The organism is Lysobacter sp. A378, from assembly GCF_054052125.1.
The window spans coordinates 167,916-224,604 of the sequence record NZ_JBSVRK010000004.1 but is presented as its reverse complement, the minus strand read 5'-3'; the positions used below and the strand labels follow the sequence as shown (position 1 = coordinate 224,604).

The following is a 56,689-nucleotide window of genomic DNA, read 5'->3' as shown; positions in this document are numbered from 1 at the left end:
CCGTAGTAGCCGGTGTTGCGGCAGCGGTCGCAACCCATGCCGCGTCGCCCGCAGGCGTCGGTCTGGTCGTCGTCGATACCGAGCCAGCGTCGCTCGGCCGCGTCGAATTCCACCGGCTCACTGCAGAACGGGCAGTTCTGCCGCACCAGTCGCTGGTTGACCACCGCCAGCAGGTTGTCGGCGATGACCTGCGCTTCCAGGCCGAGCGGGCGCAGGCGCGGGACCACGCCGAACACGCCGGAAACGTGCAAGGTGGACAGCACCAGATGGCCGGTTGCCGCGGCCTCGATCGCTGCCTGGGCGGTTTCGCCATCGCGCATCTCGCCCAGCAGAATGACGTCGGGATCGTGACGCAGGAAGTGACGCAGCGCCGAGCTGAATTCGTAACCGGCACGCCGGTTGACCTCGGTCTGGCAGGCGCCGGGTACGCGATACTCGATCGGGTCCTCCACCGTCAATACGTTGCGCTCGATCAGCGACTGCATCCGCAGCGCGGCGTGCAACGAGCTGCTTTTGCCGGAGCCGGTCGGGCCGGTGATCAGCAGCAGGCCGGCCGGCTTGGCGAACATCCGCTCCAGTGCCGCCACATCTTCGGGGAAAAATCCAAGCTCGGTCAGCCCTGACAGGTCGCTGTTTTCCGGCAACAACCGCATCACCATGCGCTCGCCCATCTCGCTGATCAGGGTCGACACGCGCACCGTCACGGGGGAATCAAGCACGTTGGCACGGAAGCTGCCGTCCTGGGGTCGACGTTGCTCGGAGATGTCCATCTCGGCGGCAAGCTTGATGAAGCCCAGCAGCCGGTGCAGCGACGATTGCATCGCCAGCATCGGCCTCAACACGCCGTCCACGCGAAACAGCACGTGGATGCTGCCCTCGGCCGGGGCGATGTGGATGTCGGTAGTGCGCTCGCGAATAGCCAAATGCAAGAGGTAATCGAGCAGTTTATCCGGGCTGTAGGCGTGATCGGCATCGGCGGTGATGCGCTTGATCTCGCGGTCCAGCAGGGATTCGATGGGGTTCTGGGCGAAGTAGTAGGTGTGCCGGATCAGCTGGCTGACCTTGGTGAACTCGCCTTGCATGAAGCGGCAGCGCAGGCCGCAACGCTGCAGCACCAGTTGTGCAACCGCATCGCTGTCGGCGTCGCCCAGAAGCACTTCCAGCGTGTTGTCGACCCGGCGCAGCGGCAGGAACGCACGCAGCAGGCACAGCTCGCGGTTGAACAGCGCCAGCACCTGGGGATCGGGCTCGGGCAGGGTCTCGACCTGGGCGAAGGTGATGCCCTGCAGCTCGGCCATCACGCGCACGATATCGCTCTCGTTGGCGAGGCCGTGCTTGATCAGAAGGCGCCCGAAGCGCTGTTGCTCGACTGCATGTTTCTGCAAGGCGTACTGCAGTTGCGCGGCGTTGAGCATGCCCCGCTCGAGCAGGATGGCACCGAGTCGGCTGACTTCGTCGGTCTTGGGCGCGCCGTTGGCAGCGGTTCGCGCAGGTAGTTCAACCGTTGCCATGCAGGCTCTCCGGGGATTCAACCGACAGCGTCGGCGGGGTGGGATTGGTGGTTGCCAGCTGCGGCAAGGCGGCCGCTGCTGGCGCGCCCTTGAGCAGCAGCAGGGTCAGTGGGTCGGGGCGGCCGGTCGCGACAAGACCATGGCGATGCTGGAAGCGGGCCAGGGCGTCGCGGGTGTGGGGGCCGAACAGTCCGTCGGCAAGCACGTCGTCTACCGGTGCGCCGTCGGCGGGCGCGCCATTGCCGCCGTCAGGCCTGGCTTCGTCGGCAAGCAAGGCGGCCTGCAACTTGCGCACGGACGGGCTGCGCTGGCCGGGCAGCAGTTCCTCGGCCGCCAGCCAGGGTTGCCAGGCCGCGACCCAGTGCCGCCCGCGTCGTTGCACGCAGACGTCATCGCGTGATTGCAATGCACCCAGATGGGTGTCCGGCACGGGTATCAGTTGCATCAGCGCGCCGTCCCCGGTGGTCGTCACTGACAAGCGGGCCATGCAGGCGGACAGGGTCTGCCCGGAAGACACGTACTCCGCGTCGGCGATGACAGCGGTCGCTGCTGTCGTGTTTTCGGCGTTGGTCGTGGTGCTGGCGACCGCCGGCGCCGTATCGCGGTGATAGACGAAGCCGGCCGCGGTGGCCAGTCCCGTCGCCGCCACCAGTGCGGCGGCGACGATCGGCCCGCGCAGGTGGCGACGCCGAACCGGCACGAAGCCGGCCTCGGCGCTGGCCAGGCGAATCAGGTCGGCATCAATCACCGGATTGCCGGTGGCGACAATGCCGTACAGGCAGCGGTCCATGATCAGGTGGATCCGGCGCGGGTTGCCGGCGCTGCTGCGATACAGCGCGGCGTGGGCGGCGGCCGTCACGCGGATGCGGCCGGCCGCACCGGCCAGTGACAGGCGGAACTCGACGTAGCGCGCGGTCTCGGTGACGTCGAGCGCGCTCATGCGGATGTGCTTGACGATGCGGCTGGTCAGCTGGCGGATCTCGTGGCGGCCGAGATGCTCGTCCAGCTCCGGTTGACCCGCCAGCACGATCTGCAGCAACTTCTCCTGCCCGCTTTCGAGATTGCTCAGCAGCCGCAGCAGTTCGAGGCTTTCGAGACTGAGGTTCTGGGCATCGTCGATGACCAGCACGCAGGTGGTGTCGGCCTGCCAGCGGCGCACCAGGAAGCTGTTGACCCGGTTGATATTGTCGGCAGCGTCACTGCCAGGTTCGATGCCGAAGTCGCGCAGGATCGCGGCCAGCAGGTCCGGCCCCTGCAGGAAGGTATTGAACACCAGCGAAGCCAGTGCCCCCTCGCGCACGACGGCATCCAGCAGGCGGCGCACGAAGGTGCTCTTGCCCATGCCGACTTCACCGGTCATCAACACGAAGCCCTTGCGCGCGAGCAGGCAGTGGGTTGCCTCGGCCAGCTCGCGCTCCAGTGCGACGGTGTGGAAGTAGCCGTCCGCGTCCGGCGTCGGTGGGAACGGTGAACGCGTCAGCCCGAGCTCGGACAGATACGTGATCTTGGAGGTGGCGATGGCCGCGTTCACCGCAACTGCGCCTCCACCAGGCCGATGGCTTGGTCGATCTCGCGCGAGTCGGTGCTGTTCGACCGTAGCCGTTGCAGGCGCTGGCGTGCACTGGCGGGCTCGCCCGTGCGCGCCTCCAGAATCGCCAAGTTGATGACCGCGGTCTGGTCGCCGGGCATGCGCGCCACGATACGGCGATACAGCGCCAAGGCGCCTGCAGTATCGCCGCTCTCATGCGCCAGCCACGCCTGCATGCGCAACAAGGTGAGGCTTTGCGGTGGCAACAGTCGGCTCAGCAAGGCGAGTTGCTCGGCACCGGCGACGAAGTCCTCGCTTTTGATTGAAGTGCCGAGCGCGGCAACTGCGCGCGCGACGGACTGTCCGTCCTCGGGCACCGTCGCCTCCGACGCATCGCGGATGCTGATGGCATCGACCAGCGGTCGCGGTTGTGGCTGTTTTTGTGGCGCAACCTGGTCCGCTGGTTGCGGTGTGAGTGTGGGTGCGGGTGCGGGTGTGGCCTGGGCGATGGGTGCTGCTGCGGGCGGCTGTGAATTCGCAGTGGTCCGGATGTCCGGGGCTGTGGCAGCGACGGGACTGACAACGGCCGGCTTGGCAACGACAGGAACAAGTGCTGTTTCGTTGGCTGCGACCGGTGTCAACGCAAAGGTGGTTGCGCGCGAATCATCCGCGTCGTTGGTGGGCGGTGGGACCGTCGGGATCGGGACCGTCGCCGTGGCCATTGCAGCGCCGGAATCGGCGGGCTGCGTCACTGCCGGGGGAAACCACCACCAGCCGCCCAACAGCACCATCACGGCGACCAGTGGCGGCGACCAGCGTTGGAGCAGGCGCCAGTTGTGACGTGGCGTTCCGTCGCGCACCGCCGTCCCGGCCGGGCTCGCGCCCGGGGTTTCCAACCGCTTCAGGGCGGCAAACATCAAACTCATATCACCGTGACCCGCAATACCATCACCAGTTCGCGGCTGTCGTGCGAGCGAGACTGGGCACCAAACAGGTTGCCCAGGCCAGGCACGTCGGACAGGCCCGGCACACCGTTATCGGTGTTCTGCGATTGCTGGTCGATCAGGCCGCCAAGCAACACGGTGTCGCCGTCGCTCAGACTCAAGGTGGTGGTCATGCCCTTGAAACTGATCACCGGCAATGTCACCGAGTTGCCGTTGCCGACATCGATCAGGTCCAGGCTGCCGGGCGCGACGTCGGTCTGCATCGGGTGAACCAGCAGCTCGACCGTGCCGTCTTTGTGGATCAGCGGCGCGACGCCAATCACCACGCCGGCGAACAAGGATTCGGTCTGGATGTCGGACGAGGTGTTGGTCGCACCGCCACCGGGGTTGCTGAAGCTGGTGGTCGACTTGCTGACGTAGCGGATGTTGCGGCCGACGCTGAGGTAGGCCGGCGTTCCGTTGCGCACGCGCACGCTTGGGTTGGACAACACCTTGACGTTGCCGAACTCGCGAAGCACGTTGACCGAAGCCGAGAATGTATCGCCGAGATAGCCGATCCCGGTGCCACGACCCAGGGCCGATCCGATGACCTGACGTGGGATGGTCAGGATCTTGTCGAGGGTGTTGTGCTTGCCGGCGGGGAAGTTCGGGTTGGTGATCGGGTCGCCATCCGCGTTCAACCCGTAGAACGGATCGGCCTGCAACGGCGAGTCGCCGTAGACACCGGCCACTCGGCCGCGCAGTTTGGTCCAGTCGACACCAAAGCGGAACTGGTCGTTGAGCTGCACGTCGATCAGCTGCGCCTCGATCAGCACCTGGCGGCCGAGCATGGCCTGGTTGCGCTCGATCAGCTCGGCCACTGCGCGCAGCTGCGAAGGCCGCGCGCGCACGAACAGCGAGCCGGTCAGCGGGTCCAGACTGTAGCGTGAGACCTCGCGCGGAGGCGCATCACCGGTGGTCTTGGCCGCAGTGTCTTCCTTGATGATCGCCTCGACCGACGCGGCGAGTTGCGTGTACGGGTCGTTCTGTTTGCCGACGGTGCCGTCCAGGATGAGCTTGCCGCGCAATGAGTTGCCACCGCCGGCGCCGCTGCTGCCGGCGCCGAACACGTCGCCGCCGGTGCTCATGTCCAGCGAGGTGGTGCTGTTGAGCATCTCTACGCTGAAGATCCGCTCGGCCATCGCACTGACCACCAGCGCGCCGCCGCGGGTCTCGCCGTGCAGGTCGAACGCGGTGAGAATGTGGTTGTAGACCTCGCGCGCGGTGACGTTCTTCAGGTACAGGCTGGCGCGCTGGTCACGTGCCAGCACGTCCGGATCGACGATCAGGTTCATGCCCAGCTGCTCGGCCAGTGCCCACAGCAGGCCGCCGACATTGGCCTCGCTCATGTTGATGGTGACGATGCGGTTCTCGAGCGGGTCGTAGTGCGGTGCCACCGGCGCCACGACGGGCGCCGGTTCACGCACGCGCTCGATATGGCGGCGCAGGCGGTCGTGTTCCGCCGACAGCTTGTGCGATTCCTCGCCAACTTTCGTACCCAGTTGTTCCAGGGCGACGTACTCGGTCGCCGGCAGGTCCTTGACGCTGCGTGGAACGGTGCTGCAGCCAACCAGCAGGGTGAATGCCAGTACCGTCGCCGGCGCCGCGAGGACGCGCAGGGCAGGACGTTTCGGCTGAAGCTTGAATGTGCGGTTCATGGAGTCGATTGCCTGTGGTCATCTAGCGGGTGTGGGTGGCCAGCCAGCCGAGCAGCGTGCTGGCGCTCTCGGCGACTACCACGTCGTCGTAGGTCGCATCCATCGCCCGGCCCGGGGCGGCGATGCAGGTGGCGTTGGCGGTGGCCATTGCGTGGTTGATGCCATCGAAGCCGGCGTCGGCACCGCCGCTGGCGTCGCGGTCGCTGACCGGTGCGATCAGGACAAACGCGGGGTTGGCGGCGATGTCGGTGCAGTTCTCCGGATCGCCGGGCGTGCCGGTCCCGGTCAGAAACGGGCGGGCAGTGGATGGCGCGAGCCGCGCGGTCGCGGCAAGCGTGTTGCGCAGGCGGCCGTTACCGTCCAGGTCGAGGCCGTCGCTGGCGCCGCCGACGGGTGCCACCAGATCCACTGCGGTTGTGCGGCTGACGGCATAGCGCATGCGTTCGGACGGGGCAGGCCGGGTAAGTCCAACGCTTTCATACGGCAGCCAGCCAACCTGGGCGCCCGGTGGACAGGTGCCGGCAAACCCTTCACGGCCGCCGTTGCCCGCGGCACTGAGATCGGGGCACGGCAGGCGCTTGTTCTTCAGCATGAACACGCGCACCGCCTGGCGGGCGACCTCGGCCTGGCCTTGGGCGAGTGCGCGGGCGCGGACCTCGGCGATGCTGAAGTAGGCCGTCGAGACCACCAGGCTGAGCGCACCGATGACGCTCACGGTGATGGCCAGCTCGACCAGGGTGAAGCCGCCCACGCGGTGTTCGCCGCTGCGACGGATGACTCGGCGATGGTGGTCACGGCGTGGCATTTCACGGCGTACTGGCAGGCTTGGCGGCGGGCGCGAGGGTGGGGAATGCGGGAATCACCTCGGTCGCACCGGGCGCACTCACGTCCTGACGCAACTGCGACTGCAGTTGACGAAACTGCGTCAACGTCGCCTCCAGCCGCTGCTGGCGCGCGGGGCCGCCCGGTTCGGCCATCACCTGTTGCAGCTCCTGCGCCAGCGCCTGCATCTTGATGCTGATCTCGAGGTTCTGGCGCACCGCGTCCAGGTTGATCTGCGAAGTGACCGCCGGGTCGTTCATTTTCTGCAGCGTGTCGAGCGCGTTGCGCAGGTGATCATTGGTCGCCTGCGAGCGCCGGCTGGTCTCGGTCATGATGCCGCGCATCGATTGTTGCAACTGGCGCATCTGCTCGGCGCGCTCCGGATCTTCCGCGGAGCGGGTGTCGGCCGGAGCACCGGTATCGCTGTCGGTGGACTGCGTCCGGGCCCAGGGCGGCGGCGCCTCGGCAGTGGTTGGCGTATCCACAGTCACAGCTGCGGCGGTGGTCGGGGTGGCCACCGGCATCACTGCGGCATCAGCGGGGGTGCGTGCCGCAAAGCCGCGCAAGGTCATCACCACGATCAAGCCGGCGACGATCACCACTACGGCGGTCAACGCAATGGCGCGTCGGTTGTTCATGGTTGTACCTGCGAGGATGCGGCGGCGAAGGGCCGGGGAAGCTGCAGCGTCTCGATGTCTCCGGCGGCGTTCTCGATACGCAACCAGTCAGCTCCGATGCTGCGCACGTGAGAGCCGTCATCGAGCTTCGTGCCGTCCCGCACCACGCGACCGTCGAGGATGGCGCGGCGCGAGCGCTCGGTGGAGATGATCAGCGATAGCCGGTTGCCGATCGGCACGGCCGTGCCGGCAGCGATCTCGCCATTGCTTCCCGCCACCGGCTCGGGGTCCGGGGCGACCAGTGGCCCCGCGACCGCGTGATCGGGCGCACTGTCCAGCAAGTCCAGGGCGGTCAGCATTGCGGTGTTGTGGTTGATGCTGCGCTGCAGTTGGACGATCTCGCCTGATTCGTTCCCGTCAGCAAAGTTGTTGGCGACGCTGGGCTTGGCGACGATCATCGCGCTGACCCAGGCCACCACGCACAGCCACAACGCCAGCGCCAGGCTCGCCGAGTATTTGAGCTTCACGATGGATCGCCTGCGGTTGCGCCGGTGGCGGACGCTTGTGGGTACTGGAGCTGATATGAAAACGAGCCGCCCGGTGATTGCGCGCGTCCACCGCTGACCTGCGGGTCTACCGCAGTCGCGGCGAATCCGGCGGCACGCAGCCGCTCGACGAAGCGCGCGACCTGCATGCCCTGCGGGTCGCTGTCGTGTTGCTTGACCATGCCGTCCACGCGCAGGCTGTCACTGCCGTCGGCCATGGTCGCCTTGTCCAGGCGCAACCGCAGGATACGCACGTCGTCGCCGGCCGCTTCGCGCACCGTCGCCAGACTGGCGTGGGGGTCCAGGGCTTGTTGCAACGCATCCGCACGTTCGAGAAACCTGAGCATCTGCGGGTAGGTGTCCGGTAGCGCCTGCTGCTGTCCCAGGGCCTTGATCTGGTTGTCGATTTCGGTGATCTGATCGTCCAGGCCGTGGGCGCGGGTGTTCGCGTCGTGTGCGGCCAGTGTCCAGCGTCCACCCAGGCCGCCGAGCGCGATGGCCAGCAGCAAGGAGGCGGCACTTGCCCATGGCAACAAGCGTTCGGCCAGGTACATCACCCGGCTGGCGGCTGGATTGACGGCGATCAACGTACTGGCACTGGCCGTCAGGCGAGCGACACCGCTGCGGTACATCACGCCGTCGGCATTGGTGACCAGTGCATGCGCGCCGAGGCGGACGGTGGTGCCACTGTTGGCGGAGAAGATCTCCAGCAACGCCTCGTCCGTCCAGCGGCCGCTGGCGATGCTGCCGCTCGCGCTCGCAGGCGCGGCGATGCGTGCGGCATCTCTCAGCTGCTCGGCCGAGGGAGCGACGTCGTCATCGCCAGCCTTGTTGTCGGTATCGGCATGGCCGTATTCGGGGTCGAGTTGGCCATCGAACGTCAGCGGTTGTTCGTGTTCGACATCCCCGTTGGCCTGGTCAGCCGCGCGCAGGGTCGGGTGATCGTCGTCGCCCGCGGTCGCCGCAGACCCGGGCAGGTGGTCGGCACGCGGCATGGATGCGGCAAACACGCCCGGCACGTTGTCGCTTTGCAGAGTGGCGGGGGTGGTGCCGGCATCGGGCGCGCGGGTCAGTACGCCAACCCATTCAACCGTCAAGGTCTCCAGTGCTTCGTCGTCGCCCGCCAGATCCCTGCCGGCGCGCTCTCCCAACGCTGCCACGGTCATCGCCAGATCGTCCTGCGAATCACTGAACGCGAGCGCCGAGGCATGCACGATACGGTTGCGTAGCGAAGCCAGGAACACGAACTGGCGGCCACTGTGCAGCACGATACCGCGGCCAGGCTTGAGTGAATGCCAGAGCAAGGCCACCGACGGCAGCAGCAGGCAGTGGTCGAGCTGTCCTTCAGCCCAGGCAAACAGTTGCTGCCAGCGGTCCAGCGGCACCGCGGTGAATAGTGCCTGGTAGCCGTTGCCGACGGTCTTGGTCTGGTGGATCAGGATCTTGCTTTCGTTGTCGATCAGGCCATCGGCGCGCAGCCGCTTCTCGATCAGTGCGGTCGCGTGCGAGGTGCTGCCCTCCAGGGCGGTGACCTGGCTGATCGCGCCATCGAAATCGGTGATCACGACGGTGGCGCGGTCGACCTTCGGGCGCGCGTCCAGGTGCGTGACCTGGTCGCCGTCGAATGACAGCCAGCGGCCGTCCTGGTGCAACAGGGTCAAGGCGCTCACGGCAGCTCCACGGCGGGCTCAAACATCTGGGTGCGGAACAGCAAGGTCCCGCGCAAGGTCATCAGCAGCGGTGGGCTGCGCTGTCCGGGCTCGTCAAACAGCCCTTCGTCGGCGTGGGTCACGGACAACTCGAATGCTTCCGCCCCGAACATCCGCGCATCGGTGCGGATCACGCCAGACAGCAGGCCGTTGACCTGTTCACGCGTCAACGGCGCCTGGCTGACGTTGATCAGTCGCTCGCCCCAGCCCTGGTCGACGAAACCATTGGCGGCGGCGCGGTCGACCAGTTGCCGGGCGCCGGTGGCGAGCTTCACTTGCAGCCGCGCCTGCTGCATGCGGTGATCGGCCGATGCCAGCGCCTGCTGGCGACTGCCGACCAGACTGTAGGCCTCGGCCAGGTTGCCGCGGGCACTTGTGAACCAGGCCGCGGCGATCACCAGCGCCCCCAGCGTCGCGGCAAACAGCAGCAATGATGCTTGCCGGGATTGACGCAGCCGGACGAGCAGGGCGGCAGGAGACGCTTTCATCGTGTGGCGCCTTACTGATTCATTTTGTAGTGGGCGACCAGGGTCAGCACCTGGTCTGCGTCGGTCGCGGTGTCAACGACTTCGTTGGTGCCGGTACCGTCGGTGATGCTGTTGGTGTTGTTGCCAAGCCAGATAACGCCTTCGTTGCCGTTGGTGGCCACGACGCCCTGCTGGCGGAATGCGCCGTTACGCGCATCGGGTGCACCGTCGATCGCCTGGTCCAGCGCGCGCGCCAGATCCGGCGTCAGGCCAGTGAGGACCATGATGTTGCCGGAGCCGGACGCGGTCGCGGGTGGGTTCCACTGGAAGCAGACCTGGATTTCCTGAGGGTTGCCGTTGGTGTCCAGGTAGACATAGCGATCCTCCATGCCTTCGCCGCGACCGGGTGGCAGCGTGATGCCGGCCTTCAGCATCAGGTCGCGCAGGATGAACTGCTGGCCGGTTTGCGTACCATTCGGAAGGGCGGGCACGGGAGCCGTTTCCCCGCAGATGGCGGCGGGCGGCGTGGCAGTGGACATGTTGCCGCCGGATATTCCGGAAAAGTTGGCGCCGTTGACCATCAACTGCGGTGCGGTCTGGCTGTCGCCGACCGGTGCGCCCAGCCGCTGCGAATAGGTGTTGTAGGAAACCACCCACTGGTCGACGAATTTCTGCTTGATGCGCGTGTATTCGGCATTGCGCTGGACGTCGCGGCCGATCATCACCGCGCCCAGGATCACGCCGATGATGACCAGCACGACCGCCATTTCCACCAAGGTAAAGCCGCCCTGGCCTGCCTTGCGGCCGCCGGCTGTGTGTCGTACTTGCATGAGTTTTCCCCTGGAGCTTGATGAGGCTGGCTCGCAACAACGGCAAATCCGTGTTCAGCGGCGCAGCGCGGCGAACCTTAAGGCGGGGGTGTAAGAGCTGCGTAAGAGAGACGTGCGACACGCTCTGGAAGAGCGAGAAGTCCGATTTCCCCGCCGCTGCTGATGGCCCCGGTTTGGCCGCACGCGCGGACTCGGCGACAATTGGCGCCCGCCGCCCGGGGTTGTCCGGTCGAGCCGAGCCTTTCCCTTCTTGGATCCGCCATGCCCACGCCCAGCCGCCGCGACCTCGCCAATGCCATCCGCTTCCTCGCCATCGACGCCGTGCAGGCGGCCAACTCCGGCCACCCCGGCATGCCGATGGGCATGGCCGACATCGCCGAGGTGCTGTGGAACGACTACCTGAGCCACAACCCGGCCAACCCTGGCTGGTTCAATCGCGACCGCTTCATCCTGTCCAATGGCCACGGCTCGATGCTGCAGTACGCGCTGCTGCATCTGTCCGGCTATGACCTGTCGATCGAGGACCTGAAGAACTTCCGCCAGTTGGACTCGAAGACCCCCGGCCACCCGGAGAACTTCATGACCCCGGGCGTAGAGACCACCACCGGTCCGCTCGGCCAGGGTCTCGCCAACGCGGTTGGCATGGCGCTGGCGGAGAAACTGCTGGCGCAGCGCTTCAACCGTCCCGAGCAGGCGATCGTCGACCACCGCACCTGGGTGTTCATGGGCGATGGCTGTCTGATGGAAGGCATCTCGCACGAGGCGGCGTCGTTGGCCGGCACCTGGGGCTTGAACAAGCTGGTCGCGTTCTGGGACGACAACCACATCAGCATCGACGGCGACACTGCCGGCTGGTTCACCGACGACACCCCGGCACGGTTCGAGGCCTATGGCTGGAACGTGGTCCGTGATATCGACGGTCACGACGCGGACGCGATCAAGCGCGGCATCGATACGGCGCTGTTGAGCAGCGACAAGCCAACCTTGATTTGCTGCCGGACCACGATCGGCCATGGCTCACCGGCCAAGGCCGGCAAGGCCTCCAGCCACGGCGCGCCACTGGGCACCGATGAAATCGCCGCCACCCGCGCGGCGCTGGACTGGGAGCACGAGGCGTTCCATATCGCGCCGGAGATCTACGACGGCTGGCGCGTGGGTCAGGTCGGCACGTTTCGCGAGGATCAGTGGAACGAGGCCTTCGACAAATACGCGGCGCGTTTCCCGGCCGAGGCCGACGAGTTGATCCGTCGCTCGCACGCCGAGTTGCCGGCCGACTTTGCCGCCGCTGCCGACGCCTATATCGCCAAGCTGCAGGCCGACGGCCCGGTGATCGCCTCGCGCAAGGCCTCGCAGAACGCGATCGAAGCGTTTGCGCCGCACCTGCCGGAGCTGGTTGGCGGTTCGGCCGACCTGGCCGGATCCAACCTGACCCTGTGGAGCGGCAGCAAGTCGGTCACCACCGACGCGCGCGACGCCAACTACATCTATTACGGCGTGCGCGAGTTCGCGATGACCGCGATCAGCAACGGCCTGACCCTGCACGGTGGCTTCATTCCGTATGACGCGACCTTCCTGGTGTTCAGCGACTACGCCCGCAACGCGGTGCGAATGAGCGCACTGATGGGCGCACGCGCGATCCACGTCTACACCCACGACTCGATCGGCCTGGGCGAGGACGGCCCGACCCACCAGCCGATCGAGCACGTCGCCAGCCTGCGCTATATCCCGAACAACGATGTCTGGCGCCCTTGCGACGCGGTCGAGTCGGCGGTGTCGTGGAAGGCCGCGATCGAGCGTGCGGATGGCCCGAGCTGCCTGGTGTTCTCGCGCCAGAACCTCGACCACCAGCCGCGCGACGCCGCCCAGGTCGCCGATATCGCCCGCGGCGGTTACGTGCTCAAGGACGGTGGTCCGAACCCGGACGTGATCCTGATCGCGACCGGCTCGGAAGTCGGCCTGGCGATGCAGGCCGCCGCGCAGCTGGGCGACAAGGTGCGCGTGGTGTCGATGCCCTCGACCGACGTGTTCGACCGCCAGGACGCGGCGTATCGCGAATCGGTGCTGCCCAGGGCCTGCCGCAAGCGGGTGGCGATCGAGGCCGGTGTCAGCGACTTCTGGGGCAAGTACGTCGGCCTGGACGGCGCGGTGATCGGCATCGACACCTTCGGCGCCAGTGCGCCGGCGGAAAAGCTGTTTCCGCACTTTGGCTTCACCGTCGAGCATGTGGTCAAGGCGGCGCGCTCGCTGTAAGGCACATCCCACGGAGCCGCCAGGGCAATTGCACGCGGCCTGCTCGGCAGCGGCGTACGCGGTCGCCGTCGCGATGTTCGCGGATGGGCAGGTCCGTGCACGGCCTCAAGGTGGGGGCATGGTCATCGGTTGCGAGGCCTGGGCGAGAGGGTGGATCGGTAGCTTGACATTCGCGTTTACATACGTAATCTGTCAATAAGATTACAGGCGTAAACAATGCAGATCAGCGAAGCCGAATCGGTCGTGATGGACGTGCTCTGGCGGCAGCAGCCGCTGGCGGCCGAGGACGTGGTTGTCGCCTTGGCCGACGCGCAGGAATGGCAGGAAGCGACCATCAAGACCCTGCTCAACCGCCTGCTCAACAAGGGTGCGATCGCCGCCGAGAAGGACGGACGTCGCTATCTGTACACGCCGGTGCTCAAGCGCGAGGACTGGCTGATCGACGAAAGCGAGAGCCTGCTTGACCGGTTGTTTGGTGGCCGGGTCGCGCCGCTGGTGGCGCACTTCAGTGAGCACCGCAAGCTCAGTCCCAAGGACGTCGCCGAGCTGCGCAAACTGCTCGAGGAGATCGACGATGGAAGCCCCTGAGATGTTCCGCGCGCTGGTCGAGACCACGGTCGCGTCGAGCGCGGCGATCGTGCTGGTGATGCTGCTGCGTCACGGGTTACGGGGCCGGTTCGGTACGGCGACCGCCTATGCGGCCTGGTCGCTGGTTCCGGTCGCCGTGCTGGCGGTGTTGTTGCCATCAGCGGCGGTGGCTCCGGCAGCTGGCGCGATGGGACTGGCCTTGGGTGACACGGTGCCGCAGGCGGTTGTCATTGGAATTCTGGCGACGGTCGACACCGCAGCCGTACTGGTGCCGGTCTGGTGGCTGGGCGTGCTGGCGATGGCGCTGCGTTTTTTCCTCCAGCAACGCCGGTTCCGGCGCGCGCTGGGTCCGTTGCGCCAGCGCACCGATGGCCTGCATCAGGCCGGTACCAGCGTTGGCCTGCCTGCCGTGCTGGGTGCGTGGCGACCGCAGATCGTGGTGCCGGCCGATTTCGATCAACGCTACAGCCCCGAGCAGCGCGTGCTGATGCAGGCGCATGAAGCCAGCCATATCCGTCGCGGCGACCTGTACCTGAATACTGTCGTTGCCGCGCTGCGCTGCGTGTACTGGTTCAACCCGTTGGTGCACATCGCGGCCCGGCATTTCCGTCATGACCAGGAGCTGGCTTGCGACCAGCGCGTGATCGCTCGCCATCCGAAGTCGCGTCGCGCGTACGGCGAGGCAATGCTCAAGACCCAGCTGGCTTCACAGCCCCTGCCGCTGGGATGCCACTGGGGCTACAGCCATCCACTCACGGAGAGAATCGCCATGCTCAAGCAACCCACCCCCACGGTTTCGCGCTGGTTGGCCGGCAGCACCGTCGTCGCCGCCTTGAGTTTGCTGGTCGGCTACAGCGCATGGGCGGCACAGCCGCCAAAGGTCGAGTCAAATCAGGGAGTCGTCAGCATTGGAGAGATGGCGCGGCCGTCTTATCCGGCCGAAGCGGCCACTCAAGGCATCGGCGGCAAAGTGAATCTGGTGATCAACGTGGACGCGCAGGGGCTTCCGGCAGATATCCAGGTTGAGTCGGCCGAGCCGGCCGGTGTGTTCGATCAGGCCGCGGTGGACGCAGCGCGCAACTGGCGGTTCGAGCCAAAGATCGAAAACGGCAAGCCGGTTGCGAGCCGCATCCGGGTACCGGTGGAGTTTGATCCTGACCGGCCTGCGCCGCCCGCGGCGGCGGCACCTCCAGCGCGTCCCGTGCCACCTACCGCACCGCCCGCACCGCCGATGCCTCCCGTCGCAGGCGAAGGCTCATAACCCTTCCGCTGGCGGCTCCACCTGCAGCGGTATGCACAGGTAACGGTGACCGTCGGCTCCGGCCGGCGGCAGCCGGCCACCGCGGAGGTTCACCTGCAGCGAGGGGTACAGCAGGTTGGGCGCGGGCAGGCCGGCATCGCGCGTGCTGCGCGCGGCGCGGAAGACTTTCAGCGTTGTGTCGCCGGCAAGCATCCGGTTGTCGCGGCGGGACTCGCCGACACTGACGCTGGCGCGGCGCTCGCGCCCGGTCGGTGGGTAGTCGTGGCACAGCCACAACGTGGTCTCATCGGGCAGTGCATAGAGGCGCTGTATGGAGGCATACAACTGCTCGACGCCGCCGCCGGGGAAGTCGCAGCGGGCGGTGCCAAGGTCAGGGGCAAACAGCGTGTCGCCGATGAACACGTTGTCGCCGATCCGGTAGCTCAACCCATCGGCCGTGTGCCCGGGCGTCGCCAACACCTCGATGCGCAACTGGCCCGCATGGATGACATCGCCATCGGCCAGCAGTTGATCGAACGCGTGGACGACGGCGTCGTCGTCGGTGGCGAGTCGGAAGATGGCGGCGAAATACGCCTGCACCGAGCGGATCCCGGCGCCGATCGCCACTGTCGCCGAAGTTCGCGCCCGCAGGAAGGCGGCCGCACTCAGGTGGTCGGCGTGGGCGTGGGTTTCCAGGATCCGATGCACCTGCAGGCCGTGCGCCGCGATGTGCTCGAGCAAGGCGCTGGCGCTGCCGGTAGCCACCCGGCCGGAGCGGTGGTCGTAGTCGAGCACCGGGTCGATCACCACCGCATCGACGCCCTGGCTGACGACGTAGCTCCAGGTGCCGGTTGGCTCATGGAAGAAGGGCTGGATGAGCAGGTCGGTGGTCATCAGATTGCTCCCGACTGCGGAGGGTTCGCGGCACGATGAGGCCGTGCAGGGTGTTGATGATGCGTCCGGTGGCGCTATCGGCAAGTGAATACTGGATGTCCTGCATCCCGGTTGCCAATATGGTGCTGGTCTTGCTTTCGAGATGCGGCCACGTTCGGACGTCACGAGTTGCGCATGCCCGCAGCCGGATCCGTTTTCCCGTTGCGGCGCGCGGTGATTACGGCTCGCCGAGCGCCTGATTCAACAGCGCCGCAAGGTTGGCGCCGCCCAGGCGCAATTGCGCTTCCGCCACCGGCCGCCACGCCTGCACGTAGATGAGGCCGTGCAGGGTGTTGATGATGCGTCCGGTGGCGCTATCGGCAAGTGAATACTGGATGTCCTGCATCCCGGTTGCCAATATGGTGCTGGTCTTGCTTTCGAGATGCGGCCACGTTCGGACGTCACGAGTTGCGCATGCCCGCAGCCGGATCCGTTTTCCCGTTGCGGCGCGCGGTGATTACGGCTCGCCGAGCGCCTGATTCAACAGCGCCGCAAGGTTGGCGCCGCCCAGGCGCAATTGCGCTTCCGCCACCGGCCGCCACGCCTGCACGTAGTCGCCGTTGATCTTGGCGCGCGGCGGATAGAAGTCTGGCTGGCGCACGATCGCGCAGGAGTTCTCCGCCCATGCGCCGGCGCCATCGGCGATCGACATGGAGTGTCCCGGGGACCCGTGTCGCGGCTCCGCCGCCGGTGCCGGCAACTCCCGCAGACGTTCCAGATACCGCGCGGTGTTAAGCCCCCGCGTATTGAGCAGCCCGCTGTCCCAGAGCCGATGCAGATTGCTGCCCTTGCCGTACAGATTGACCTGGAATTTGTTGCCGCCCAGGTCGTGGGCGTAGCCGGCATGGGCGGGCTGATGGATGTCGCCGACAAAATGGACGACGAACTTCAGTGCCTGCCGTCGGGCGTCCATCGGCTGGTCACGATCGGCCAGGATCGCGGTCTGGGCGCGGATGGCCTCGACCACGCAGTCGCCGCCGGGGCAATCACGCGCGGCATCGTAATGGCAGTCGTTCTCGGCGAGGTTGACGTAGTGCCAACGCGCGCTGCGCTTGCCCAGGTCGGGGTCGCGCTCGCGCAACTCGTCGGCCCAACTGGCGATACCGGCCAGGTCCTGGCCCGGGTCGTCGGCCAGCAGTCGCTCGACCTCATTGCGCGCCTGCGGTGTCAGTGCATCGTTGGCCAGTGACGCGACCAGTTGATGGCCGCGCGGGCCCCAGGCCGAAGCGTCGAAGGAGGCGAGCAGGCCGCAGGTGGCCAACGCCAAAGTCAGGGAAATACCGCATACGGATCGATTCATGCCGACAAGGGTAGCGGAGCAGGATCGCTGCCGTCTTGCGCGACATGAGGTGATGCGTCCCGGCGCGTCGTTCACGTCAAGGGGTCGGTTGGCAGGGCGGATGGCGCGATGGCTCAAGCCTGTCGTGGCCGGGAATAGGCTAAAATGAGGGGCTTTTCCCTTACACATGCCCGTCAGGAGCCCTGCAATGGCGATCAAGGTTGGTATCAACGGTTTTGGCCGCATCGGACGCAATGTCTTTCGTTCGGCCGTACAGAATTTCGGCAATGACATCGAAGTGGTTGCCATCAACGATCTGCTGGAGCCGGACTACCTGGCCTACATGCTGCAATACGACTCCGTCCACGGCCGCTTTGACGGTGACGTCAAAGTCGAGGGCGAGCATATCGTCGTCAACGGCAAGAAGATCCGCCTGACCCAGGAGCGCGACCCGGCCAACCTGAAGTGGGGCGAGGTCGATGTCGATGTGGTGATCGAATCCACCGGCCTGTTCCTGACCAAGGAAGCCGCGCAGAAGCACCTCGATGCCGGCGCCAAGAAGGTGATCCTGTCGGCGCCGTCCAAGGACGACACGCCGATGTTCGTCTTTGGCGTCAACGACAAGAAATACGCCGGCGAGGCGATCATCTCGAACGCCAGCTGCACCACCAACTGCCTGGCTCCGGTGGCCAAGGTGCTCAACGACAAGTGGGGCATCAAGCGCGGCCTGATGACCACCGTGCACGCCGCCACCGCGAGCCAGAAGGTCGTCGACGGTCCGTCCAACAAGGACTGGCGCGGCGGTCGTGGCATTCTGGAGAACATCATCCCGTCCTCCACCGGCGCGGCCAAGGCCGTCGGCGTGGTGATCCCGGAGCTCAACAAGAAGCTCACCGGCATGAGCTTCCGCGTGCCGACTTCGGACGTGTCGGTGGTCGACCTGACCGTCGAGCTGGAGAAGCCGGCGACCTACGCGGAGATCTGCGCGGAGATGAAGGCGCAGTCCGAAGGCCCGCTGAAGGGCATCCTGGGCTACACCACCGACAAGGTCGTGGCGACCGACTTCCGTGGCGACACCCGCACCTCGATCTTCGACGCCGATGCCGGCATTGCGATGGACGATACCTTCGTCAAGCTGGTCGCCTGGTACGACAACGAGTGGGGCTACTCCAACAAGTGCCTGGAGATGGTCAAGGTCGTGGCGAAATAATCGCCATTGTCGCACACAAAAAACCGGGCCTGATCGCCCGGTTTTTTTTTGCTCAGCGCTTCAACAACGGCAACTTGTCCGGCACACCGTCCCATTTTTCCGCGTCTTCCAGCGCCGGGATCTTGCGGTCGATCACCGGCCACAGCGGAGTCAGCTCGGCGTTGATCGCCAGGAACTTCTCCTGCCCGGCGGGGACATCGTCTTCCGGGTAGATCGCGCCGACCGGGCATTCGTCCACGCACAAGGTGCAGTCGATGCACTCGTCGGGATCGATGACCAGGAAGTTGGGGCCTTCGTGGAAACAGTCGACCGGACACACCTCGACGCAATCGGTGTGTTTGCAGTTGATGCAGTTTTCGGTAACGACGTGGGTCATGGAGGGTCCACCTTGACGGTTTCCGGCATTGCCATTGTCTCGCGGTTTGATTCATCGTGGCCCTGACATGGATCAAGGCGGGCTTGCCCAGGCGCCGGGACAATAGCGCCAACACCCCACTACATGGAGTCAGAAAAATGATCCGCAAGTTGACAGCCGTCGCCGTACTCGGTCTTGCCGGCACCTTTGCCCTGCCCGCGATGGCAGCCGATTGCGCGGCTACGGTCGAAAGCACCGACGCGATGCAGTTCACCACCAAGAGCCTGCAGGTGCCGGCAACCTGCAAGGAGTTCAAGGTTACCCTGAAGCACACCGGGCAGCTGCCCAAGATGGTGATGGGGCACAACTTCGTGCTCGGCAAGACCGCTGACGTCAATGGCATCAATGCCGACGGCATGAAGGCCGGAGCGGACGCCAACTATGTCAAGGCCGGCGATACCCGCGTGATTGCGGCCAGCAAACTGATTGGCGGTGGCGAATCGACCACGGTCACCATCCCGGTGGCGAAACTGAAGGCGGGCGAGGACTACACCTACTTCTGCTCGTTCCCCGGCCACGTCGCGATGATGAAGGGCAGCTTGACTCTGGCCAAGTAAGCCTCCATCTGGAGAAGGGTGGCCATCGTGGTCGCCCTTCTTTCGTTTTCGCGGCCCGTCGTCGCGAGCTCCTGCCGGTATCCCATGACACGCAATTCCACCGAACTCACCGAACAGCAACTGGCGGCCCTGGTCGACCGGTTTTACGACAAGATCCAGGTCCATCCCACTCTGGGCCCGGTATTCAACGCCGCCGTGGACGACTGGCCGGAGCACAAGCGCCTGCTGACCTCGTTCTGGTCGTCGGTCGCGCTGGGCGCGGGAACCTATCGCGGCAACCCGATGGCCAAGCACCGCGGCCACTCGATCCATGCCGAGCACTTCGAGGACTGGCTCGCACTGTGGCGCGAGACCGCCGACGAAGTGCTGGACGCCGAGCACGCGGAGAAAGTGCACGACTACGCCCAGCGCATCGGCCGTAGCCTGCGTTACGGTCTGGGCCTGAACGACGGCGGCCGCTCCCTCGGCCTGCCCATCGTAGGCGGCTGATCCCGCGTAGGGCGCATTAACAATGCGCCGAAGCCAACGCGTCGAACGGAACTCAATAAAACATCAACTTCGCAAGCGCCACGATCCCCACCATCAATACCAGAATGGCGCGGTGTGTATGGCGAAACCTGCACGGGTTCATGCCGCCGTGCATCCCGGCGCGAATGGCACCGATGAACACCGCCAGCACCAGGAAGGCCAGCGTCACCTTGGCCAGCAGCAGCCAGCCAAAACGCGAGCCCACACAGGTGAATCCGTCACAGCGGATGTCAAACAGGGCAAACCCACTCAGAAACAGCGCGCCGACCACCCACGGCATGAACCGCCGCGCCCGCGCCATCACCGCCTGCTCGATGCGACGCATCAGCGCCGGCTCAAACTGGCCGTGCAGCGACTCCAATACCAGCACTTCGAACGCAACCGCACCAATGAAGATGATCGCGCATGACAGGTGCAGCAGCAGGATCAAGGGGTACCAGCTGGCCACGCGCGCTCCTGGATGCCGGACAAGACATCAGCATGCGCTTGCCGATGACCGCGATGCGTTGATCTGGATCAACCCGAAGGCCGTCGATGAGGTGCAGGACACAACTGGCCAATGATTCAGCTGGCGCCGGTGTCGCGAGGCCCCTTGGCCATCGCCGGGAATACGCCGTCGCGGTACACCCAGGCGTGCATCAGGGCGGCCGAGACATGCAGCAGTATCGTGGCGAACAGCAGGTAGCCGAGCCAGCTGTGCGCGAAGCGCAGGGCCGCGTAGAGCGCCGTATTTTGCGGTGCGATGGGCGGTAGTACGAACGATTCCGATAGCTGGACCGGAAACCCGCCTGCCGACAACATGGCCCAGCCGATCAGCGGCATGGCCAGCATCATTCCGTAGAGCAGCCAGTGGGACGCGCGCGCAGCGGCTTTCTGCCAGCGTGGAAGCGTCGATGGCAAGGCGACCGCGGGGCTCCGCAGGCGGTTGCGCAGCCGGAGTATGGCCAACATCAGGATGGCGATGCCCAAGGGGCGGTGCAGGTCGATCAACCACGGCCGGGCCGATACCGAAGTCACCATGCCCACGCCGATGAACAGCATCGACAGGATCATCGCGGCCATCAGCCAGTGCAGCCAGCGCGCGGTAGCGTTGAAATGCAGGGGTGCGCTCATGGTGTACGTTCCTGTCCGGTGGCGGCGGTGTCGCCCAGCGCGATCTCGCGTTGGCGGCGGTTGAAGGATTGCGAGTAGGCCGCCGAGCGCGCGGCGAGGATCGGGTCGTCCGATGCGGCGACGCCCGGCGGCAGGATCAATGGATCGAAGTTGACGTCGCGGCATTCGCCGCTGGCCTGCGGCTCGGCATGCACCAGGCTCAGCGTGCCCGCCACCACCTGCGTACGCGTATTGGGCCAGGGGCGGGTGGGGTCATTGACCGGGTCGTCGGCGTTCGCGATGGTCACCACCATGTCCCAGTACAACGGGGCCCGGACCAACCGTGCCTGCAGGTCGCGGGCAAGGAAGTCGACGTCGGCCTGTTGGCGCTCGGCCGTTGCCAGCGCGCGAAACGGCGCGCGCGGCCGCATCGACCACCGCACGAACCGGACAGCGCCGCCGGCGTCAATGAAGCGGAATGCGTTGACGCTGTTGTATTGCGTGTTCGCCCAGCTATCGGACCACGGCGCGTGTTTCGCCCATTGCTGGAACTTCCTGGCTTGTGGGTGGCCGGCGAGGAACGCTTCCATTGCTGCGGGATCCGGCTTGCCGGTTGCAGGATCGGGGCGTTTGGCCAGGACCTGCTGCTGGAACTGCTCCGGGGTGGATACGGCGAAGAAGGGGAAGCTGTTCATGGCCATGCGCCATTGCGCTTCATCGGGGCCGCCAAACTGGAGCGCCATGCTGCGTACGCGCGCGGTGTTGTCGGCGCCATGCGGATTGCCCCCGCCGATCGAGAATCGCCCGATGAAATGAATCGGCGCGCCCGAGAACACTGGTGTAGTGGACAGTGTGCGTGCCTGCTCAGTGGCCTGGAACGTGCCACTGATACAGACGCCCTTGGCGTGATTTCGCCGAAAGCCTGGATGCCTCGGGCCGTTGGCTTCCATGGCACCGACGATGCGCTGCGCGGTGAGTCGATCGCCGCCCAGCCATCCGGCCGTCCATGCGAAGGCGCCTGCGGCACCGAAGGCAATGGCACCGATGCCAGCCAGGGCCAGCAGCCGCCGCCGGCCGGTTCGCGCCGGAGGTTCGAAAGGGGGCCGCGGGTCGTTGGAAGGCTCGGGTAGCGTCATGGGATGCTCGAATGGAGGGGGCAACCCGTAAGACGCACCCGACCAGGCTTTATTCCCGATCTTCTCGAATCTTCGATGAACGAGTGCGGAGCCACGTTGTCGTCAACTAGGCAAAGTTTGCCCAGCATCTCCCGAACGGGACAATGGCGGGACCGCGGTTGGTCGACCTTCGGAGTCCAGTGCGACCATGGTGAAGCGACCGCGTGTGGCCAGCAGCGACGCGCCCGAATGCAGGTCCTCGCTGTGCATCTCCACTTCTACCTGCAAGGAGGTGCGACCGGTGGCGATCACCCGTGCGACCAATTGCACCAGCGCGCCCTGGTTGACCGCGGTGTGAAAGTCGACTTGCTCCGAGCGCGCGGTGACCACCGTGCCGCGCGCGTAGCGTGAGGCAGCAATGAATGCAGCCTTGTCCATCCACGCCAGCGCCTGGCCGCCAAACAGCGTGCCCAGGTGGTTGGTGTGGTCGGGGAACACAATCTCGGTCATGCGCGCCTCGGTGACGGGCTCAGAACGCGGCATCGAAGGCGACCTCGCCCTGCACGCCGACCTGATAGGCGGAGACCCGGCGTTCGAAGAAGTTGGTCACTTCCTGCACGTCCTGCAGGTCCATGAAGCCGAACGGATTGCCTGCGCCGAAATGCTTTGGCATGCCGAGCTGGCCGAGCCGCTGGTCGGCGCAATATTCCAGGTACTGGCGCATGTCCTTCAGCGACAGGCCGACCACGCCACCAGAAAGCGTGTCGGCGGCGAACAGCATTTCGCATTCCACGGCCTCGGTCAGCATCTGGATGACATCGCGCTGCATCGACTCGTCAAACAGCTCCGGCTCCTCCTCGCGCGCGGTGCGGATCACCTCGAAGGCGAACGCCATGTGGCAGCTTTCGTCGCGGAACACCCAGTTGGTGCCCGAGGCCAATCCATGCAGCAGACCGCGCGAGCGCAGGTAATACACGTAGGCAAAGGCGCCGAAGAAGAACAGGCCTTCGATGCAGGCGGCGAAGCAGATCAGGTTGAGCAGGAACTGGCGACGCTGCTCGCGCGTCTCGATGCGTTTCAGGTCCTGGATCGAGTCGATCCACTTGAAGCAGAAGTCGGCCTTGGCGCGGATCGACGGGATGTTCTCGACTGCCGCAAACGCTTCGGTACGCGCTTTGTCGTCGGGCAGGTAGGTGTCCAGCAGGGTCAGGTAGAACTGCACATGCAGCGCCTCCTCGTACAGTTGCCGCGACAGGTACATGCGGGCTTCGGGCGCGTTGATGTGCTGGTAAAGGTTCAGCACCAGGTTGTTGGCGACGATCGAGTCGCCAGTGGCGAAAAATGCGACCAGTCGTTCGACCAGGTGGCGCTCGGCCGGGCCGAGCTTGCCGCGCAGGTCGTTGACGTCGAGCGAGAAATCGACCTCCTCGACCGTCCAGGTGTTGCGGATCGCATCGCGGTACATCTCGTAGAAACGCGGGTAGCGCATCGGGCGCAGGGTGAGGTCGAAGCCGGGATCAAGCAGCCGTGGGGTGGTCATGGGGATTCCTGGGGAGAGTGCGTGAAATGCGTGGCGCGTCATTGGCAGGCTTCGCAGCTTTCCGGATTTTCCAGCGAGCAGGCGATCGCCTCGCTGCTGGGCACCGGCGCGCTGACGGTCGATTTGGCGATCCGCGTCGCCGGGCGCGAGCGCAGGTAGTAGGTGGTCTTCAGTCCCTGCTTCCACGCGTACATGTACATCGACGACAACGCGCCGATGTTCGGGTTTTCCATGAACAGGTTCAGCGACTGGCTCTGGTCGATGAAGGCGCCGCGGTCGGCGGCCATGTCGATGAGCGAGCGCATCGGCAGTTCCCAGACGGTGCGGTAGATATCGCGCAGGGATTCGGGAATCGCGGTGATGCCCTGGATCGAACCGTCGGCCATCTTCACCGCGTCACGCAGCTCCGGCGTCCACAGCCCGAGCGTCTTGAGCTCCTCGACCAGGTACTTGTTGACCACGAGGAAGTCGCCCGACAGGGTCTCGCGCTTGAACAGGTTGGACACTTGCGGCTCGATGCATTCGTAGCAGCCCGCGATCGAGGCGATGGTGGCGGTCGGGGCAATCGCGATCAGCAGCGAGTTGCGCAAACCGTGCGCGCGGATACGCTCGCGCAGTGGGTCCCAGCGGGCAGGGTCAGCCGGTGCCACTCCCCACGCTTCGAACTGCAATTCGCCCTGCGAGGCGCGGGTGTCGCCGAACGCCGGATGCTTGCCTTGCTCGACGGCGAGCTCGCAGGAGGCCGCCAGCGCATGGAAGTAGATTTCCTCGGCAATCCGCTTGGACAGCTCGCGCGCCGGCTCGGAATCGAACGGCAGGCGCAGCTGGAAAAACACATCCTGCAGGCCCATCGCCCCCAGCCCGACCGGCCGCCATTTCAGGTTCGCCCGGCGTGCGGTGTCGATCGGGTAGAAGTTCAGGTCGATCACGCGGTCCAGCTGGCGTACCGCCAGGCGCACGGTCTCGGCGAGCTTGCCGAAATCGAAGCGCGCCGCACCGCTGCCGGGTTGCCCGCCCTCGACGTGGTGGGCGAGGTTGATCGAACCCAGGTTGCAGACCGCCGTCTCATCCTGCGAAGTGACCTCCAGGATCTCCGTGCACAGGTTCGACAGATGCACCACGTTGCCCTTGCGCAGGGTCTGGTTGCAGGCGCGGTTGGACTTGTCCTTGAAGTTCATCCAGCCGTTGCCGGTCTGGGCGAGGGTGCGGATCATCCGTCCGTACAGCTCGCGCGCCTTGACCTGACGGGTCGCCAGACCGGCGGCTTCGGCCGCGTGATACGCGCGGTCGAACGCCTCGCCGAACAGGTCGGTCAATGACGGCGCACCGTTCTTTGCCAGCGCCGCCGGATCGAACAGCGACCACATCGCATCGGCTTCCACCCGGCGCATGAACTCGTCGGGGATCCAGTTGGCGAGGTTGAGGTTGTGGGTGCGGCGGGCGTCCTCACCGGTGTTGTCGCGCAGTTCCAGGAACTCCTCCACGTCGGCATGCCACGGCTCCAGGTATACGCAGGCCGCGCCCTTGCGCTTGCCTCCCTGGTTGACCGCCGCGACCGAGGCGTCCAGCGTTTTCAGCCACGGCACGATGCCGTTGCTCATCCCGTTGGTGGACCGGATCAGCGAGCCGCGCGAGCGCACGCGGCTGTAGGACAGGCCGATGCCGCCGCTGAACTTGCTCAGCTTGGCGACGTCCATGTAGCGCTGGTAGATCGCTTCCAACGAGTCTTCGGGCGAGTCGAGCAGGAAGCAGCTCGACAACTGCTCGTGGGTGGTGCCGGCGTTGAACAGCGTCGGCGAGCTGGGCAGGTAGTCCAGCTGGGCCATGCGCCGGTAAAGCGCGAGCGCGTCGGCCACGTCCTCCGACAAGGCGCAGGCGATGCGCAGGAAGAACTGCTGCGGCGTCTCGATCACCGTGCGCGCGGTCGGGTGGCGCAACAGGTAGCGGTCGTACACCGTGCGCAGGCCGAAATAGTCGAAGCGGGTGTTGAGCGTGTTGTCGATCGCGTCGTTGAGCTTGCGCGCGTTGGCCTGCACGAAGCCCAGCAGGCGGTCGTTGATCAGGCCCAGGTCGTAGCCGCGCTGTACCGATTGCGAGAACGCATTGATGTCGATGGACGCGACTTCCTTCTCGATCACCCCGGCCAGCAGGCGTGCCGCGAGGCGGCCGTATTCGGGTTCCTCGGCGGTCAGCAGGGCGGCGGTGCGGATCGACAGCTCGTCCAGCTCGGACGTGGTCGCGCCGTCGTACAGGCCGGAGATCGTGCGGGTGGCGACGCGCATCGGGTCGATCGCGTACAGATCGTCGCTGCAGCGGGTGATCGCACGCACGATCTTGTTGAGGTCGACCGGTTCGTGGCTGCCGTTGCGCTTGGTCACGCGCATGCTCAGTGCGGTGGCCGGCGGGGTCAGGGTGAAGCCGGGTTCGGCGGCTTCTTTCGGGGGTATAGCCGTGTGGGCTGCGGCAATCGGGTCGAGGTCGGCCGTGGCTGGTTCGAGGGTGGTCATGTGGATGGGCTCCGGTGCAGGGCGCACGGGTCGACGGCCTTCCCTCGAAGGTCGACGCACGGAGGCATGGGCGTACCGCCGGCACGCACAAAGCGCGCTGTCGACGGCACGGCCACGCCCCCGCGGGCGGTGGAATTCTCGGGTCTGAAACGGAAGGTGTCGCCGGGCATCGGAGGACGCCCTGCCACCCTGCCCGAGGCAGGGTGCTGCGACACCGACCGTCTTCCCCCGAAGACTCCCTGGCCGGTCACCGCGCGGTGTGCATCACGCGGTTGTCGGCAGGTCTTCGGGCTCTGGACGTGGGCAGGCAATGCCTGTCTTTCCTACTGGCCGTCGCTTCCCAGGGCGTGTTGCCCCCAGTGCCAAGACGGCGTTCGTTTCCATTTACCGCTGCGGGGCAGCGCCGGATTCACACCGGCTTCCCTTTTCAGCCGACCGCGAGGATCGGCACCGACAGACACAACATATCGTGTTTGTATTTTTAGTCAACACAATATGTAGGATAAGTGATGCTGGGAAGGATCAAGTTCGCTTGGAGCGCCGTTGTGCCCGCGCTACCTGCGGAACCGGCTTTCTGCAGGGCTACAGGATTTGCCCGGCATCTCCCCGAACGGGACAATGGCCGGTCCCGCCTGGTGAATGTCCAGGCTCACCCGCATGACCACGGAAGCGCCCATGACCATTCTCCGCATGACCGACCTCGACCTTTCCGGCAAACGCGTACTGATCCGCGAAGACCTGAACGTGCCGATCGAGCATGTCGCCGGCCAGCCGGCCCGCATCACTTCCGAGCAGCGAATCGCGGCGGCGCTGCCGACGCTGCGACTGGCATTGGAAAAGGGCGCGGCGGTGATGGTGATGTCGCACCTCGGGCGGCCGAGCGAAGGCGCGTGGAGCGAAGCCGATTCGCTGGCGCCGGTCGCCAATCGGCTGTCCGAGCTGCTCGGCATCGAGGTGCCGCTGGTCAAGGACTGGGTCGACGGTGTCGATGTCGCGCCCGGCCAGTTGGTGTTGCTGGAAAACTGCCGCATGAACGTCGGCGAGAAGGCCGATGACGAGGCCTTGTCGAAGCGGTATGCCGCGCTGTGCGATGTGTTCGTGATGGACGCGTTCGGTACCTCGCACCGCGCGCAGGCGTCCACCCACGGCGTCATCCGGCACGCGCCGGTCGCCGCCGGCGGCCCGCTGCTGATGGCCGAGCTGGACGCGCTGGGCAAGGCGCTCGACCAGCCCGCGCGGCCGTTGCTGGCGATCGTTGCCGGCTCCAAGGTCAGCACCAAACTTGAATTGCTGTCCTCGCTGGTCGGCAAGGTCGACCAGCTGATCGTCGGTGGCGGCATCGCCAACACCTTCATCGCCGCGATGGGCCATGGCGTGGGCAAGTCGCTGGTGGAGATGGACCTGATCGACACCGCGAAGCAGATCATGAGCGATGCGAAAGCGCGCGGCGCCGACATTCCGGTGCCGACCGACGTGGTCGTCGCGCCGGCATTCGCGGCCGATGCACTGGCGACGGTGAAGGCGGTCGATGCGGTCGACGCCGACGACATGATCCTCGACATCGGCCCGGACACGGCGGCGCGCTACGCGGCAATGATCAACAGTGCCGGCACCGTGGTCTGGAACGGCCCGGTCGGTGTGTTCGAGTTCGATGCGTTCGGCAAGGGCACCGAAGCGTTGGCCCACGCGATTGCCGACAGCAACGCGTTCTCGATCGCCGGCGGCGGCGACACCCTCGCGGCGGTCGACAAGTACGGCATCGCCGACCAGGTCAGCTACATTTCCACCGGCGGCGGCGCGTTTCTGGAGTTCCTGGAAGGCAAGGAACTGCCGGCGGTCACGGCACTCAAGGCGCGCGGCTGAGCGCCGATGAAACCCACCCTGTTCTTCGACATGGACGGCACGCTGATCGACTCGGCGGTCGGCATCACCCGCTGCGTGGCGCACGCGTTGACGCAGATGAACGTGGCGGTGCCGCCGCAGTCGCAGCTGCGACGCTGGATCGGACCGTCGCTACGTACCAGCTTCGGCCCGCTGTTCGATGACCCCGCCGATGTCGAGCGTGCCGTGGAGCATTACCGCGAGCGTTTCGAGACCCACGGCTGGGCCGAGCACGACCTCTATGACGGGATTGGCGAGGTCATCGAGTCGCTGCATGCCGACGGCCACCGGCTCGCGGTAGTGACCGCGAAGAACGAGCCGCATGCGCGCAAGATCGTCGACCACCTGTCGTTCGGCCATCGTTTCGACGATGTGATCGGCGCCACCATCGACGGCAGCCGCAGCGACAAGCCCGAGCTGATCGCCGAGGCATTGCAGCGGCTGCAGCTGATTCCGTCACAGTGCTGGATGATCGGCGACCGCCACATGGATATCGACGGTGCGCGCCATCACGGCATGCGCAACATCGGCGTGTTGTGGGGGTTTGGCGGGGAGGCGGAGTTGCGCGCCGCCGGTGCCCAGGTACTGGCCGCCGCACCGGCGCAACTGCCCGACCTGCTGGCGGGTTGATCCACCCGCGAATCGCGGGTTCTCGGGTTGCCTGCCGGCCCATCCGGCGGGCGGGCCGGCAGTAGTTTGTATCGGGCAGGACGGACGTGAAGACGTGCTAGCGTGATCTGATCGATCCCTTGCATGGAAGTCTGCCGATGGCCGCGCTGCTGCGACGTACCAAGATCCTTGCCACCCTTGGCCCGGCGACCGACGCGCCCGGCGTGCTGGAGGCGATCATCGCCGCCGGTGTCGATGTGGTGCGGTTGAACTTTTCCCACGGCGACCCGGCATCGCATGTTGCAAGGGCCGAGGCGGTGCGTGCGGCCGGGCAAAAGGTCGGGCGCGAGATTGGCATCCTGGCCGACCTGCCGGGACCGAAGATCCGCATCGACCGCTTCGCCGAGGGCAAGGTGCGCCTTAACGCCGGTGACCGCTTCGATCTGCTGGCCAGCGCCGATGCCGCGCCGGGCACGCAGTCCGGGGTCGGCGTCAGTTATCTCGGGCTGCCCGGTGATGTCGCCGCGGGCGACGTGCTGCTGCTCGACGACGGCATGATGCAGTTACGGGTGGAGGCGGTGAACGGCCAGCGCATCATCACCCGCGTGCTCAACGACGGCGATTTGTCGGACCGCAAGGGGCTGAACAAGCAGGGCGGCGGGCTGTCGCTGGGCGCGTTGACCGAGCACGACGAAGAATTGATCAAGGTCGCCGCGCAGCTGGGCGCCGACTTCATCGCGGTGTCGTTCTGCCGCACCGCCGCCGACATGCACGACGCCCGCCGGATCGCGCGCGCAGCGGGCAGCGACGCGGCGCTGGTATCGAAGATCGAGCGTGCCGAGGCGATCGAGAACCTGGGCGAGATCATCGACGCCAGCGACGTGGTGATGGTGGCCCGCGGCGACCTCGGGGTGGAGATTGGCGATGCCGAGCTGCCCGGCCTGCAGAAAAAGATCATCCGCGAATCACTGGCCCGCAACCGGGTGGTCATCACCGCCACCCAGATGCTGCAGTCGATGGTCGAAAGCCCGATCCCGACCCGGGCCGAGGTGCTCGATGTCGCCAACGCGGTGATCGACGGCACCGACGCGGTGATGCTGTCGGCCGAGTCTGCCGCCGGCCGCTACCCGGTCAAGTCGGTCGAGGCGCTGGTGCGGATCTGCCTGGGCGCGGAACGCCAGTTCGACCACGACACCGATTTCGAGGCCGCCCCGCGCAACCTGCAACGCGCCGACCAGGCGATAGCGATGGCAGCGATGTTCGTGTCCGAGCACATCGGCGTGCGTGCCATCGTGGCGATGACCGAGTCGGGTGGCACCGCGCGCTTCCTGTCCCGGTTTCGTGCGCCGGTGCCGATCTTCGGCCTGTCCCGCCATCCCGGTACACGTCGAAAGATGGCGCTGATGCGCAGTGTCATCCCGCTCAGCTTCGACAGCCGAGGCTTGGACACCCAGGACGCCGTTCGCAGCGCCATCAGCCAACTGTTCGCCGCCGACCAACTGGCCATGGGCGAACGGGTGATCTTCACCAGCGGCGACCACATGGAGCACCGTGGCGCGACCAACACCCTGCGTCTGTTGCAGGTTGGAGAAGGTGGCAGGGCGGAAGGTCCGGACGAGCTTTGACGGCGCGGTTGGACCAGGCTAGATTGCCGGAGCAGTAAACCGCTTTGACTCAAGGAAGATTGAGATGACAGGGAACTGGATAGTCCTGGGCGACGCCACCAGCAGTGGCGGTCGCATGATTACCTGCTCGCCGTTCACCGACTTGGACGGCAAAGGCGTATGCCGCAAAGGCGACAAAGCCACGTGCCCGCAACACAAGGGCGTGTTTCCGATTACGGGTGGATGCGACCCGACCACCATCATCGACGATGAGGAAGTGGCCCTGCATGGCGCCACGGTCGCCTGCGGCTGCAAGGTGTTGTCGACCCAGCAGATGCGTGTGTTCCTGGAGGCGGGTGGAGGTGTGAGCGCGGTGAAGTCCTCAGCAGCCGCCCAAGTGGCAACTGCGCTGACGCAAGCTGCCGCCGGGGGGTTGCTGCCCCACGACGAGGCTTTCGTCCTGATATCGGAGTTGACCGGTAAGCCGCTGGCAAATCGGCAATACAAACTGATCCGTATGGACGGCGCAACCGAAGAAGGTACGACCGATGACGAAGGGAAGACTCACGTAGCGACCTCGGATATGCCCGAAGGCCTGCATGTCGAGATAGGTGAGGAGAAGGTCGATGCCTAATTTCAAACGCGTTGGTCAATCCACGACTTCCCCCGCCTCGAACTCGCAGCGGATGGTGGTTCGAGTGCCCGCCTACGTAGATGACAAGGGCTATGTGCAAAATGCCGGGTTCACATTCAAGCCGATTCCCGCCCTCGAGAATGGGGCGATCGATGGGCCGAAAGCCATCGTGTTGCATCGCACTGATTCATACACTGTCGATAGTGCCCTGCGGTCATTTCAAAGCGGCATAGGCACCCATTTCATCGTTGCCAAGGATGGAGCTGTCACTCAAACAGCGAGCCTGCTCAAGAGGACTGCCCATGTGGGAAAAATAAAGTCTCGGGCAGCGGAAAGTGGCAGCCCTGCCGGTGAAGCCGCCTTGATCAAGGGTTGGGGGTGGGCGCCGACCAGGATCTACAACTATGAGAAGTCCAAGAGCTATCCGGATCGTTATCCGATGAACCAAGACAGCGTGGGGATCGAAACGGTCGCCAAACATCGTGGTGAATCGGGATGGGAGGCACCAACTGCGGAGCAGTCGGCATCCATCGCTACGATCATTCGCGTTTTGAAGGATACATATGGCCTCGGAGAGAATGACGTTTATGAGCACGACAACATTTCGTACAAAACCGATGGCGAAGGCGCGGGCCTTTACTCCGGCGACCCGATTGCATCACCCGGGATGCCTCTCGCCATCGACTCATCCTTGCCCGGACTGGAGGGCGCTGCGAACGGCTACCCTGGTCGCCGCGACTAGCTTATCGATGCTGTCGTGCGGTTCCGCGCCTCCGCCTGGATTGGCCATTCTCGACGCGGGAATCCAAGTCATCAGTGCTGCACCGCCCCGTTACGATGGCGCCCCCGGCGATGCCCTGCAGGACGCCTGTCAGGCTTGGGAGCTGTCGGCGCAACAGGTTGAGCGCTTCTTTCAGCTCAGCGAGCCATACCCGTCGAATCCCTACAGCGGGTTCTACCAACTGCCATGCTCTGTTTCGGGAGAACTGCAGGCCGAAGGCAAGATTTGGACATTCGAGATCAACGGCGGCGCCACCGCAATATGGCGCGCGGAGGACGAGGCTCGCTATTGGGGGTGCAGTGTCGAGGAATGCGAGCCACTCGTCTTGATGCCAACCGATTCCATGAATCCCAATGGCATGGCTCCGCAGCGATGAACGGTAAGCCACTGTTTCGCAATGGTCTTTGACTGGGGCGCCGGCTATACTGGGAGGCTACCCAGTCACTTTTTTCAGGATACCCATGAGCATCGAACAGCTTGCCGAAACCGCCAAGGCGATGGTTGCCCCGGGCAAGGGCATCATCGCGATCGACGAGTCCACCGGCACCATCAAGAAGCGTTTCGATGGTGTGGGCATCGAGTGCACCGAGGAAAACCGACGTGCCTACCGCGAGATGCTGCTGAGCACGCCGAACCTCGGCGAGCACATCTCCGGCGCAATCCTGTTTGATGAGACCATCCGCCAATCGACCAAGGGCGGCGTGCCGTTCACCAAGCTGATGGCCAACAACGGCATCATCCCCGGCATCAAGGTCGACAAGGGCACCCACGCACTGGCCGGTTTCCCGGGCGACGTGGTGACCGAAGGGCTGGACGGCCTGCGCGCGCGCCTTGAGGAGTATTACAAGCTGGGCGCGCGTTTCGCGAAGTGGCGCGCGGTGATCAACATCAGCGAAGACGGCCCGTCGGGTACCTGCATCGAGGCCAACTCGCATGCCTTGGCGCGTTACGCCGCGCTGTGCCAGGAGCAGGGCCTGGTGCCGATGGTCGAGCCGGAAGTGATCATGGACGGCAACCACGACATCGATGCCTGCTTCGAGGTATCCGAGATCACCCTGCGTTCGCTGTTCGGCTCGCTGTACGAGCACAACGTGATGTTGGAAGGCACCATCCTGAAGGCTTCCATGGTGCTGCCGGGTACGCGCAGCGGCGAGAAGGCATCGGTGGAGGAAGTCGCTGCGGCAACCCTGCAGTGCCTGAAATCAACCGTGCCGGCGATCCTGCCGGGCATCGTGTTCCTGTCCGGCGGACAGTCCGACGAGGACGCCACCGCGCACTTGAACGCCATGAACCTGGCCGGCCCGAACCCGTGGCCGCTGTCGTTCTCCTACGGCCGCGCGATGCAGGCCGCGGCGCTGGAGATCTGGTCCAAGGATCTGGTTGGCAACATCGGCAAGGCGCAGGAAATGGTGTTCGCCCGCGCCCGCGACAACGGCCTGGCAGCGCGAGGCGAGTGGAAGCTGGCTTGACCGGATCCATCTTCGCCCGACCGATATCGGGTTAACGCAAAACGCCGGCTCCATGCCGGCGTTTTGCGTTGTGGTGCGTTGATTGTGTCGCGATTGGGCATTCGGCGTACTACGACCTTCGGCCCAATGCCGGAATCCAAAGGCGGATGCACCGCACCGGCGCCCTCAAGGCAATCCGGCCAGCCAGTCGTCGTCGGAGCCTTCGTTGACGTCTTCCAGCAGGAAGGTGCTGAGGTAGCGCTCGCCGGTATCGGGCAGCATCGCCAGGATGACCGCGCCTTCGTCGGCGGATTTCGCCACTTCCAGCGCTGCAGCGACGGTGGCGCCGGCGGAGAGCCCGACGAAGATGCCTTCCTCGTGCGCCAGCCGGCGAGCCAGGTCGCGTGCCACTACGTCATCCACCGGGACCAGCTTGTCCACCACGTCGGCGTTCAGTACCTCGGGTACGAAGTCGGGTGTCCAGCCTTGGATCTTGTGCGGCTGCCAGGGTTGGCCGGCAAGCATCGAGGCGACGGCGGGTTCCGCCCCGACGATACGGACGTCGGGGCGGGCGACCTTGAGCACCTCGCCAACGCCGGTCAAGGTGCCACCGGTGCCCCATCCGGAGACGAAGCAGTCGAGTCGACGGCCGGCGAAATCCTGCAGGATCTCCGCTGCGGTGGTTTGACGGTGGTAGGCCGGATTGGCCGGATTGGCGAACTGGTCGGCGAGGAACCAGCCGTGTTTGGTCGCCAGTTCCTGCGCTTTGCGGACCATGCCGGTGCCGCGCTCGGCGGCGGTGGTCAGGATCACCTTGGCGCCGTAGGCGCGCATCAACTTTCGGCGCTCGATCGAGAAGGTCTCGGTCATCACTGCGACAAATTTGTACCCGCGCGCCGCGCAGACCATCGCCAGCGCGACCCCGGTGTTGCCCGAAGTCGCCTCCACCACGGTATCGCCGGGCTTGAGCAGTCCGCGCGATTCGGCATCCAGGATGATCCCCAGCGCCAACCGGTCCTTGACTGAACCGCCGGGATTGAAGGACTCCACCTTGGCGTACAGCGTGACGCCGGCAGGGGCGATGCGGTGCAGCCGCACCACCGGGGTGCGGCCGATAGTGTCGAGAATGCTGTCGTAGATCATGGGCTGGGCTCGTTTCCGGGGGCGAGGACAAGAATGTCACGCCCGGACGGTAGTGTCGGTTGCTCCAGCAAAACACAGGGTTCCACAGCATGCCGTGACGGCCCGGTGGTCAGCTGGCCAACCTATGGCCCACGCGGACGCCACATGGCTCCAGATAGACTCACCGGAGTTGCGCTTGCAACCCCCCATCCGTTTTACCGAGCGACCCGGACACAGCATGCGAATCCCCACCCGACCAGGCGCAGTTTGCGCGATTTTGATTGCCTTGGCGTTGTCCGCCTGTAGCCAGGAGGCCGTCCAGGCGACCGCAGCCAGCGGCACCCCTGTGACGACGCAAACGCTCCAGCTGCAGCCCTGGAACGACACCCTGCGTGCGCTGGGGACGGTCAAGGCGCGCGAGTCGGTGATCATTACCGCGAAGGTCAGCGAGACGGTGGAGAAAGTTCACTTTGACAGCGGCGACCAGATCAAGGCCGGCATGCCCCTGGTGACCCTGAGCGGGCGTCAGCAACAGGCGGCGCTTGTGCAGGCCCAAGCCACTGCCCACGAGGCCGATAGCCTGTACCAGCGGATGGTCGGGTTGGACAAGCAACAGCTGATCGCGCGTTCATCGCTGGACAGTCAGCGTGCAACCCGCGATGCCGCCAATGGGCAGGTGGCTCAGATCCGGGCACAACTGTCGGACCGGGTGATCCGGGCGCCATTCGCAGGCACCCTGGGCTTGCGCCAGGTCAGTCCGGGCGCGCTGGTTACTCCCGGCACGCCGATCGCGACCCTGGACGATACCCGGCAGGTCTATGTCGACTTCCCGGTGCCGGAGACCGCATTGGGTCACCTGGCGACAGGCCAGGCGCTGACGGCCGACAGCGCGTCCTGGCCTGGGCAGGCGTTTACCGGCGTCGTCGGCACGATTGATTCGCGGATCGACCCGGTGACCCGGTCGGTGGTGGTTCGCGGCGAGTTTGCCAATGACGAGCGCAAGTTGATTCCCGGCATGTTGATGCAGGTCATCTTGATCCGGCCCGAGCGCGAGGCGCTGCTGGTGCCGGAGATTTCGATCGTCCAGGTGGGCAGTAGCTCGTTTGTCTACCGGGTCCGGGCGGACAACACGGTGGAACGGGCCGACGTGATGATCGGCAGCCGGGGCAAGGGCGTGGCCGAGGTCGTCAGCGGCCTGCAACCCGGTGACACGGTGGTGGTCGATGGCACCGGCAAACTGCGCGATGGCTCGACGATCACGACCGAGCCAGCCGCAGACAAGGTGGCACCGGACGCATGAACCTCTCCGAGCTGTGCATCCGCCGTCCGGTGTTTGCCACCGTGATGAGCCTGTTGTTGATGGTGCTGGGAATCATGGCGTTCTCGCGCCTGACCCTGCGTGAGTTGCCCGCCATCGATCCGCCGGTGGTGTCGGTGGATGTCAATTACCCGGGCGCTTCCGCGGCCGTTGTCGAGACCCGGGTCACCCAGGTGCTCGAGGACGCGTTGTCGGGCATCGAGGGCGTGGAGATGATCCAGTCACGCAGCGTCAACGGACGCTCGGCGGTGACCCTGGAGTTCACCCTGGAACGCGATATCGAGGCGGCAGCGAATGACGTGCGCGACGCCATCAGTGGTGTCGCGGACCGGCTGCCCGACGAAGCCGATGCACCCGAGGTGGAGAAGGCCGATAGCGATTCAGACACGGTCATCTGGCTGAACATGAGCGCGACCGGCATGGACACGCTACAGCTGTCGGATTACGCCGACCGCTACATCGCCGACCGCCTGTCCAGCCTTGATGGCGTCGCCCAGGTCCGGATCGGCGGGCGTCAGCGTTATGCGATGCGGATCTGGGTGGACAGTGCCGCAATGGCCGCGCGCGGGGTTACCGCGCGCGACGTTGAAACGGCGCTGCGGGCCGAAAACGTGGAGCTGCCGGCCGGCCGGATCGAGTCCGAGAATCGGGACTTCACCCTGCGTGTGGCCCGCCAGTACGAGAACCCTGCCGACTTCGCCCAGATCCCGATCAAGCAAGGTGAGGGTGGCTACGTGGTGCGCATTGGTGATGTCGCCAAGGTCGAGCTCGCCTCGGCCGAGCGTCGCGCCTATTACAAGAGCAACGGACAGCCGAACATCGGCCTGGGCATCGTCAAGACTTCCACGGCCAACGCGCTGGACGTCGCCCGCGCCGCCAAGGCGGCAGCCGTGGAGATCCAGACGACCCTGCCCGAAGGCATGCATATCTTCGTCGCCTATGACGACACCGTGTTCATCGACGAGTCGATCAAGCGGGTCTACTGGACGCTGATCGAGGCCATGGCACTGGTGCTGCTGGTGATCTGGTTGTTCCTGGGCAGTTTCCGGGCGGCGCTGATCCCGGCAGTGACCGTGCCGGTGTGTCTGGTCGCCGCCTTCATTCCGTTGTACCTGTTCGGCTACTCGATCAACTTATTGACCCTGCTCGCGCTGGTGCTGTCGATTGGATTGGTGGTGGACGATGCGATCGTGGTGCTGGAAAACATCCAGCGCCGCGCCGACCTTGGTGAGCCAAAGCTCGTCGCCGCGGTCCGTGGCACCCAACAGGTCCGGTTTGCGGTGATCGCCACCACCACGGTGCTGGTGGCCGTATTCCTGCCGGTCGGTTTCATGGAAGGCAATATCGGGCGCCTGTTTCGCGAACTGTCGGTCGCCTTGGCCGGTGCGGTTGCACTATCCGCCTTTGTCGCGTTGACCCTGACGCCGATGATGTCGTCGCGACTGGTACGCCCCCACAATCAGGAAAAATCCAACCGCCTGCACCGCTGGACCAACCGCAAGCTGGTCCAGGTGAGCAGTGGCTACCAGGGTTGGCTGGGGCGCCATCTTGGCAAGCCCTGGCTGGTGATGGCGCTGATGGCCGGCGCGCTGGTGCTGAGCTACGGCTTGATCCGCATCGTGCCATCGGAGCTGGCACCGGCAGAGGATCGCGGATCCTTCTTCGTCTCCATCACCGGCCCGGAAGGGGCAGGTTTTGACTACACGGTCAAGCAGGTCCAGCAGGTCGAGGAGATCATGGCGGCCCATTCCGGTGAAGACAACGCGATCCGCCGCTACAACACCCGTGCGCCGGGTGGTTGGGGTGCCACCGAGGAAATGCACACCGGCAACGTAATCGTGTTCCTGCAGGATTGGAACCAGCGCGAGCTCAGCACGGCTGAAGTCGCCGAATCGTTGCGGGCCGACCTGGACCAGCTGACTGGCGTGCGCGCGCAACCACGTGTAGGTGGCGGCCTGGTGGGCAGCCGCGGGCAACCGATCCAGATCGTGCTGGGTGGCCCGGAGTATGTCGAGATCGCCAAATGGCGCGACACCATGATGGAGCGCATGGAAGCCAACCCGGGACTGTTCTCGGTGGACTCGGACTACAAGGAAACCCGGCCCCAGATGCGGGTGCAGATCGACCGCCAGCGCGCGGCCGACCTGGGCGTGAGCGTGACCGACATCGGCCACGCGCTGGAGACCATGATGGGCAGCCGCCGGGTCACCACCTTCGTCCAGGACGGCGAGGAGTACGACGTCATCGTGCAGGCCGGTCGCGAAGGTCGCGCCTCGCCAGCGGACCTGTCTGCGATCCAGGTGCGCGGGACCAGTGGCGAGCTGGTGCCGTTGTCCAACCTGGTCACGCTGAGCGAGCTGGCCGAGGCGGGCAGCCTCAACCGCTTCAACCGCATGCGCGCGATCACCATCACCGCTGGCCTGGCGCCGGGGTACACGATGGGCGAGGCGCTGGAGTTCTTGCAAGGCGTGGTCAGCACCGAGCTGCCCGAGTACGCGCAGGTCGACTGGAAGGGTGAGTCCCGCGAGTACCAGAAGGCGGGCAGTGCGGTGGTGCTGACTTTCGCGCTGGCGCTGCTGGTGGTCTACCTGGTGTTGGCGGCGCAGTTCGAGAGTTTCATCCATCCGTTCGTGATCATGCTGACGGTCCCGCTGGCGGTGCTCGGGGCGCTGGTTGGCCTGGCCGCGACCGGGGGCACGCTCAACCTGTTCAGCCAGATCGGCATCGTGATGCTGATCGGGCTGGCGGCGAAGAACGGCATCCTGATCGTGGAGTTCGCCAACCAGTTGCGCGACGAGGGACGCAGCATCCAGCAGGCGATCATCGAGTCGGCCGGGGTACGGCTGCGGCCGATCCTGATGACCTCGATTGCGACCGCGGTGGGCGCGCTGCCATTGGTGATGGCCGGTGGGCCCGGCTCTGCCAGCCGCGCCACCATCGGGGTGGTGATCATTTTCGGCGTATCGCTGTCCACGTTGTTATCGCTGTTCGTGGTGCCGGCGTTCTATGTGTTGCTGGCGAAGTACACCCGCTCCCCGCACGCAGTATCGCGCGAGCTGGAACGGCTGGAAGCGGAGACGCCGGAGGTTGGCGGTCACGCTTGAGTTGCACGAGTGGTGATTGACCCGCCGGTTCGTGGCTGCGTTCGCGCAGCCCGGGCCGTCGCGGCAAGCCTGCGCGATGCCCATGCAGGACTTCCGGGGTGTTTCGCGAGAGTGAAATCCGGTTAAGGTGCGAGTCTTGTCGCCGGTTGGTCCCGGCGCACTCACGGCCAAGGGATACCGATACGTGGAAGCTCTGATCACCTCGCTCAACGACATCATCTGGAGCACGGCGCTGATCGCGCTGTGTCTTGGCCTGGGGCTGTATTTCTCGTTCCGCACCCGCTTCATGCAGGTGCGCGGTGTGCCGGAAATGATCCGGCTGATGCTTGACAACAAATCCTCGAATGCCGGCGTGTCCTCGTTCCAGGCACTGACAATGTCACTGGCCGGGCGCGTGGGCACCGGCAACATCGCCGGCGTCGCCACCGCGATCGCGTTTGGCGGGCCCGGCGCGGTGTTCTGGATGTGGGTGATGGCGTTCCTCGGCGCCTCGACCTCGTACATCGAGAGCACCCTGGCGCAGATCTACAAAGAGAAGGACCCGCAGGGGCGCTATCGCGGTGGACCGGCCTACTACATCGAAAAGGCGATGGGACAGAAGTGGTACGCGTGGCTGTTCGCCATGGTCACCATCATCGCCTGCGGCTTCCTGCTGCCGGTGGTGCAGGTCAATACCCTGGCCACTGGCATGGCGAACGCCTTCGGCGTGCCACCGCTGCTGATCGCCGGAGGTATCGCGGTGGCGCTGGCGTTGATCATCTTCGGCGGGGTCAAGCGCATCGCCACCTTCGCCGAGGTCGTGGTGCCGTTCATGGCGGTGGCCTACATCCTGGTCGCGGTCGTGATCATGGTGCTGAACCCAGAGAACGTGGTCGACATGTTCGCGCTGATCTTCGAGAGCGCATTCGGTATGCACGCCGGTTTCGGCGCGATGCTCGGTCTGGCGATCGAGTGGGGCGTCAAGCGCGGCATCTACTCCAACGAGGCCGGGCAGGGCACCGGCCCCCACGCCGCGGCGGCGGCCGAGGTCCAGCACCCGGCGCAGCAGGGCTACGTGCAGGCGTTCTCGGTCTACGTCGATACGCTGCTGGTGTGCAGCGCGACCGCGTTCATGATCCTCGGTACCGGTATGTACAACGTGGTTGATCCCAACGGTGGATTCCTGTTTCAGGGGCTGCAGGGCGCGGTTGCCGGGCCGGACTTCCCGCAGGCGGCGGTCGACAGCGTGTTCCCCGGTTGGGGCGCGGGCTTCGTGGCGGTGGCACTGCTGTTCTTCGTTTTCACCACGGTGGTGGCCTACTACTACATGGCCGAGACCAACGTCGCCTATATCAATCGCAAGGTGCACCGGCCGTGGCTGATCCTGCTGCTGAGGCTGACCATCCTGGGTGCGGTGTTCGTGGGTGTACTGCGCACCACCGGCGGCGCCTGGGCGCTGGGCGACATCGGCGTCGGCCTGATGGCGTGGCTCAACCTGATAGCGATCGTGATCCTGCAGAAACCGGCGTTGCTGGCGCTGCGCGATTACGAGCGGCAGAAGAAGGCCAAGGTGGTGAATTACGAGTTTGACCCAAGGGCGCTGGGAATCCGCAACGCCGTATTCTGGGAGCGTCGCGTCGATGGCCTGGAGGTCGTCGAGGCCGGGATGGACAACCGTGATGGCGAAGCAGACAGTGCACGGGAGCGGCCCGATGAGCGTTGATCCTTGGGCGCGCGGCGCGGCGCGTAGTGGCCGACGTGGTGCGCCATCAGGTGGCCAGCCGTCCGGATCGCCGCAGCAAGCCGACGCGCCGGCTTTTGACAAGCACGCGTCCGACAAGCAAGGCCGCGAGTTGCGCCTGTATGGACTGAACGCGGTACGCGCCGCCTTCGAGCGGCGTCCCGAAGCGATCCGCAAGGTGTACCTGGCCCAGTCGCGTATCCCGGTGCTGCAGCCGTTGCTGAAGTGGTGTTCCGCCAACCGCATCGGCTATCGGGTGGTGGAAGAGGACGACCTGCGCAAGCTGGCTGCCAGTTCCCACCACGAAGGGGTGATCGCTGACGTCCTGCGTGCCGAGCCGGAGCCATTGCCTGACTGGCTGGCCAGGTTGGCCGCCGGTCCGCAATGCGCGATCTGGCTCGATGGTGTCGGCAATCCGCACAACCTCGGCGCGATCCTGCGCTCGTGCGCGCACTTCGGCGCCGCAGCGGTGCTGTTTCCCCAGGAGTCGCCATTGGCATTGTCGGGCGCGGCCGCCCGGGTCGCCGAAGGCGGCGCCGAATCGGTATCGATGGTGCGTTTGCCGGGCAACACCGATGCGCTCACCCAACTGCGCGAGGCAGGCTTTACCGTTGCCGCGACCGTCGTCGACGGCGGTGACGACCTGTTTGCCACCGCGCTGCCGCAGCGCCTGGTGTATGTCCTCGGCGCGGAGAGCGCCGGGATGGATCGCCCGTTCGCCAGCACCTGTGACCAGCGCCTGTCGATTCCCGGCAGCGGCGCGGTGGAAAGCCTCAACGTCGCGGCCGCCACTGCCGTGTTGCTGGCGGCGTGGCGGCGCGCGCAAGGCAGTTAAATCGCGGTCGACCGGTGCATGGGAAAGCGTGCGGATAGACGGGTGCCGCGTCCGGACTGGCTGTTGATCTCCAGCGTGCCATCCAGTTGTTGCGCCCGCTCGCGCATCGTGATCATTCCCAGTCCGCGAGTTCTCGCGCGATCGAAGCCGCAGCCGTTGTCATGGATGGTGAGCAACAGCGAATGACCGTCGCATACCAGCGTCAGGCTTACCGCACTGGCGCCTGAGTGTCGCAAGGCATTGGTCAGCGCTTCCTGTGCGATCCGGAAGCAGGCGACCTCCACCGCCGGATCCGGGCGCCGAGGCAATGGCTCCAGCGCCAGCTCCAGTCGTGGACCCCCAGGACGAATCAACGCGCTGGCCTGCCAGCGCAAGGCCGACTCCAGCCCCAGCGCGTCCAGTTGTGGGGGGCGCAACAGCAACGAGATGTTCCGCAACTTGATCACGGTTGAATCGGCGATGTTGCCGATTTCGGCAATGGTCGCAGCGCGCTGCGACTTGTCCTCACCTTCCAGCGCCATCACGCTCAGCTTGATGGCGGTGATGTCCTGGCCGATATCATCGTGCAGCTCGCGCGACAACGTGCTGCGCTCGTCTTCTTGCAAGGTGATGATGCGTCGGGCCAGCGCCCGCAGTTCCTCGCGCTGCTGCCTCAGGCGACCTTCGATCGAGTGACGCCCGCCCGAGATCGGAAGCCAACCGCGATGGATGGCCAAGAGGGCCAGGCTGGCGCCGAACAACGCACTGGCGAAACCCAGTAGCAATTCCTGGATGAGACCGGTCATGCAGCCCAGTGTGTCACCTAGAACAATTCCACGCTGCCGGCATCCATGGTTTGCTGCATCACCGGCTTGTGCGGCGGCCGTTCCCACTCGCCGCGCATCTGTCCGACGCGGTGCATGAGCTGTTTGAGTGCGAGTTGGACATCGTTGTCGTTATGACTGCGATGCAACAGTCCTTGCAGATTGGCAGCCTCGCCATTGATTTGGTTCAATCGTTCCAGATGGGCCGTAGCCGCCGTCAAGGCCTGGGTGGCGATGTCCTCGAACTGCAAGGACCGCACCGCCTCGGCAACCGAGCTGTCGATGGCCTGGCCGCATTCGGCGATCTCGCGCATGCCATTGCCCAATCCGCGGTTCATGCCGTCCACGCGCTCCAGCATGCCGGCGGCCTCGGCGCGCGCGCCGCGTGAGCGATCCAGATCCCGGGAGGCCATCTGGCTGACGGTGTCACGGACCTTGGCGATGGCATCCTTGGAGCTGTGGGCCAGCTTGCGGATCTGCTCGTTGAACGTCGTGGAGCGCTCGGACAGATTGCGTACCTCGTCGGCGACCACGGCAAAGCCGCGTCCGGCCTCGCCTGCGCGAGCGGCTTCGATGGCCGCATTGAGCGCGAGCAAATTGGTCTGGTCAGCGATCGATTTGACGTCTTCAAGCAACGCGAAGATGCCGTCCAGGTGCTCGGCCATGGCGTCAATATGGGTCACGGTGTTGCCGCTCTGGCCGCTGACTTCTTCCAATGCCTCGACCAGCTGCTCCATCTTCTGGCTGGCCTGCAGGGCGAACTGGTGCACGTCCATGCCGCCCTCATCGCCGGTGCGGTCGATGATGCGGGTGACGATCTCACTTTGCTGGCGGGATTTCCGGTTGACGGCCTCGAAGCTGCCGCCCAGCTTGCCGACCGACTCGCGGATCAGCTCGCGGGTGCGTTCGATCTCCGTGTGTGAGCCACTCACCTCGGCACTGATGAATTTTCGCAGGTCCTCCAACAGGCGGGTCTGTTCGCGGACCAATGCTGGCGGGGTGCGCTCGCGCCGGGACCAGGCAAACACCAGCCAAGCGGCCGCAACGGCCACGGTGGCGCCCAGGCGTGCCGCGCTTGGCCAGTCAAGCAGTTGTGCGCACAACAGAAGAATTGTGAGTGCCAGCGGTGCGGCCAGACGGATAACTACACGGGAGTCCATTGCTGCTCTCTTTGCGGGGGGCGGTCACTACGGATAACGGCGGGAACGCGACAAGCTTTAACGGGCAGTGAGCGCATTCCCGCATCGTGCGGGGGATCTCATCAGGCCGGTAAATCGCGGTCAGCGTGCTTCGCCCCGGGCCAGCAGGCGGATCGCGACTTCGTTCAGCGGGGCGACCTGCTTTGCCGCGCCCAGGGCGACGGCAGCGCCCGGCATGCCCCACACGACGCTACTGGGCTGGTCCTGGGCAAGCGTATAGGCGCCGGCATCGCGCAAAGCCAGCAATCCGCGTGCGCCATCGCTGCCCATGCCGGTCAGCAAGGCGGCGCCAGCACCGGAGCCGACATGCCGCGCAACCGATTCAAACAGCACATCGACGCTGGGGCGATGCCCGTTCACCTGTTCGTCGTCGCTGGTGCCGCAGTGCCAGGTGGTGCCGCGTCGGTAGACACGCAGGTGGAGCCCGCCCGGGGCGATATAGGCATGGCCGCGCAGCAGCGGCTGGCTCGGCCCTGCATGCAGCACGGTCATCGCGCTGTGCTGGTTGAGGCGCTCGGCAAACGCCGCGCTGAAGGCCGCCGGGATGTGCTGCGCGATCACGACCGGCGGCGTGTCCGCCGGCAAGGCGGACAGCACGTCGAGAATCGCGTTGGTGCCGCCGGTGGATGCACCGATGGCGATCACGTGCAGGTTCGGATGTCGGTAGGCGGCGGCCGGCACGGCTTGGGCGGGCACGCTCACACGATGGCCGATGCGCGTCTTTGCCGCTTGGCGGACCTTCGCTCGCAGCTCCTCGCCGTAAGCCGACAGACCACCCACGACATCGGCCTGCGGCTTGGCGATGCAGTCCACCGCGCCGGCGGCAAGCGCGTCCAGGGTCACCGCCGCGCCTTTCGCGGTCAGCGTGGACACCATCACCACCGGCATCGGCCGCAGCCGCATCAGGTTGCCCAGGAAGGCCAGCCCGTCCATGCGCGGCATCTCGACGTCCAGGGTGAGCACATCGGGAGACAGGCGCTTGATCTTGGTGCGGGCGATGAACGGGTCGGCCGCTGTGCCGACCACCTCGATGAGGGGGTCGACCGACAGCAGGTCGCTCATCAGCCGGCGCATCAATGCGGAGTCGTCGATTACCAGCACCCGGACACGTTGCCCATCCATCAGAACAACTCGACGCTGCCGGCGACCGGCGCGCGGTTGAGGTCGCCGTAGTAGGCGCGCTCGGCGCGGACGATGTCGTCTTCGCGTGTCGACGGCAGGCGACGCACCAGGGTGCGGCCGGTCTGCACGAAGAAACACACCTTGCGCGGCTGGGTATCGCCCAGATCCTGCGCGACCACCGGGATGCGTTCGGCCACCAGGTACTGCAGCACGAAGCGTGCGTTGCGGGTGCCGATGGGGTCGTTCTGGAAGCCGCTGAGCACGTTGCCGCCGCCAAACACCTTGGCCAGCAGCCGCGACCGGCTGGCGCCGCGTTTGAGCAGGTCGTTGATCACCAGTTCCATTGCATGGGCGCCATAGCGGGCGCTCATGTCGCCGTCGGCAAGGTCGTTGCGGGTGTTGCCCGCCGCGCCGGGCAGCATGAAGTGGTTCATGCCGCCCACGCCGATCACCGGGTCATACAGGCAGGCCGCCACGCAGGATCCCAGCAGCGTGACCAGTGCCAATGGCTCGCTGCTGACCCGGTACTCGGCCGGCATCAATCGCACCGCGTGGGTCTGCAGGGCCTTGTCGTAATAGTGGCCCGGCTCGGTGACGGTGGCATTGCCGGGGTGGCGGCTGCTCATGGCGAGGGGGCCGTTCCGGTGGCCCTGTAGGTGGTGCGTCCGCACGGGGTGACTACGTCCAGTGCGTGGGTGAAGCTCTCGGAGTGGCCCGCGAACAGCACTCCGCCGGGAGCCAGCAACGGCGCGATGCGCGCCAGCACCTGGTACTGGGTGGGCTTGTCGAAATAGATCATCACGTTGCGGCAGAACACCGCCGACAACCCGCCGCGCAGCCGGTAGCTTTCATCCAGCAGATTGAGCGGACGGAAGCTCACCAGCGACTGCAGCTCCGGGCGTACCCGACACAGGCCCGCGTTGGGCCCGCTGCCGGCCTGGAAATAGGCTTGCCGCCGCTGCGATGACAATGCGTCGATGCGGTCGATCGAGTACCGCCCCAGTGCGGCGGTCTCCAGCACGCTGGTATCGATGTCGGTGGCCAAAATGCGCACTGGCGGGGCGAGGGTGGCGAACGCCTCGCAGGCGGCGATGGCGATGGAGTAGGGTTCCTCGCCGGTGGATGCGGCGCAGCACCAGATCGTCAGCGGCGCACGGCGGTCGGTGCGCATAGCGTGGGCGGCGAGCAGGTGCTCCGACAGCATGTCGAAATGGTGGGACTCGCGAAAGAACGACGTCAGGTTGGTCGTCAGCGCGTTGGTGAAGTGCTCCCACTCCTCGCTGCCGTCGCGCTCCAGTGCGTCCAGGTATTCGTCGAAGCGTTGCATGCCGCATGCGCGCACGCGCCGGGCCAGGCGGCTGTACACCATGTCGCGCTTGTGCGGACTGAGGTTGATGCCCGCGCGGACGTGGATCAACCGGGCGACGCGGCGGAAGTCGCGCTCGTCAAAGACGAACTCCCGCGTCGTCGCCGGGTCACGGGGTGCGGCCGCAACAGCCTCATGCATGTCGGGGTATCCGTCTGGTGGTTGGACCCGCCACAGCTGGCAGGGCGCCCAATGGGCGCTGCGTCCCGGCCTTCGGGTAGTCGGGACGCGGGGTGGTGGCCGTTGCGCCAGTGCTTTCACTGCCAAGACGGAATGCCGCCGCGGTCTGCACCAGATGACTGGATTGCTGTTCCAGGCTGCGCGCCGAGGCGGCGGCTTCCTCGACCAGCGCGGCATTCTGCTGGGTGCCCTCGTCGACCTGCATGATCATCTGGTTGATCAGGTCGATCCCGGTGGACTGTTCCTGCGATGCCAGGCTGATGTCGGCCACCAGTCCGGCCACCTGTTTCACGCTGCTGACGATGTCCTGCATGGTGCGACCGGCCTGCTCGACCAGTTGACTGCCGATGCCGACCTGCTCCACCGAATCGTCGATCAGGGTCCTGATCTCGCTGGCGGCCGTGGCGGAGCGCTGCGCGAGCGAGCGCACCTCGGAGGCGACCACAGCATAACCGCGACCCTGCTCGCCGGCTCGCGCGGCTTCCACCGCAGCATTGAGCGCCAGGATATTGGTCTGGAACGCAATGCCATCGATCACGCCGATGATGTCGACGATCCTGCGCGAGGACTCGCTGATCCCGCTCATGGTATGGACCACGCGGCCGACGACTTCGCCGCCCTGGCTGGCCACTTCCGCCGCGCTGATGGTCAACTGATTGGCCTGGCGGGCGTTGTCGGCGTTCTGGTGGACGGTGGACGTCAGCTCCTCCATCGAAGAGGTGGTCTCCTCCAGCGAGGCGGCCTGTTGTTCGGTGCGTTGGGACAGCTCCCGGTTGCCGACGGCGATCTGCGACGCGGCGGCATCGATGGCCTGGGCACCGGACTGGATCGCACCGACGGTCGCGGCGATCTGCTCGACGGTGCGGTTGGTGCTGGTCTTCATGTCACCGAACACGCCACGCAGGTCGGCATCGATACGCTGGCTCAGGTCGCCCTGCGCCAGCGCATGCAGCACCGATTGCATCGCATCCAGGCTGGTGCTGGTCGAAGCCAGCAGCCGGCCGATGCTTTCGGCCAGCAGAAGCAGGAAGTCCTGCTTGTTATCGGTGCGGATACGGCGGCTGAAGTCGCCGTCGGCAGCGGCCTGCAGCACCTCGGTGACTTCCGCCTGCATGGCCAGTTCGACGGTGCGGTCGCGCCATTCACTGACCACGCCGATCTGGGTGCCGGCGGCATCGCGTACCGGTGTGACGATGACATCCATCGTGTAGTCGCCAAGCTGGAGTCGGCGGGTCGACGCCTGCTGAAGCTGCAACAGTTGCGTGTGCGACTGGCCGGGATCCTGCAGCAGTGGCGTGATGTCGCTGCCGATCAGGCGTTGCGCATCGAAATCGGGCAGGGTGCGGCGGATTCCATCGGCAGCATTGCTCATCAATGTCTGGATGGCGCTGTTGGCATACACGATCACCAGTTCCCGGTTGGCAACCAGGATGTTGGTGTTGGCATAATCCAGCGCATTGCGGATACGGGTGTTGGCTTCGTTGCCGCGTTGCTGCTCCTGGACCTCGAAGCCGAGCCGGATCTGCATGGACTTGACGGCCTGCATCACCCGGCCGATCTCGTCATTGCGCGCGATCGGGATGACATCGGTGTAGTCGCCCGAACTGATATGGCGAAAATGCTCGATGGTCTGGTCCAGCCGGTCGACGACGTCGCGTGACAGCCACCAGGCGCTGTATATCCCGAACAGGCCGGCCAGCGAAGAGACGGCGTACAGAAGCCGGGCATCGGTGCCTGCGGTTGCCAGCCAGACCAGTGCCACGGCGAAGGCACTGATGCTGACGGCGGCCAACATCAGTCGCTGGCGCAGGGACAGCCGCCAAAGTGGATTGAAATCGCGCAGCCAATTGCGTGTCTCGATCGCGCCGACGTGGATCCGCAGTCCGTGCGCACGGCCGTGGCGGAATGCCGCGTAGTCACGCCCGGCGGAGGCGATGGCGGCACGGCTGGCCTTGCGTCGAACCGACATGTAGCCGGTGAGCTGCCCACGTTCGTATACCTGGGTGACATGCGCCTGCACCCAGTAGAAGTCGCCGTTCTTGCAGCGGTTCTTGATCACGCCGACCCAGGGGCGACCAGCCTTCAGCGTCTGCCAGAAGTTGGCGAACACCAGCGGGGGTGTCTCCGGGTGGCGCACGATGTTGTGCGCCTGACCGATCAACTCGGCCTCGCTGAAACCGCTGACCTGGATGAAGTCCTGGTTGACCGACAGCATCCGGCCCTTGGTGTCCGTGTAGGAAACCAGCGTGGCGTCGTTGTCGAGTTCGATTTCGACATCGGTAACAGGAAGGTTGTTGCGCATGGAGCTCCGGGCGATGCAGGCGTCGCGTTCACCGACTGGCTGGTGTGTGATGGGTGAAGGACGAGGGCGGGTCCCATGCTCCGGATAACGGCCGGTGCGGGCGTATCTTGAGTATCCGGGCGCGCGTCGACAGCCCCGGTCGCATCTGGATTGCATTGCCCATAGGAAAAAACAGCCGTGACCCAGGAGCCGACGGCTGTCTTTCGTGTGCGAATTCTGGCGCGCCTGTGGTTTCCGGCGCGATCAGAACTCCTGCCAGTGTTGGTCGTTCACCGCCGTTGCCGATGCGGTGCGCTGGCTCTGGCGGCGGGTGCCGGTGGTGGGCTTGCTGGTGGCCTTCCCGGTTGCCGCGTTGGCCGCCTTGACGCTGAAATCCGCCACCGGAAGGCTCGCCTTGGCGGTGTTTGCCGGTGCAGCGGACGCGACGCCGGTGCTGGCGGTGGTTGTGCCTGCCTCCAGCCGGAACGCGGCGACGGTCTGCACCAGTTGCTCGGATTGCTGCTCCAGCGACCGCGCGGCGGCGGTGGCTTCCTCGACCAGCGCGGCGTTCTGCTGGGTGCCTTCATCCATGTGGGTGATGACCTGGTTGACCTGTTCGATGCCGGTCGACTGTTCCTGCGAGGCGGCCGAGATATCGGCAATGATGTCGGTGACCCGCTTCACGCTGGTCACGATCTCCCCCATGGTCTTGCCGGCTTGGCCGACCAGGGCGCTGCCGTTCTCGACCTGCTCCACCGAGTCGTCGATCAAGGTCTTGATCTCCTTGGCCGCGGCCGCGGAGCGCTGGGCCAGCGAGCGGACTTCGGAGGCGACCACGGCAAAGCCTCGGCCCTGCTCGCCCGCGCGCGCGGCTTCCACCGCGGCGTTGAGCGCGAGGATGTTGGTCTGGAACGCGATGCCGTCGATGACGCTGATGATCTCGACGATCTTGCGCGAGGACTCGTTGATGCCGGTCATTGTCTCGACCACCCGGCCGACAACTTCGCCACCGACCTCGGCGACTTCGGCCGCGCCGATCGCCAGTTGGTTGGCCTGGCGGGCGTTGTCGGCGTTCTGGCGCACGGTGGAGGTGAGCTCTTCCATCGAGGAGGCGGTTTCCTCCAGCGACGCGGCCTGCTGCTCGGTACGGCGCGACAGGTCATCGTTGCCGGCGGCGATCTGGCTGGCGGCGGAGCTGATCGCGTCGCTGCCCTGACGGATCTGGCCGACGATTTCCGACAACTTCTCGACGGTGAGGTTGGCATCGGCGGCGAGGCGGCCGAAGTGTCCTGGCAGGGACTCGTCGGCGCGCTGGTTAAGCTCGCCCTCGGCGACGGCGAGCAGCAAGTTGCCGATCTCATTGAGGCCGCTATCGGCGCTGGCCATCAGCTCGTTGAGGCTCAGGATCATGTCGCGGTAGACGAACTCGAACCGGTCGGCATCGCCGCGTTGGCTGAAGTCGCCGGCGACGGCCGCGTCCACCAGCGTCTTGATCTCGGCGGTGACCGATTGCGTGCTGGCCTTGACCGCGGCCAGCGCGCGGGTCGTCTCGGCCTTCTGTCCAGGCAGTTCGGGAAAATCACGCGACAGGTCGCCCCGGGCGTACTCCGCAGCGAACCCGGATACCTCGTGGACCATGTCGATATGCGAGGCGACCAGGTCGTTGATCTGCGCAGCCATGTGCCCATAGGCACCGGGGAAGCTGTCCGCCGGGATCCGGTGGGCGATCTCACCGGCATCGTGCCGGCGGGCGATCTCGCCCTGGGCCTCGGCGAAGCTCTGCAGCTCGGCCTGCATGTCCTTCATGGATTTGCTCAGTTCGGTCAGCTCATCGTCGCCGGCCCCGTCGACCTGGTTGTCCAATCGGCCTTGGGCAATGCTCCGCGCGATCTGGGTGGCGCGGGTGATCGGCCGGATCAGGCTGAGGGTGACCTGCCAGGCGAGCAGCACACAGATCAACAGCACGATGGCGCCGATCACGCCCAGTTGCACCAGCGCGCTCTCGTAGGCCTGCGTGGCCTGGGCATGGGCAGACCGGGCTTGCTCGATCTGGCGTTCACCCGACTCGTTCAGCTTCGTACGCCATGCCCGCATCCCGCTGATGCCGGAGTTGAGCAGGGCGACTGCCTCGTCGTTGTGGCCCTCAACGGTCAGCCGTACGACTTCGTTGTTGACCGGGGCGATGGAGGCTCGCAGTTGCTGGATGTCAGCAAGGACCGCGAGCCCCTCCTGGGAGTTGGGCATGCCCTCGATGGTCGCGCGGTGCTCGTCATAGGTGGCACGCAGCTCCTGGAGTTCCCGGATGAGCGCCTGCTTTTGTGCGTCGTCCCGTTCGAAGACGATATCCCGCACCTGGATCGCCGTCCGGCTGGACAGCTCGATCATCCGGTTGATGTGCATGGTCTTGACGTAGCGGTCCAGCACGATGTTGTCGAGCTGATCCTTCATCGTTGCCATCTTCGATAACGAGAGCGCGCCAAAGCCGATGAAGAACAGCAGCAGCAGGGTGAAGGCGAACGTGAGACGGGTACCAATGCGGTAGCGCCTGAGCAAGTTGGTCATTGTGTGTCCTGTGGGGGGCAGGGGTGGATACGGAGTCTGGGAGGGCGACACGGGTGGAGCTGGTCGATCGTGGTCGTACTTCAAGGGTGCGACTGCCACATGCCGATAACGGCCGGGGATTCGGGAACATTTGCCTGCAGACGCGATTGCCGGGCGCTGCGATCTGCTTGGTTCAGGTTGAAAAAGCAAGAAGGCGCGCCGTCTCCGGCGCGCCTCTGGTTCTCCATGAGATCGAGAGCCTAGAATTCCTGCCAGTGCTGGTCGTTGCCGGCGGCGGCCTTCGGGTTGCTCCGCACCGGGCGGGGGTGTCCGGATGCGGCGGGCTGTTTGATGGGGGTGTTGACCGGAGTATTGGCGGCGGTGCCGGTCAGACCACTGACGCGGTCGATGGCCGCTACGTGTGTGCGGGTCTGCGCCTGGCCGGAATCGGCGTCCAGCCGGAATGCGGCGACGGTCTGCACCAACTGCTCGGACTGCTGCTCCAACGAGCGCGCGGCGGCAGTGGCTTCCTCGACCAACGCGGCGTTCTGCTGGGTGCCTTCGTCCATGTGGGTGATGACGTGGCTGACCTGCTCGATTCCGCTGCTCTGCTCCTGCGAGGCGGCGGAGATATCGGCAATGATGTCGGTGACCCGCTTCACGCTGGTCACGATCTCGCCCATGGTCTTGCCGGCCTGGCCGACCAGGGCGCTGCCGTTCTCGACTTTGCTGACGGAGTCGTCGATCAGGGTCTTGATCTCCTTGGCGGCGGCGGCGGAGCGCTGGGCCAGCGAGCGGACTTCGGAGGCGACCACGGCAAAGCCTCGGCCTTGCTCGCCAGCGCGCGCGGCTTCCACCGCGGCGTTGAGCGCGAGGATGTTGGTCTGGAACGCGATGCCGTCGATGACGCTGATGATCTCGACGATCTTGCGCGAGGACTCGTTGATGCCGGTCATGGTCTCGACCACCCGGCCGACAACTTCGCCACCGACCTCGGCGACTTCGGCCGCGCCGATCGCCAGCTGATTGGCTTGGCGGGCGTTGTCGGCGTTCTGGCGCACGGTGGAGGTGAGCTCCTCCATCGAGGAGGCGGTTTCCTCCAGGGAGGCGGCCTGCTGCTCGGTACGGCGCGACAGGTCATCGTTGCCGGCGGCGATTTCGCTGGCGGCGGAACTGATCGCGTCGCTGCCCTGGCGGATCTGGCCGACGATTTCAGACAGATGTCGCACGGTGTCGTTGGCGTCACTCGCCAAGCGACCAAACTGGCCCGGCATGTTGGTGTCCGCAAGTTGGGTAAGGTCGCCTTGGGCCATCTCGGCCAGCAGGGTACCGACTTCGCTGAGGCCACGATCGGAGCTGGCCATCAGCTCGTTGAGGCCCAGGATCATGTCGCGGTAAACGAACTCGAACTGCTCGGCGTTGCCACGCTGGCTGAAGTCGCCGGCCACTGCCGCGTCCACCAGCATCTTGATCTCGGCGGTGACCGCTTGCGTATTGACCTTGACCGCATCCACCGCGGCGGTGACTTCCGCCTTGGTGCCGGGGTAGCGCTCAATGTCGCCCGACAGGTCGCCGTGTGCATACGCGCCGACCATCTCGATGGTCTTGCGGGTCAGGTCGATGTGCGAGGCGACCAGTGTATTGATCTCTTCGGCCATCTCGCCGAATGCGCCCGGGAACGCCGCCGCGTCCAGGCGCTCGTCGATGTTGCCGGCCTGGTGGGCCTCATAGACGTCGCGCTGCGCGCCGGCGAACGTGCGCAGGCTGGTGACCGCGCGCTCCAGACTGCGGGCGATGTCGCGCAGCTCGTCCTGGCTGTCGACGCGGACACTCTGCGGGAATTCGCCGGCGGCGATGGATTCGGTGGCCTGCTGGATCTTGAACAATGAGTCACGCGTGCTGCGGCTGAACCCCAGGAACAGGTAGCCCGCGATCAGCAGCATCAGTGCCACCACCATCCAGGTGAGGTTGGCCGAGGTCGTCATGCGGGAGATCTGGGCGGCCGCGGCGGCGTCCAGCGAGTTGATCGATCCGACCATCGCGGCGGCCATCGCCAACTGGGTGGCATGCTCGCGTGCGGCCATGGTTTCCACTGGCAGCACGGGGGTGTCGGCATCCAGGATGTGGGTGGCGATGGCGTCGTTCTGCTTGCCCATCGCCTCCAGCGCGGCCTGGATGGGTTTGCCGGCGGTGGCGACCAGCGACGGCATGCGCTGCTCGGCATTTGCCAGCTCCAGTTCGATCCGGCTGCGCAGGAAGTCCTGCATGGTGCGCGACACGGCCAGGCCGGTGCGGTCGTCGACCCAGATCGCCCCTTCGCCCAGTACCCGCAATCCGACCACGCCCTGTTGCGAGGTGTATTCGGCCAGCGTCGGCAGCCACTCGCTGGCGGCACGGCCCATGTACAGCACGGTTGGCTCCTGGGAATGCGACAAGCCGGTGCGTTCCGCCACCAGTCCCATCAATAAACGCACCTGCTGGATCGTGGATTCGGTCACGTCGGCGCCGGCGTCACCGCTGTTGACGCTCGCCCATCCGTCCTGCGCCTGCTTGAAGGCGGTACGGACGTCGGCATCCTTCAGGGTCTGGCCGGCCCAGCGTGCGGCGGCATCCAGTTGGGTAGTCGCGGTGGCAGCGGTGCCGGCGATCTCCTGCGCGGGCACGTCCTGTTTGGCCGAGACCCGGGTGCTCATCTGGCGATGGGATTGCATGGCCAGCATCGAGCGCTGCAGGTGCGACAAGCCCTCCACGGCCGTGCGCTGCTGCTTCACTGCCTTGATGTCGATGTTGGTGCGCACGACCAGGATGCCGGCCAGCAGGCCGCAGGTCAGCATGAACGCAGCACCGATGACCAATGCCTTGTGGCCGAAGCGCAAGCGCGCCATGAGCTGCATGGCTGGGGCCAGGGCGCGGTCCAGCAAGGAGGGAGTGGGGCGAGTGGACATCGGAGACCTCGGGTAGTGAATCGTTTGATCGACCCCCGGGACAACGGCTGGCTGAACGAGAACTTTAGCGATCACTGGCAAATCCGCGTGGAGCTAAAGAAACCTCCGTGCTGGCCGATGTGTGGAAGTACAGCGGGAGCATGTGTTCCCGTCCCCACCCGATCCAATACGTCCCCACACTCAGGAGTCCTCCCATGCCCCGTTACCAGGTCCTTGTCATTGCCGCGCTGGCACTCGCGTTCGCCCTCCCGGCCCAAGCCTCTCTCAGCCCGATCAAGCGTGTGGAGCCGACCTATCCCGCCGAGGCGGCTCGCAACCGTACTGAAGGGTTTGTCGAAGTGGAGTTCACCGTGGGTGCCGACGGCAGCGTGGAGAGCGTCTCGGTCGTCAACGCGCGTCCGTCGCGCACGTTCGAGTCGGCCGCGGTGAGCGCGGTGAAGCAGTGGACGTTCGAGCCGGGTGGTGGTCGTGGCAAGGTGCGCCTGGACTTCACCCTCTGAAGGCCATCGCCTTATGCCCGCGCGCTTCGGCGCCGCACAAAAAACGCGCCGAATCCGGCGCGTTTTTTGTGCAATCCTGCAGTGAAACTTGCAGCTGACCGAAGATTGGCTACTGCAGTGCTGCAGCCTCTGCCACCAGGCCCATCTCGGTGCTGGTCATCAGGCGCTCGATATCCAGCAGGATCAACATGCGCTCGTCGAGCGTGCCGATGCCGGTCAGGAACTGGCGATCGATGGTCGCGCCCAGTTCGGGCACCGGGCGGATCTGGTCGCTGCCCAGGCGGATGACGTCCGAGACGCTGTCCACCACGATGCCGACGATGCGATCGGAGACATTGAGCACGATCATCACCGTCACCGCGGTGTAGTCGGCGTTGGCGAGGCGAAACTTCAGGCGCATGTCGATCACCGGCACGATCGTGCCGCGCAGGTTGACCACGCCCTTGATGTAGTCGGGCGCGTCGGGCAGACGGGTCACGGCGTCGTAGCCGCGGATCTCCTGCACCTTGAGGATGTCCACCCCGTACTCTTCCTCGCCCAGGGCGAAGGTGAGGAACTCGCTGTTGTCGGTGTCGGCATCCAGCCCCGGTTGGGTGTACGTGGCGCGCGGGGCAAGCAGGGTGCGGTTGGGCGTGGAGTCGGTCATGGGATGTGTCCTTGGTGCAATCCGCGGCGGCGGCAATGAATGGGGCGGGCAGGGTCAGGCGGCGACGGGCAACGGAGTGCCGGTCGCGATGCCGGCGGCGTCGATGATCAGCGCGACGCGGCCGTCGCCCAGGATGGTCGCGCCGGAGATGCCCGGGATCCGGCGGTAATTGGCTTCCAGGTTCTTCACCACCACCTGCTGCTGGCCGAGCAGTTCGTCCACTTCCAGTGCCAGGCGGCGGCCCCCGCTCTCCACGACCACCGCGATCGGTGCGGCGGTCGCATCGGCCGGTGGCAGCCGGTATTGCTGGCGCAGGTTGACCAGCGGCAGGTAATCGTCGCGCACATGCAGCACACGGGTGTCGCCGGCGATCGTGCGCACCTCGTGCGGCTGGGGCTGCAACGACTCGACCACCATGTTGAGCGGCAGGATGAACACCTCGTCACCGACCGCGACCGACATGCCGTCCAGGATCGCGAGGGTCAGTGGCAGCCGGATCGACACGGTGGTGCCGACGTGCTTTTCGCTGCGGATCTCAACCTGGCCACCCAGTGCCAGGATGTTGCTCTTGACCACGTCCATGCCGACGCCGCGCCCGGACAGGTCCGACAACGCATCGGCGGTGGAGAATCCGGGGTGGAAGACCAGGTCCCAGACCTGCGCATCGGTCGGATTTTCCGGCAGCGGCAGGTTGCGTTCGGCCGCCTTGCGCACAATGCGGTCGCGGTCCATGCCGCGGCCGTCGTCGCTGACCTCGATCAGGATGTGGCCACCCTGGTGGGCAGCGTTCATGGTGATGGTGCCGGTCTCGTCCTTGTTCGCGGCGCGGCGCTCGTCGGCGGACTCCAGGCCGTGATCGATCGCGTTGCGCATCAGGTGCACCAGCGGGTCGACGATCTTCTCGATCATGCCCTTGTCCAGCTCGGTGGCCTCGCCGAAGGTGCGCAGGCGGACCTTCTTGTCGAGCCGCGAGGCCAGGTCGCGGACCATGCGCGGGAAGCGGCTGAAGGCGAACTCCACCGGCAGCATGCGCACGCTCATCACTGCTTCCTGCAGGTCGCGGGTGTTGCGGTCTAGCTGGCCGAGCCCGGTCAGCAGGGTTTCGTTGGCCACCGGGTCCAGGTTTTCGGAGCGCTGGCGCAGCATCGCCTGGGTGATGACCAGTTCGCCGACCAGGTTGATCAGCGCATCGACCTTGGCCACGGCGACGCGGATGGAGGTGTCGGCGTCCGCATTGGCGGCGCGGGCGGCGCCCGGCGCGCTGGCGTTGGCAGGGGATTCGCCGTCGGACGACGCGGCGGCAATGCCGGGTGACGCCGTCTGCACCGACGTGCTGGCGGCGACGGCCTCGATCGACAGCGCGCATTGGTCGTCGACCCACGCAAACGCGTCGTCGATGGCGGCACGCGGCACGCTGCCCGGTAGCATCAAGTCCCAGGCCAGGTGCGCCTGGAACGGGTCGAGCAGATCGAACGCCGGCAACTGATCGTCCAGGCAGGTGGCGGTCAACTCGCCGTGGCTGCCCAGCTCACGCAGGATCCGCAGCGGGTCGTTGCCGGTCATGAACAACGAGGTTTCCGGGCGGAACCCGATGCGCCAGTGTTCGGGGTCGCCCATGTCGCCGGTCTTTCCCGCCGCGGCAATGGCCGGCGCAGCGCCCGCCTCGCTTGCCAGCAGTCGGTCCAGTCCGGAGCGCGCGCGACTCATGGCCTGCTGGTCGAGCTGTCCGCCGTGTTCGGCCACCGCGAGCAATCCCCGCAGTACATCCACCGCGTCCAGCAACGCATCGATGGCGACGTGGTCGAGATAGCGATGGCCAGAGCGGGTCTCATCCAGCAATGTTTCCAACAGGTGGGTCAGGTCGGTGACGTCACCGAAGCCGAACGTGGCCGCCCCCCCTTTGATCGAGTGCGCGGCGCGGAAGATGACGTTGATGGTGTCACCGTCGGCGAGGCCGGGCTCCAGATCCGGTTCCATCTGGGCTTCCAGGCGCAACAAACCCGCTTCCATGGCTTGCAGCCCTTCACGGCTTTCCTCAAAGAACGCGGCGTGGAATTGGGTGATGTCCATGGTGTCAGGCGAGAACCTTGCGAACCGTGGCGAGCAACTGCTCGGGATCGAACGGT

Annotated in this window: 50 protein-coding genes and 1 riboswitch (2 of these 51 only partly in view); of the genes, 18 read left to right on the top strand and 32 right to left on the bottom strand. The window is 65.7% G+C overall.

All coding sequences use genetic code 11. The annotated features are described in order from the left end of the window. The 10 genes in view from ACW7G1_RS13870 to ACW7G1_RS13825 are tightly spaced (at most 22 nt apart) and all read right to left on the bottom strand, a layout consistent with a single transcriptional unit that may run on beyond the window. Positions 1-1,511, bottom strand: the 5' portion of a protein-coding gene (locus ACW7G1_RS13870) for a GspE/PulE family protein (protein WP_456980339.1). It extends 205 nt beyond the left edge of the window; 1,511 of the gene's 1,716 nt are visible here — the first part of the coding sequence; the start codon lies at positions 1,509-1,511; the stop codon falls past the left edge of the window. Next, positions 1,498-3,042, bottom strand: a complete 1,545-nt coding sequence (locus ACW7G1_RS13865) for an AAA family ATPase (protein WP_456980338.1) — start codon at positions 3,040-3,042, stop codon at positions 1,498-1,500. The genes ACW7G1_RS13870 and ACW7G1_RS13865 overlap by 14 nt, the downstream gene beginning before the upstream one ends. Next, positions 3,039-3,956, bottom strand: a complete 918-nt coding sequence (locus tag ACW7G1_RS13860; RefSeq protein ID WP_456980337.1) for a tetratricopeptide repeat protein — start codon at positions 3,954-3,956, stop codon at positions 3,039-3,041. Before ACW7G1_RS13860 ends, ACW7G1_RS13865 begins: the two co-directional genes overlap by 4 nt. A gap of 5 nt (positions 3,957-3,961) precedes the next feature. Further along, positions 3,962-5,680, bottom strand: a complete 1,719-nt coding sequence (gene mshL / locus ACW7G1_RS13855; protein WP_456980336.1) for a pilus (MSHA type) biogenesis protein MshL — start codon at positions 5,678-5,680, stop codon at positions 3,962-3,964. Positions 5,681-5,702: 22 nt separating this feature from the next. Then, positions 5,703-6,485, bottom strand: a complete 783-nt coding sequence (locus ACW7G1_RS13850) for a type II secretion system protein (protein WP_456980335.1) — start codon at positions 6,483-6,485, stop codon at positions 5,703-5,705. 1 nt (position 6,486) lies between these two features. Beyond that, on the bottom strand, positions 6,487-7,140 hold the full coding sequence (locus ACW7G1_RS13845) for a hypothetical protein (RefSeq protein WP_456980334.1): 654 nt from the start codon (positions 7,138-7,140) through the stop codon (positions 6,487-6,489). Further along, a complete protein-coding gene (locus ACW7G1_RS13840) occupies positions 7,137-7,646 on the bottom strand; it encodes a hypothetical protein (RefSeq protein ID WP_456980333.1) in 510 nt (169 codons plus the stop codon). Before ACW7G1_RS13840 ends, ACW7G1_RS13845 begins: the two co-directional genes overlap by 4 nt. After that, complete coding sequence (locus tag ACW7G1_RS13835; protein WP_456980332.1) at positions 7,643-9,334, bottom strand: hypothetical protein; 1,692 nt, start codon at positions 9,332-9,334, stop codon at positions 7,643-7,645. Before ACW7G1_RS13835 ends, ACW7G1_RS13840 begins: the two co-directional genes overlap by 4 nt. Then, the gene (locus tag ACW7G1_RS13830) at positions 9,331-9,861 is read right to left on the bottom strand and encodes a hypothetical protein (RefSeq protein ID WP_456980331.1); all 531 of its coding nucleotides are present in this window, start codon (positions 9,859-9,861) and stop codon (positions 9,331-9,333) included. The genes ACW7G1_RS13835 and ACW7G1_RS13830 overlap by 4 nt, the downstream gene beginning before the upstream one ends. Before the next feature lie 11 nt (positions 9,862-9,872). Beyond that, entirely contained in the window at positions 9,873-10,670 is a 798-nt protein-coding gene (locus ACW7G1_RS13825; RefSeq protein WP_456980330.1) for a type II secretion system protein, read from the bottom strand. A gap of 261 nt (positions 10,671-10,931) precedes the next feature. Here ACW7G1_RS13825 and tkt point away from each other — a divergent pair, with 261 nt between their 5' ends. The 3 genes from tkt (at position 10,932) to ACW7G1_RS13810 (ending at position 14,769) form a co-directional block, all read left to right on the top strand. Continuing rightward, positions 10,932-12,920 (top strand): transketolase, encoded by a 1,989-nt coding sequence (gene tkt / locus ACW7G1_RS13820; RefSeq protein ID WP_456980329.1) that lies wholly within the window; start codon positions 10,932-10,934, stop codon positions 12,918-12,920. 216 nt (positions 12,921-13,136) lie between these two features. Beyond that, complete coding sequence (locus ACW7G1_RS13815; protein ID WP_456980328.1) at positions 13,137-13,508, top strand: BlaI/MecI/CopY family transcriptional regulator; 372 nt, start codon at positions 13,137-13,139, stop codon at positions 13,506-13,508. Further along, positions 13,495-14,769 (top strand): TonB family protein, encoded by a 1,275-nt coding sequence (locus ACW7G1_RS13810; RefSeq protein ID WP_456980327.1) that lies wholly within the window; start codon positions 13,495-13,497, stop codon positions 14,767-14,769. The genes ACW7G1_RS13815 and ACW7G1_RS13810 overlap by 14 nt, the downstream gene beginning before the upstream one ends. Here ACW7G1_RS13810 and ACW7G1_RS13805 read toward each other — a convergent pair. The 3 genes from ACW7G1_RS13805 to ACW7G1_RS13795 form a co-directional block, all read right to left on the bottom strand. Then, complete coding sequence (locus ACW7G1_RS13805) at positions 14,764-15,642, bottom strand: MBL fold metallo-hydrolase (protein ID WP_456980326.1); 879 nt, start codon at positions 15,640-15,642, stop codon at positions 14,764-14,766. The two genes, ACW7G1_RS13810 and ACW7G1_RS13805, sit on opposite strands and share 6 nt — an antisense overlap. A gap of 217 nt (positions 15,643-15,859) precedes the next feature. Beyond that, positions 15,860-16,027: a hypothetical protein gene (locus ACW7G1_RS13800; protein WP_456980325.1), complete on the bottom strand. Its 168-nt coding sequence runs from the start codon at positions 16,025-16,027 to the stop codon at positions 15,860-15,862. A gap of 111 nt (positions 16,028-16,138) precedes the next feature. Next, positions 16,139-16,981, bottom strand: coding sequence for a S1/P1 nuclease (locus ACW7G1_RS13795; protein ID WP_456980324.1), 843 nt, complete (start codon positions 16,979-16,981; stop codon positions 16,139-16,141). A gap of 187 nt (positions 16,982-17,168) precedes the next feature. On the opposite strand from ACW7G1_RS13795, the gene gap reads away from it, so the two are divergent. Further along, a complete protein-coding gene (gene gap / locus ACW7G1_RS13790) occupies positions 17,169-18,170 on the top strand; it encodes a type I glyceraldehyde-3-phosphate dehydrogenase (RefSeq protein WP_456980323.1) in 1,002 nt (333 codons plus the stop codon). A 52-nt stretch (positions 18,171-18,222) separates the two neighbouring features. Here gap and fdxA read toward each other — a convergent pair whose 3' ends face one another. Further along, positions 18,223-18,546, bottom strand: a complete 324-nt coding sequence (gene fdxA / locus ACW7G1_RS13785; RefSeq protein ID WP_456980322.1) for a ferredoxin FdxA — start codon at positions 18,544-18,546, stop codon at positions 18,223-18,225. Between the two features lie 137 nt (positions 18,547-18,683). Between fdxA and azu the strand changes: the two genes are divergently transcribed. Beyond that, the gene (gene azu, locus ACW7G1_RS13780) at positions 18,684-19,142 is read left to right on the top strand and encodes an azurin (protein ID WP_456980321.1); all 459 of its coding nucleotides are present in this window, start codon (positions 18,684-18,686) and stop codon (positions 19,140-19,142) included. An 84-nt stretch (positions 19,143-19,226) separates the two neighbouring features. Beyond that, on the top strand, positions 19,227-19,631 hold the full coding sequence (locus ACW7G1_RS13775) for a group III truncated hemoglobin (RefSeq protein WP_456980320.1): 405 nt from the start codon (positions 19,227-19,229) through the stop codon (positions 19,629-19,631). A 52-nt stretch (positions 19,632-19,683) separates the two neighbouring features. On the opposite strand, the gene ACW7G1_RS13770 is transcribed toward ACW7G1_RS13775, so the two are convergent. The 6 genes from ACW7G1_RS13770 to ACW7G1_RS13745 form a co-directional block, all read right to left on the bottom strand. Further along, entirely contained in the window at positions 19,684-20,118 is a 435-nt protein-coding gene (locus tag ACW7G1_RS13770) for a CopD family copper resistance protein (RefSeq protein WP_456980319.1), read from the bottom strand. 116 nt (positions 20,119-20,234) lie between these two features. Next, entirely contained in the window at positions 20,235-20,783 is a 549-nt protein-coding gene (locus ACW7G1_RS13765) for a cytochrome b (RefSeq protein ID WP_456980318.1), read from the bottom strand. Next, positions 20,780-21,898 (bottom strand): catalase family peroxidase, encoded by a 1,119-nt coding sequence (locus ACW7G1_RS13760; RefSeq protein WP_456980317.1) that lies wholly within the window; start codon positions 21,896-21,898, stop codon positions 20,780-20,782. Before ACW7G1_RS13760 ends, ACW7G1_RS13765 begins: the two co-directional genes overlap by 4 nt. Positions 21,899-22,000: 102 nt before the next feature. After that, entirely contained in the window at positions 22,001-22,420 is a 420-nt protein-coding gene (locus tag ACW7G1_RS13755; protein WP_456980316.1) for an acyl-CoA thioesterase, read from the bottom strand. Beyond that, positions 22,407-23,417 (bottom strand): ribonucleotide-diphosphate reductase subunit beta, encoded by a 1,011-nt coding sequence (locus tag ACW7G1_RS13750; RefSeq protein ID WP_456980315.1) that lies wholly within the window; start codon positions 23,415-23,417, stop codon positions 22,407-22,409. Before ACW7G1_RS13750 ends, ACW7G1_RS13755 begins: the two co-directional genes overlap by 14 nt. A 38-nt stretch (positions 23,418-23,455) precedes the next feature. Then, a complete protein-coding gene (locus tag ACW7G1_RS13745; RefSeq protein WP_456980390.1) occupies positions 23,456-25,801 on the bottom strand; it encodes a ribonucleoside-diphosphate reductase subunit alpha in 2,346 nt (781 codons plus the stop codon). 383 nt (positions 25,802-26,184) lie between these two features. Beyond that, positions 26,185-26,394: riboswitch (cobalamin riboswitch) on the bottom strand. 205 nt (positions 26,395-26,599) lie between these two features. On the opposite strand from ACW7G1_RS13745, the gene ACW7G1_RS13740 reads away from it, so the two are divergent. From ACW7G1_RS13740 to ACW7G1_RS13710, 7 genes are all read left to right on the top strand, one after another. After that, the gene (locus ACW7G1_RS13740; protein ID WP_456980314.1) at positions 26,600-27,787 is read left to right on the top strand and encodes a phosphoglycerate kinase; all 1,188 of its coding nucleotides are present in this window, start codon (positions 26,600-26,602) and stop codon (positions 27,785-27,787) included. A 6-nt stretch (positions 27,788-27,793) separates the two neighbouring features. Then, entirely contained in the window at positions 27,794-28,435 is a 642-nt protein-coding gene (locus tag ACW7G1_RS13735) for an HAD hydrolase-like protein (RefSeq protein ID WP_456980313.1), read from the top strand. A 137-nt stretch (positions 28,436-28,572) separates the two neighbouring features. After that, the gene (gene pyk, locus ACW7G1_RS13730; protein ID WP_456980312.1) at positions 28,573-30,039 is read left to right on the top strand and encodes a pyruvate kinase; all 1,467 of its coding nucleotides are present in this window, start codon (positions 28,573-28,575) and stop codon (positions 30,037-30,039) included. Positions 30,040-30,103: 64 nt separating this feature from the next. Beyond that, complete coding sequence (locus ACW7G1_RS13725) at positions 30,104-30,652, top strand: PAAR domain-containing protein (protein WP_456980311.1); 549 nt, start codon at positions 30,104-30,106, stop codon at positions 30,650-30,652. Further along, on the top strand, positions 30,645-31,394 hold the full coding sequence (locus tag ACW7G1_RS13720) for a peptidoglycan recognition protein family protein (protein ID WP_456980310.1): 750 nt from the start codon (positions 30,645-30,647) through the stop codon (positions 31,392-31,394). Before ACW7G1_RS13725 ends, ACW7G1_RS13720 begins: the two co-directional genes overlap by 8 nt. Positions 31,395-31,434: 40 nt before the next feature. Then, positions 31,435-31,809 (top strand): hypothetical protein, encoded by a 375-nt coding sequence (locus tag ACW7G1_RS13715; protein WP_456980309.1) that lies wholly within the window; start codon positions 31,435-31,437, stop codon positions 31,807-31,809. Positions 31,810-31,894: 85 nt separating this feature from the next. Next, a complete protein-coding gene (locus tag ACW7G1_RS13710; RefSeq protein WP_456980308.1) occupies positions 31,895-32,902 on the top strand; it encodes a class I fructose-bisphosphate aldolase in 1,008 nt (335 codons plus the stop codon). Between the two features lie 165 nt (positions 32,903-33,067). Here ACW7G1_RS13710 and cysK read toward each other — a convergent pair whose 3' ends face one another. Continuing rightward, positions 33,068-34,024 carry a cysteine synthase A gene (gene cysK / locus ACW7G1_RS13705; RefSeq protein ID WP_456980307.1) on the bottom strand — a complete coding sequence of 319 codons (957 nt, stop codon included), beginning with the start codon at positions 34,022-34,024 and terminating at the stop codon, positions 33,068-33,070. A gap of 217 nt (positions 34,025-34,241) precedes the next feature. On the opposite strand from cysK, the gene ACW7G1_RS13700 reads away from it, so the two are divergent. From ACW7G1_RS13700 to ACW7G1_RS13685, 4 genes are all read left to right on the top strand, one after another. Further along, positions 34,242-35,303 carry an efflux RND transporter periplasmic adaptor subunit gene (locus tag ACW7G1_RS13700; protein ID WP_456980306.1) on the top strand — a complete coding sequence of 354 codons (1,062 nt, stop codon included), beginning with the start codon at positions 34,242-34,244 and terminating at the stop codon, positions 35,301-35,303. Then, positions 35,300-38,425: an efflux RND transporter permease subunit gene (locus tag ACW7G1_RS13695; protein WP_456980305.1), complete on the top strand. Its 3,126-nt coding sequence runs from the start codon at positions 35,300-35,302 to the stop codon at positions 38,423-38,425. The genes ACW7G1_RS13700 and ACW7G1_RS13695 overlap by 4 nt, the downstream gene beginning before the upstream one ends. Before the next feature lie 184 nt (positions 38,426-38,609). Beyond that, positions 38,610-40,127 carry an alanine/glycine:cation symporter family protein gene (locus ACW7G1_RS13690; RefSeq protein WP_456980304.1) on the top strand — a complete coding sequence of 506 codons (1,518 nt, stop codon included), beginning with the start codon at positions 38,610-38,612 and terminating at the stop codon, positions 40,125-40,127. Further along, positions 40,117-40,980, top strand: coding sequence for a TrmH family RNA methyltransferase (locus ACW7G1_RS13685; protein ID WP_456980303.1), 864 nt, complete (start codon positions 40,117-40,119; stop codon positions 40,978-40,980). Before ACW7G1_RS13690 ends, ACW7G1_RS13685 begins: the two co-directional genes overlap by 11 nt. Here the strand turns inward: ACW7G1_RS13685 and ACW7G1_RS13680 are convergent. From ACW7G1_RS13680 to ACW7G1_RS13645, 8 genes are all read right to left on the bottom strand, one after another. Next, complete coding sequence (locus tag ACW7G1_RS13680) at positions 40,977-41,765, bottom strand: sensor histidine kinase (RefSeq protein WP_456980302.1); 789 nt, start codon at positions 41,763-41,765, stop codon at positions 40,977-40,979. The two genes, ACW7G1_RS13685 and ACW7G1_RS13680, sit on opposite strands and share 4 nt — an antisense overlap. A 17-nt stretch (positions 41,766-41,782) precedes the next feature. After that, entirely contained in the window at positions 41,783-42,943 is a 1,161-nt protein-coding gene (locus ACW7G1_RS13675) for a methyl-accepting chemotaxis protein (RefSeq protein ID WP_456980301.1), read from the bottom strand. A 120-nt stretch (positions 42,944-43,063) separates the two neighbouring features. Continuing rightward, on the bottom strand, positions 43,064-44,104 hold the full coding sequence (locus tag ACW7G1_RS13670; protein ID WP_456980300.1) for a protein-glutamate methylesterase/protein-glutamine glutaminase: 1,041 nt from the start codon (positions 44,102-44,104) through the stop codon (positions 43,064-43,066). Beyond that, the gene (cheD, locus tag ACW7G1_RS13665) at positions 44,104-44,730 is read right to left on the bottom strand and encodes a chemoreceptor glutamine deamidase CheD (RefSeq protein WP_456980299.1); all 627 of its coding nucleotides are present in this window, start codon (positions 44,728-44,730) and stop codon (positions 44,104-44,106) included. The genes ACW7G1_RS13670 and cheD overlap by 1 nt, the downstream gene beginning before the upstream one ends. Beyond that, positions 44,727-45,611: a CheR family methyltransferase gene (locus ACW7G1_RS13660; protein ID WP_456980298.1), complete on the bottom strand. Its 885-nt coding sequence runs from the start codon at positions 45,609-45,611 to the stop codon at positions 44,727-44,729. The genes cheD and ACW7G1_RS13660 overlap by 4 nt, the downstream gene beginning before the upstream one ends. Continuing rightward, on the bottom strand, positions 45,604-47,952 hold the full coding sequence (locus tag ACW7G1_RS13655) for a methyl-accepting chemotaxis protein (protein ID WP_456980297.1): 2,349 nt from the start codon (positions 47,950-47,952) through the stop codon (positions 45,604-45,606). The genes ACW7G1_RS13660 and ACW7G1_RS13655 overlap by 8 nt, the downstream gene beginning before the upstream one ends. A 243-nt stretch (positions 47,953-48,195) precedes the next feature. Further along, positions 48,196-50,493: a methyl-accepting chemotaxis protein gene (locus ACW7G1_RS13650; RefSeq protein ID WP_456980296.1), complete on the bottom strand. Its 2,298-nt coding sequence runs from the start codon at positions 50,491-50,493 to the stop codon at positions 48,196-48,198. 239 nt (positions 50,494-50,732) lie between these two features. Next, a complete protein-coding gene (locus ACW7G1_RS13645; protein ID WP_456980295.1) occupies positions 50,733-53,417 on the bottom strand; it encodes a methyl-accepting chemotaxis protein in 2,685 nt (894 codons plus the stop codon). A gap of 194 nt (positions 53,418-53,611) precedes the next feature. Here ACW7G1_RS13645 and ACW7G1_RS13640 point away from each other — a divergent pair, with 194 nt between their 5' ends. Further along, the gene (locus tag ACW7G1_RS13640; protein WP_456980294.1) at positions 53,612-53,917 is read left to right on the top strand and encodes an energy transducer TonB; all 306 of its coding nucleotides are present in this window, start codon (positions 53,612-53,614) and stop codon (positions 53,915-53,917) included. A 109-nt stretch (positions 53,918-54,026) separates the two neighbouring features. On the opposite strand, the gene ACW7G1_RS13635 is transcribed toward ACW7G1_RS13640, so the two are convergent. The 3 genes in view from ACW7G1_RS13635 to ACW7G1_RS13625 are tightly spaced (at most 54 nt apart) and all read right to left on the bottom strand, a layout consistent with a single transcriptional unit that may run on beyond the window. After that, positions 54,027-54,563 (bottom strand): chemotaxis protein CheW, encoded by a 537-nt coding sequence (locus ACW7G1_RS13635; protein WP_456980293.1) that lies wholly within the window; start codon positions 54,561-54,563, stop codon positions 54,027-54,029. 54 nt (positions 54,564-54,617) lie between these two features. Next, on the bottom strand, positions 54,618-56,633 hold the full coding sequence (locus tag ACW7G1_RS13630; RefSeq protein ID WP_456980292.1) for a chemotaxis protein CheA: 2,016 nt from the start codon (positions 56,631-56,633) through the stop codon (positions 54,618-54,620). Positions 56,634-56,637: 4 nt separating this feature from the next. Beyond that, positions 56,638-56,689 carry the 3' portion of a response regulator gene (locus ACW7G1_RS13625; protein ID WP_456960786.1) on the bottom strand. Its footprint extends 314 nt past the window's final position, so only the last 52 of its 366 coding nucleotides appear in the window; its start codon lies beyond the right edge, outside the window; its stop codon occupies positions 56,638-56,640.

Bases quoted from the DNA above. Each gene is read 5' to 3' on its own strand.
- ACW7G1_RS13860 (WP_456980337.1), bottom strand. From the start codon at position 3,956: ATGTTTGCCGCCCTGAAGCGGTTGGAAACCCCGGGCGCGAGCCCGGCC.
- mshL (WP_456980336.1), bottom strand. From the start codon at position 5,680: ATGAACCGCACATTCAAGCTTCAGCCGAAACGTCCTGCCCTGCGCGTC.
- ACW7G1_RS13850 (WP_456980335.1), bottom strand. From the start codon at position 6,485: ATGCCACGCCGTGACCACCATCGCCGAGTCATCCGTCGCAGCGGCGAA.
- ACW7G1_RS13845 (WP_456980334.1), bottom strand. From the start codon at position 7,140: ATGAACAACCGACGCGCCATTGCGTTGACCGCCGTAGTGGTGATCGTC.
- ACW7G1_RS13830 (WP_456980331.1), bottom strand. From the start codon at position 9,861: ATGAAAGCGTCTCCTGCCGCCCTGCTCGTCCGGCTGCGTCAATCCCGG.
- ACW7G1_RS13825 (WP_456980330.1), bottom strand. From the start codon at position 10,670: ATGCAAGTACGACACACAGCCGGCGGCCGCAAGGCAGGCCAGGGCGGC.
- tkt (WP_456980329.1), top strand. From the start codon at position 10,932: ATGCCCACGCCCAGCCGCCGCGACCTCGCCAATGCCATCCGCTTCCTC.
- ACW7G1_RS13815 (WP_456980328.1), top strand. From the start codon at position 13,137: ATGCAGATCAGCGAAGCCGAATCGGTCGTGATGGACGTGCTCTGGCGG.
- ACW7G1_RS13810 (WP_456980327.1), top strand. From the start codon at position 13,495: ATGGAAGCCCCTGAGATGTTCCGCGCGCTGGTCGAGACCACGGTCGCG.
- ACW7G1_RS13805 (WP_456980326.1), bottom strand. From the start codon at position 15,642: ATGACCACCGACCTGCTCATCCAGCCCTTCTTCCATGAGCCAACCGGC.
- ACW7G1_RS13800 (WP_456980325.1), bottom strand. From the start codon at position 16,027: ATGCAGGACATCCAGTATTCACTTGCCGATAGCGCCACCGGACGCATC.
- ACW7G1_RS13795 (WP_456980324.1), bottom strand. From the start codon at position 16,981: ATGAATCGATCCGTATGCGGTATTTCCCTGACTTTGGCGTTGGCCACC.
- gap (WP_456980323.1), top strand. From the start codon at position 17,169: ATGGCGATCAAGGTTGGTATCAACGGTTTTGGCCGCATCGGACGCAAT.
- fdxA (WP_456980322.1), bottom strand. From the start codon at position 18,546: ATGACCCACGTCGTTACCGAAAACTGCATCAACTGCAAACACACCGAT.
- azu (WP_456980321.1), top strand. From the start codon at position 18,684: ATGATCCGCAAGTTGACAGCCGTCGCCGTACTCGGTCTTGCCGGCACC.
- ACW7G1_RS13775 (WP_456980320.1), top strand. From the start codon at position 19,227: ATGACACGCAATTCCACCGAACTCACCGAACAGCAACTGGCGGCCCTG.
- ACW7G1_RS13765 (WP_456980318.1), bottom strand. From the start codon at position 20,783: ATGAGCGCACCCCTGCATTTCAACGCTACCGCGCGCTGGCTGCACTGG.
- ACW7G1_RS13760 (WP_456980317.1), bottom strand. From the start codon at position 21,898: ATGACGCTACCCGAGCCTTCCAACGACCCGCGGCCCCCTTTCGAACCT.
- ACW7G1_RS13755 (WP_456980316.1), bottom strand. From the start codon at position 22,420: ATGCCGCGTTCTGAGCCCGTCACCGAGGCGCGCATGACCGAGATTGTG.
- ACW7G1_RS13750 (WP_456980315.1), bottom strand. From the start codon at position 23,417: ATGACCACCCCACGGCTGCTTGATCCCGGCTTCGACCTCACCCTGCGC.
- ACW7G1_RS13745 (WP_456980390.1), bottom strand. From the start codon at position 25,801: ATGCGCGTGACCAAGCGCAACGGCAGCCACGAACCGGTCGACCTCAAC.
- ACW7G1_RS13740 (WP_456980314.1), top strand. From the start codon at position 26,600: ATGACCATTCTCCGCATGACCGACCTCGACCTTTCCGGCAAACGCGTA.
- ACW7G1_RS13735 (WP_456980313.1), top strand. From the start codon at position 27,794: ATGAAACCCACCCTGTTCTTCGACATGGACGGCACGCTGATCGACTCG.
- pyk (WP_456980312.1), top strand. From the start codon at position 28,573: ATGGCCGCGCTGCTGCGACGTACCAAGATCCTTGCCACCCTTGGCCCG.
- ACW7G1_RS13725 (WP_456980311.1), top strand. From the start codon at position 30,104: ATGACAGGGAACTGGATAGTCCTGGGCGACGCCACCAGCAGTGGCGGT.
- ACW7G1_RS13720 (WP_456980310.1), top strand. From the start codon at position 30,645: ATGCCTAATTTCAAACGCGTTGGTCAATCCACGACTTCCCCCGCCTCG.
- ACW7G1_RS13710 (WP_456980308.1), top strand. From the start codon at position 31,895: ATGAGCATCGAACAGCTTGCCGAAACCGCCAAGGCGATGGTTGCCCCG.
- cysK (WP_456980307.1), bottom strand. From the start codon at position 34,024: ATGATCTACGACAGCATTCTCGACACTATCGGCCGCACCCCGGTGGTG.
- ACW7G1_RS13700 (WP_456980306.1), top strand. From the start codon at position 34,242: ATGCGAATCCCCACCCGACCAGGCGCAGTTTGCGCGATTTTGATTGCC.
- ACW7G1_RS13695 (WP_456980305.1), top strand. From the start codon at position 35,300: ATGAACCTCTCCGAGCTGTGCATCCGCCGTCCGGTGTTTGCCACCGTG.
- ACW7G1_RS13685 (WP_456980303.1), top strand. From the start codon at position 40,117: ATGAGCGTTGATCCTTGGGCGCGCGGCGCGGCGCGTAGTGGCCGACGT.
- ACW7G1_RS13680 (WP_456980302.1), bottom strand. From the start codon at position 41,765: ATGACCGGTCTCATCCAGGAATTGCTACTGGGTTTCGCCAGTGCGTTG.
- ACW7G1_RS13675 (WP_456980301.1), bottom strand. From the start codon at position 42,943: ATGGACTCCCGTGTAGTTATCCGTCTGGCCGCACCGCTGGCACTCACA.
- ACW7G1_RS13670 (WP_456980300.1), bottom strand. From the start codon at position 44,104: ATGGATGGGCAACGTGTCCGGGTGCTGGTAATCGACGACTCCGCATTG.
- cheD (WP_456980299.1), bottom strand. From the start codon at position 44,730: ATGAGCAGCCGCCACCCCGGCAATGCCACCGTCACCGAGCCGGGCCAC.
- ACW7G1_RS13660 (WP_456980298.1), bottom strand. From the start codon at position 45,611: ATGCATGAGGCTGTTGCGGCCGCACCCCGTGACCCGGCGACGACGCGG.
- ACW7G1_RS13655 (WP_456980297.1), bottom strand. From the start codon at position 47,952: ATGCGCAACAACCTTCCTGTTACCGATGTCGAAATCGAACTCGACAAC.
- ACW7G1_RS13650 (WP_456980296.1), bottom strand. From the start codon at position 50,493: ATGACCAACTTGCTCAGGCGCTACCGCATTGGTACCCGTCTCACGTTC.
- ACW7G1_RS13645 (WP_456980295.1), bottom strand. From the start codon at position 53,417: ATGTCCACTCGCCCCACTCCCTCCTTGCTGGACCGCGCCCTGGCCCCA.
- ACW7G1_RS13640 (WP_456980294.1), top strand. From the start codon at position 53,612: ATGCCCCGTTACCAGGTCCTTGTCATTGCCGCGCTGGCACTCGCGTTC.
- ACW7G1_RS13635 (WP_456980293.1), bottom strand. From the start codon at position 54,563: ATGACCGACTCCACGCCCAACCGCACCCTGCTTGCCCCGCGCGCCACG.
- ACW7G1_RS13630 (WP_456980292.1), bottom strand. From the start codon at position 56,633: ATGGACATCACCCAATTCCACGCCGCGTTCTTTGAGGAAAGCCGTGAA.